The sequence below is a fragment of the Bradyrhizobium sp. SZCCT0231 genome (assembly GCF_018130245.1).
In the GTDB taxonomy this organism is placed as follows: domain Bacteria; phylum Pseudomonadota; class Alphaproteobacteria; order Rhizobiales; family Xanthobacteraceae; genus Bradyrhizobium; species Bradyrhizobium japonicum_F.
In genome coordinates, this window is sequence record NZ_JAFCKP010000013.1 from 112,158 (window position 1) to 166,948 (window position 54,791).

Consider the following 54,791-nt stretch of genomic DNA (forward strand, 5'->3'; position numbering starts at 1 on the left):
GCGGCCATAGCCGCGACTGCGATGTTCTGTGGCGAGGTTCGTGCCGAAAGCGAAACCGACCGTTTGCGCGAGGCGCTGCGCAGCGCCATCGCACAGGCGCGGCAGATGGAAGACCAGCGCACGGCGCTGCAGGCGAAGATCGCGGATGCTGACCGCGAGAGGGCGGCCCTGAAGGCCCAGATCGATGCGGCCAAGGCGGAAGCGAAGCAGCTCCGGAAGGAGCATCGCGAGGCGGTCGACGAATTCAATCAGCGTCTGGAGGAACGCAATCAGACGCTGGAGAAGTGGAAGCTCGCCTATGAGGAGGCTGCCACCGTTGCCCGGACCAAGGACGCCGAGCGTGCCAAGTTCGAGACCGAGGCGGCAACGTTCAAGGCCAGCACCAAGAGCTGTCAGGCCAAGAACGTGCAACTCGTCAATGTCGGCCGCGACATTCTCAATCGATATCGCAGCCTGACCTTGGGCGATGCCGCAGTCGCGAGCGAGCCGCTGACCGGGCTGGGTCGCGTCGGCGCGCAGAATTTCGTGCAGGAAAGTATCGACAAGCTACTTGATCAGAAGGCAACACCATGAAGCGTCTCAGCGCAATCGGATCACCGCGATCGAACCTCGTTGTCGGAGCCGCCGTGGCGATCCTGGGCCTGTCGGCGGGGACGGCATTTGCCCAGACCGCACCGGCGCCTCAACGCCCGGCCCAACCCGCGGTCAAGCCGAAGCCGGCGGCGCCCGCCGCGGCAGCGCCGACGCCGGCGACCCCGGCGCCGGCAACACAGGGGCTTGCGTCGACCAAGACGGCCGGCGGCGATGATGTCATCGCGCGGGTTGGCGAGGCCAACATCTCGGCCGAGGAGCTCCGCGCTTATGTCGGCGCGCTGGGGGCGCGCGAACAGGCGGCGCTCGCGAAAGATCCGGCGCTGCTCAGCCAGGCGGTTCGTATGCTGCTCGCCAACCGGCTGGTCTTGCAGGAAGTCATCGCCAAGAGATGGGATCAGCGGCCAAATGTGGCGGCACAGCTCGACCGCGTGCGCGAGAACGCCTTGGTCGAGATCTACCTGCAATCGGTCTCGACCCCTCCGGAGAGCTTCCCGAGCGAGGACGAGCTTCAAAAGGTCTACGATGCCAACCGCAGCGCCTTGCTGGTGCCTCGGCAGTTCCATCTCGCGCAGATCTTTGTCGCGGCGAAGGACGGGGACAAGGCGGCTGAGGACAAGGCGAGGAAAGCGATCGAGTCGATTCAGGCGAAGCTGAGAGCGCCAGGTGCCGATTTCGGCGCGATTGCACAGGCCGAGAGCAATTCGAAGAGCAGCGGCGATCTCGGCTGGGTGGCGGAAAACCAGATCCGGCCGGAGATCAAGGCCCAGGTGCAGGGACTGGCCAAGAATGCCGTCTCCGAACCCGTCCGCCTCGACGATGGCTGGCACATCATCAAGCTGATCGACACCAAGGCATCCTACACCCGGACTTTGCCCGAAGTGCGCGAACAACTCGTGCAGCAGATGCGCAGCGAGCGCGCCGCGGTGCTGCGGCGAGCCTATCTTGCAGAATTGCTCAAGCAGAATCCGCCCATTCTCAACGAGCTTGCACTTTCGAACCTACTCGACAATTCCCGGAAATGAGCCACAGCGGAGCTAGCAATGTCCAATACGGTTATCGTCAAGATCACCCTCGATGATCTGCGTGCAGCATTGCAGCAGGTCGGCTACCGCGTGGAGGAGCTCACCGATCCCGTCGCCAATCTGACGTATCTCCGCTCGGCAACGGGCGGTCTGACCTTCGACATTCGCCCGGGGAACCGGCTCGCGGACGCGGAGAGTTTCGTTGATGCGGCGTTTACTGCCGTGCTTCAAGTCCAAGGCGAGCTTCCGCTCGACCTGATCAATCGCTGGAACGCGACGCGCCGGTTTGCGCGCCTTCAACTCAGCCAGCAGTTCCTCGTGCTTTCCCTTGATGTCTCGGTTGCCGGCGGCGTGACCGCAGACCATTTACGCGCGCAAATCGACATCTGGGACCGCCTGGTGCAGGAGCTGATCGTGTACCTGCGCGATGAGCTTCGCGAGCTATCGGCCCGGAAGGGAGCAACCGTACCGGTCGAGCGGTCGGCGGGATACGAGCACGCCGGTGCCGACGGCCCGGCAGCCGCTGTTCAGTAGCGCGCTGCGATGTCCCCGAGGCGTTCGGAACGAGTTCGCGGGCCAGTCCAGCGAGACATGCTGACGATGGCTGGTCGTGAATCCCGCGCAACGTGGTGGAGCAGAATCGCCGGCTCCCTGGCTACGGCCGGCAGTTTGCTTGCCGCCGGAGCTGGTGTCGACGCATCGCCCGTTGCCGCCGAGAGGAGCGACTACCGTCCAGCCGATGCGGCTCCGCCGGCATGGCAGGCCTTCGCAAGGCAACTGAAGGAGAGGATCGAGCAACGACTGGCGGCCGATGACGAAAGGGCCCGACATTTTCAGGACTACCTGGACAGCCGCGGCTCAGGCAGCGATGCGCCGCCTGTGACATTCCTGCTCCGGGCCTGGATATCGTCGGACGGTCAGCTGCATCGCGTCGAGTTGGACGGCCTCAGTGATCCCAAGGCGTCCGTCGACCTTCGGGCCTTGTTGACTGGACAGAATTTCGGCGTGCCACCGCCCGAGATGCTGCAGCCGCTGCGCTTGCGGTTCTCGCTGCGGACGACGGATCGACGGCAGCAGGGGAAATAGAAGATGTCGGCGTGCAACGGGAGCGTTCGTTCGGCGCGGTCGACGATATCGCTCGGCTCGACCGCTCCGGTCGCGGGATTGCTTCTGCTTGCCTTGCTGGTGCCGGCCAGCGCTCGCGCCGAGGCGAGTTCGGCGTCGAAGACGACCGATGCTCGTCATGCTGCGGCTGAAGCGAAAAGCGAGGTGCCGCCGCGTGCACCCGATGCGGGATCGCGTTATCGTGCTCTGATTGAAAAGGAAGCCGCGCACGCCGGTCTCGCGCCCGAAATCGCCGAGGCGGTGATGGCTGTGGAGAGCGGATATAATCCCGAGGCCATCGGCGGGGTTGGCGAGATCGGCTTGATGCAAATCCTGCCCTCGACGGCGCGTATGCTGGGCTTCTCCGGCACACTGGCAGATCTGGCCGTGCCCGAGACCAACATCCACTACGGCGTCATCTATCTCGCGAAGGCCTGGCGCCTCGCCGGCGGCGACCTCTGTACCGCCGCGATGAAATACCGCGCCGGTCACGGCGAAACGCGCTTCTCGTTCCTTTCGGTGAACTACTGCCTTGCAGTGCGTGCCAAGCTCGCCGCCCGCGGTTTTCGCGTGACCGGTAGCGTTCCCGTGCCGACGTTTGGCGAACCGGCTCCATCGGGTCGCGGCTGTGGCCGGAAATGCCTCGGCATATCGCGAACAGGCACAGTGAATATCGCTGCGCTCAACACCCAGCTGAGTGCACTGGTCGCCCAGGCGCGGGCAGGGCGATAGCGCCGTGCGTACGAGGCGGGTTGTCCGGGGTGGGCGTACTTGTGGGAAGAGAGGAGATCACGATGCGGCTGATGGCGTCTTCGTTCGTTCTGACGGCCTGTCTCGTCTCACAAGCCGTGGCCGAAGAGCAGGTCAACGTTCTTCCGCAGATCGTGGTCGGAAGCAGCGCACCCAGGAGCGCTGCTGATGGCCGAATGCCGCCTTCATCGAACGGCAGTCGCGCCCCGACTTCGCTTGACAGATGCGTGGAGGTGGAAATCGGATCCAGCCGATCGATGGACTGCCTCAACCAGAAACTCAGAAGGGAGGTCGATCGGGTCAATCCGAGCATCAACCTGCCGCCCATCGATGCCAGATCTCCGGATAACAAAGTTGGGGTCGTCAACATCCCCGGCGTTCAGCAGCAGTATGGCGGAAACTTTGGTATTTCCGTCGCTCCTTACCGTCCCGCGCCTCCAGTGTTCTCCGCGCCGATCGGGCGTCGATGAGCGGGCGCAACGGCGTTGTGATGTCTGGACAGATCACCGCGTGGCCCGGCTCGATACCGGCTTGAATGGCAGTTTCTATCCGAGATGAGAGGTGCTTCGTGGCGCCCGTCGTGCCCTTGCGCCGGCTCTACTGCGGCTCGATTCCAGCCGCCTTGATGATCTTTCCCCATTTGCCGATCTCGGCTTTCAGGAAGGCTTCGAGGGCTTCCGGGGTCGCGCGCTCAGGCTCCACCGGAGCCATGCTGAGCTCGGCAAAACGGCTGATCAGCACCGGGTCCTTCAACGCCGTCTGCAGCGCGCTCACGAGCTGCTCGATGACGGGTTTGGGCGTCCCGCGCGGCGCGTAGAGACCGTACCACGTCGTCACATCGAAGGCGGGAACGCCGGCTTCGGCCGAGGTCGGCACCTCAGGCAGCGTCGCCACGCGCTTCTTGCTGGTGATCGCGTAGCCTTTGATCGTGCTCGACTGGATATAGGGCGTCGGTCCGGTCGCGGGATCGCAATAGACGTCGATGTGGCCGGCGATGACGTCGTTCAGTGCCGGCCCGCCGCCCTTGTAATAGATGGGAGTGAGCTTGGTATCTGTCGCGCTCATGAACATCAAGCCGCAGAGCTGCGAGGCTGAGCCGAGACCGACATTGCCGAAGGTAATCTTGTCGCCGGCGTTGCGGATCTGCGTGATGAGCTCTTTGAGATCCTTGGCTGGAAAGTTCGGCCGCGCCACGAGGATCATCGGGACGTCGGTGACGAGCCCGATCATGGCGAAGTCCCCGACCGGATCGAACGGCAGCTTGGCATAAAGGGCAGGGGCGGTGGCCTGGCCGACATGCATCAGGAGCAGCGTGTAGCCGTCGGGGGCCGCCTTGGCGACACGGTTGGTGCCGAGCGTGCCGCCGGCGCCGACGACATTTTCAATCACGATCGACTGTTTCAGCGTCGCGCTCATGGCGCTGCCGAGGATGCGTGCGATCACGTCGCCGGGACCACCGGCGGAGAAGGGTACGATCATCGTGACCGGGCGGGCGGGGTACTCGTCCGCGATGGCCGCGCCGCAGGGATAGAGCAGGACAAGCAGGATCAGCGATCGTACGAGATACCTCATCGAACACTCCCTGGCGGCAATGTTTTAGTCGTCGGAAGGCGCCGCCTCCTTGGCTGCCGACGATTTTTCGATCATGTCGAGCGCGGCCACCGCAGCCGCATTGATGTGGTCGACGCAGCAGCGCTCGGCGAGATCAGGATCGCCGTTCTGGATCGCGCGCCAGATCGCGGTGACCTCGCGCAGACTCTTGTTGATCCGCTTCGGCTGCGACATCGAGGTGATCCGCAACAGCTGGATCCGGTCATGCAGCGGCTTGAGCATGCGCTCGATGAACGCATTGCGACAGCCACCGATCAGAGCGGCGTAAAAGTCGGTCTTGGCTTCCAGGCATCCGACGAGGTCCTGCTTGGCTGCGGCTGCCTTCAGCCGCGTCAGGGCTTCCCCGATCCGGCGAGCCACTTCGGGGTCGTGAAGCCTGGCGCATTCACGGCCGGCGAAGCCCTCGAGCACCGCGCGCGCCGCGTAGAGCTGCCGGGCCTCCTCGAGGCTGATCGTGGAGACCACGGGGCCGCGGTGAGGGACTGTCTTGACCAGTCCGTCGGCCTCGAGGGCACGCAGCGCTTCGCGGATCGAGGGGCGGCTGACGCCCATCATCTCGCAGAGCTCGCGCTCGACCAGACGCTGGCCCGGCTTCAGCGTGCCGGACATGATCGCCTCGCGCAGCTTTTGCGCCACCATCGCTCGGACGGTCGGTACGTCATCGATGCGGAGTGTCGACTGCAATTCGCGGCGTCTTTCCATGTCCGGGCCTTGGTTGGAATGATTCAATACCGGTTTACAGGCAGAATCATCATTTCGGCAATTTGAACGTGGGCGGGTTGGTCAAGGGCAAAGACGATCGAACGGGCGATATCGGCCGGCTCGAGCGCCATCCTGAACTGGTCGAAATAGTCCTTTTCCTTCTGCTTGTCGCCGCGGTAGCGGGTTAGGATGATGTTGGTCCTGGTCAGGCCGGGCTGGAGCTCGGTGACCCGGATCGCGGTGTCCGCCAGCTCGCCCCGGAGGGTCTCGGTGAACATGTGCACGCCCGCCTTGCTGGTACTGTAGGCGGCCATATCCGGGATTATACGGACGGCGTTGATGGAGCTGATGTTGACGATATGACCGGCGTTGCGCCGGACCATGTCGGGGAGGAGTGCGCGGGTGACGCGCATCAGGCCGATCAGATTGGTCTGGATGATGTTGGACCAGTCGTCCGCGGAGCCGGCGTCGAAACGCGTCCGCCCGCCGATGTCGTGGCCGGCATTGTTGATGAGGACGTCGACTGGATTGAAATGCGCTGGGATAGCCTCCGGCAGGCGATCGACGGCCTCTGCATCGCTGACGTCGAGCTGGATCGGAAACACCGCGCCGCCTGCCGTCGCCGCCAGCTCCTGAAGTGCCTTGGCGTCGCGATCGACCAGCACGACGCGGCGGCCGCTTTCCAGCAGCGCCTTGGTGATGGCGCGCCCCATGCCGCCGGCGGCGCCCGTCAGGACGACGGTCTGGCCCGATCCTTCAGTCATCGCAACACTCCCATTTCATGCTCTCATGCGATGGACCAGCCGCCGTCGATCGGCAGGCTGGCGCCGGTGATGTCATTTGCCGCGGGACCGCAGAGAAAGACGACCATGGCCGCGATGGCATCCATTTCGACGAAGCGCTGCGTCGGCTGGCGCGCGCCGAGATACTCGCGGGTCACGTCGTCGACTGGACGGCCGCTATTGGCCGCCATCGCGGCGATCTTGTTGAGAATGGCGGGCGTCGGCAGCGTGCCGGGGCAGAGCGTGTTGCAGGTGATGCCGCTGCGCGCCGTCTCGATGGCGACGGCGCGGGTCATGCCTGGGATCGCCGTCTTGGTGGTGACGTAGTCGATGCGGTCCTCGACCGCTCGGCTCGAATAGATCGAGCCCATGTTGATGATCCGGCCCCAGCCGCGTTGCTTCATCGCCGGCAGGGCAAGGCGGATCAGGTGGAACGGCGCCGAAAGGTTGACGGCCAGCGCCTGCTCCCATTTCTCGGGCGGGAATTGTTCGATCGCAGAGAAATGCCTGACGACGGCGTTGTTGACGAGGATATCGATGGCGCCGCAGCGGCCGAGCAGGTCCGCCATCATCGCCTCGATGGCCTCGCGCTGGGACAGATCGACGCCGGCCGCGATCGTCTCGACGCCGAAGCGGGCGCGGAGATCACCCGCGGCTTGTCTCGGTGCAACGAGATCGTGGAGGACGATGTTGGCGCCCGCGCCGGCCAGGCCTTCTGCCACGGTGAGACCAAGGCCTGCCGCCGCACCGGTCACGACCGCCCACTTGCCCTTCATTGCCGCAACGCTCCGTTATGCCTTGTCGAGCTCGGCGAAGACTTCCTTCGCGTTCCGGAACGCATCGACACCCGCCGGAACACCGCAATAGATCGCGACCTGCATGAAGACCTCGCGGATCTCCTCGCGGGTTGCGCCGTTGGCGAGCGCGCCGCGGACATGAGTCTTCAGCTCGTGAGGCCGATTGAGCGCGCAGAGCATTGCCAGGTTGAGGAAGCTGCGCGTTTTGCGCGTCAGGCCGTCACGGCTCCAGACGTAGCCCCAGCAATACTCGGTGGTGAGGTCCTGCATCGGGCGATTGAACTCGTCCGCAGATGCGATCGCCTTGTCGACGAACGCGTTGCCGAGCACGGCTTTGCGGATTTCGAGACCGCGGTCATAGGTCGCCTTGTCCATATTGTTCTCCGTTTCTTGTTCGGGCGTCGTCAGGTCTTCGGCCAGAACGGCTTTGCCAGCGCGAGCTCGGGCGGGAACACCGTCAGCGGCACGCCGGATTGCCACTGCACGATGGTCATGCCGGCGCCGACGCGGCGGCCTTTCTCGTCGAACTTGATCTCGCCCAGCGGGTAATATTTCGAGGGGCCTGCATCCATGGTGCGCAGCACTTCGCCGACGGCGACGCGGTCGGCCTTGCCGGCCTTCTCCAGCGCGTCCTTGATGACCCACATGTCGCCATAGGTGGAGATCGCGTTCTGCGTCATCCACGGCTCCTTGTAGCGGGTCTTCAACTCGGCGATCAGGGCTTCGTGGCCCTTGGCGCCCCAGCTGGCGACGCACGTGAGCACGCCTTGAAGCAGTTCGGGGCTCACGGTCTGCAGCATGTCCGGCTCGGCGATGGCGATGCCGAACGAGATCGTCGGCACCTTGCCCTGGCCGAGGCCGAACTCGTTCATCTTCTCGAGCAGCAGCTTGGCGTCCGAGATCACAGTCGGCAGGAAGAAGAGCAGATCGGGTTTCGCCGAGCGGATCTTCTGCACCAGCGACGTCGCATCCGCGAGCGGCGGCGTGAACGTCTCGTCGACGATCAGCTGCAACTTGTTCTCTGCCAGCAACCCCTCGCGCATCGACTTTGCGGAAGCGATGGACGCCGCGGTGTTGTCGGTGAGGATCGCGACCGTCTTCGGCCGTCTGCCGGATGCCGTCTCCGCCAGCTTGATGATCTGCGGCAACGCCTGACGGGCCTGTGACCCTGCCGTGGCCGAGGTCTGGAACACGTATTTGAAGCCGCGATCGGTGATCAGGTCGGAGTAGGAGAGGGTGAGGACGGGCAGGTTGGCGCGCTCGGTGACCTCGGTCACTGCGAGCGTGAAGGAGGAGAGATAGGCGCCGCTTGCCGCGACCAGGTCGCTCTCCTGCGCTACCATGCGCTGGGCGGCGTTCTTGGCTTTTTCCGTGGTGTCGCCGGAATCGAGCACGACGAGCTTCAGCTTGGCGCCGCCGAGCGCCTTGATGCCGCCTTGCCCGTTGATGTGCTCGACCGCCATCTCGGCGCCCTGACGCATCACCGTGCCCGGGCGGGCGTAGATGCCGGAGATCGGCACCAGCAGGCCGACCTTGACCTCCGAGGGTTGCTGGGCCCAGGCACGGGATGCGATCAGCGTGCCGGAGGCGCCGGCGAGCAGCGTTCGTCGGGTGATCGTGATCTTGCTCATGACAATTCTCCTCCCTGAAAAATCGCGCGAGGCTCTATGATGATTTCTTCGGCCAGAACGGCTGCGCCTGCGCGAGCTCGGGCGGATAAACGGTGACTGGCACGCCCGATTGCCACTGCACGATGACGACGCCGGCGCCGATCCTGCGACCCTTCTCGTCGAATTTGAGCTGACCGCCCGGATAGTATTTCGACGGTCCGGCATCCATGGTGCGGAAGGCCTGTGCGACCGCATTGCGGTCGGCTTTGCCGGCCTTCTCCAGCGCTTCCTTCATCAGCCACATGTCGCCATAGGTCGAGATGACGTTCTGCGTCATCCAGGGCTCCTTGTATTTGGTCTTGAGCTCGGCGATCAGAGCCTCGTGGCCCTTCGAGCCCCAATTGGCGACGATGGTCATGATGCCCTGCACGGTTTCCGGGTTCACGCTCTGGAGCATGTCCGGCTCGGCGATGGTGATGCTGAAGGACACGGTCGGGATCTTGCCCTGGCCGAGACCGAACTCGCTGATCTTCTCCAGCCCGAGCTTGGCGTCCGACACCGCATTCGGCATGAACAGCAGCAGATCGGGCTTGGCCGAGCGGACCTTCTGGATCAGCGGCGTGGCGTCCGACAGCGGCGGGGTCCAGACCTCCTCGACGGCGAGCTGGAGGCCTTCCTGCGTGAACAGCTTTTCCTTCAGCGCCTTGGCCGTGGCGACGGAGGTTGCGGTGTTGTCCATCAGCATCGCCACGGTCTTCGGCTTCTTGCCGGAGGCATTCTCGGCGAGCTTCATCAGCGTCGGCAGGCCGAGCTCGGACTGACGGCTCGCAGTTGCAGCAGTCTGGAAGATGTATTTGAAGCCGCGATCGGTCAGCAGGTCCGAATAGGACAGCGTCAGCACCGGCAGTTCGGCGCGCTCGGTCACCTCGGTGACGGCGAGTGTGAAGGAGGAGAGATAGGACCCGGTTGCGGCGACCAGATCAGGCTCCTGCGCCACCATGCGCTGTGCTGCGTTCTTGGCTTTCTCGGTGGTGTCGCCGCAATCGATCACCACGAGCTTCAGCTTGGCGCCGCCGAGCGCCTTGATGCCGCCTTGCGCATTGATGTGCTCGATGCCCATCTCGGCGCCCATCTTCATCACCTGGCCGGGGCGGGTGTAGATGCCCGACAGCGGCACGATCAACCCGACCTTGATCTCGCCAGGGGCTTGCGCGCGTGCCACGCCGGCGAGGCCGACGGCGGCGGCGCCCGACAGCACGGTCCGGCGCGTCAAGCCTGTCGATCTCCTGCCGTTCGATGTCTTGTTCATTTTGCTTCCTCCCTGATCATTGTTCTTGTGTCTGTCACATGCCGAGATAGGCCTTCCGCACGCGGTCGTCGGCGCGCAGCGTGGCGTTGTTGCCTTCGAGCACGACGTGTCCGGCCTCGAGGACATAACCGCGGTCGGCCGATTCCAGCGCTTCTGCGACGCGCTGCTCGACCAGCAGCATGGTCAGCCCGGACTGGCGGCGGATCTCGATCAGGCGTTCGAAGATGAAGTCCGCTGTCGACGGCGCCAGCCCCATCGAGGGCTCGTCCAGCATCAAGAGCTTCGGCGAGGAGGCGAGGCCGCGGCCGATCGCGAGCATCTGCTGCTGACCGCCGGACATCGTGCCGGCGAACTGATTGCGGCGCTCCTTCAGCACCGGCAGCCAATCGAAGATCCGCTCGATAGTGGCCTGCCAGTCCCGGCGCCCGCTTTCGGTCATCGCGCCCATTTCCAGATTCTCCATCACGGACAGTGACGGGAAGACCTGGCGGCCCTCGGGGACGTGGGCGATGCCGAGATGGGCGCGCTGTGGCGGCGGCACCGCGAGAAGATCGACGCCGTCGAACGTGATTGCGCCGCCGCTCGGCTTCACGATGCCGGAGATCGTCTTGAACAGCGTGGTCTTGCCGGCGCCGTTGGGACCGACGATCGCAACGAACTGACCCGCGCCGACATCGATCGAGACGTCGTTCAGGACGGGTTTGGCGGAATAGCCCGCGCTCAATCCCTCAATTCGCAGCATGGCCCACCCATTTCTTGCCGAGATAGGCCTCGATCACGCGGCTGTCGCGCGTCACGACCTCGGGCAGGCCCTCGGTGATGACGGCGCCATGGTCGAGCACGAGGAAGCTGTCGACCAGCCGGACCATCGCCTGCATCGTGTGCTCGATGATGGCGATGGTCATGCCGTCGCGTGCGAGCTGCTGGATGACGGCGACGACCTCGTCGGCCTCGCCGTGGCCGAGGCCGGCGAGCGTCTCGTCGAGCAGCAGGATGCGCGGCTGGCCCGCGATGGCGCGGGCAAGCTCCATCAGCCGCAGCTCCTTGGTCGAAAGCTCGCCGGCGACACGGTCGGCGACCGCAGAGAGCCCGACACGGGCGACTGCATCGGCGGCAAGCTTGCGCGCCTCCTCGTCGGATCGCGCGCGCACATAGGCGCCGACCACGACATTGTCGAGGATCGACATGCGCAGGAACGGCCGCATGACCTGGAAGGTGCGGCCGATGCCGGCCTCGCAGATCACGTGCGGCCGCTGGCCGGACATGTTGCGGCCGTCGATCAGCACCTCGCCCTGGCTCGGCTTCAGGAAGCCGTTGAGGAGATTGAACAGCGTGGTCTTGCCCGCGCCGTTGGGCCCGATGATGCCGAGGATTTCGTTCTCGTGCAGCTTGAAGCTGACATCCTGCACCGCCTTGAGGCCGCCGAAGGAGCGCGAGAGGTTCTTCACTTCGAGCACGACCTCGCCGGTGGCGGCGCGCTGGCGGGGGGCGGGCTTCAGTGTGGTGACGTTGGCGGCCGACGTATCGGGGATGTCGGCCGCGGCCGCCTTGGGTGCCATCCGTTTGCGCAGGAGATCGCGCAACTTCCAGAACAGGCCTTCCGGCGCGAGCAGGATGACGCAGACGATGGCGAATCCGAAGATCACGCCCTGAATGCCGGGGAAGCGCGCGCCGGCCTCGGCGTGCAGAATCTCGGCGAGCGGGATCAGGATCACCGAGCCGATGACCGGACCCCAGACCGTGCCGACGCCGCCGAACATCGCAACCGTCAGCGCTTGCGCCGACACCAGCATGCCGAACACCGATTGCGGTGTCACGACCAGCAGCACTTGTGCGTAGAAGCCGCCGATGGTAGCGGCGATTGCCCCGCTCAGCGTGATGGCGCGCAGCTTCCAGGCCAGGGTGTTGATCCCGGCTGCCTCGGCCGCAGCCTCGTTCTGCTTGATCGCGAGCAAGGCCATGCCGAAGCGGGATCGCTCGATCACTTGCGTCAGCACGATGGTGGCGAGCATGATCGCGAGCCCCAGCAGCGTATAGACGTGGGGATCGGCGAACTGCATATAGGCGATCGGCGCGTCGCGCTTGATCGGAAGCGTCACCTCCTGGAAGCCGAGCCACTCGAACACGTAGAGAATGGCGAGCGGGTAGGCGAGCATCGCGAGGGCGAAATAGTGGCCCTGCAGGCGGAAGGTCGGAAATCCGATCAGGAGCCCGGCGATGCCGCCAAGCATGGCTGCGACCGGGATCAGCAGCCATGGAGAGATGTTGAAATAGATCTGGCCGAGCGCGGTCGCATAGGCGCCGATGCCGAAGAATGCGGCGTGGCCGAACGAGATCAGGCCGGTGTAGCCGCTGAGCAGATTCCAGGACAGCCCGAACACCGCCCACACCGGCACCAGCGTCAGGATCAGCTGGTAATAGGAATTGGTGACGCCGAGCGAGAGCGCGGCATAGGCGAGGGTGAAGAGCAGGGGAGGCAGAAATGAACGCATCTGGAGCATGGTCACGTCCTCTCCACCATCCGCCCGAAGAAGCCTTGCGGGCGGAAGAAGATGATGAGGAGGAAGACGGCGAAGATCGCGGCGTTCTGCAATTGCGTCGGCAGGATCAGCGTCGACATCTGCTGCACGAGGCCGATCGTCATGCCGCCCCAGAAGGCGCCGATGATGCTGCCCATGCCGCCGAGCACGACGCCGGCATACATGACGATGACGTATTCGAGCCCGACGAAGGGGTGGAACGGATAGTTGGTGGCGAGCAGGCCGCCGGCGATCGCCGTGATGCCGCAGCCGAGCGCGAAGGCGGTACGGTGGGCGCGGTCGACGTCGATGCCCATATAGGTCGCGGCCGTCGGGTTGTCGGCGGCGGCGCGGAGCGACTTGCCGATCCGGGTTCGCGTGATCAGCAGCGAGAGCAGAACCATGATCGCCAGCGACACGACGGCATCGATGCTGCGCGCCTTGTTGAGGAAGATGCTCATCTCGAACAAGGGGCCGAGTTCCCAGGCCGAGCTCGACAGCGGCGTGCGAATCGAGGCCAGCACGGAGCCGAACACGATGAGGCCGCCGTTCTGCAGGATCAGCGCGATGCCGAGCGTGAGGATGAGCTGGGCGTAATGGCCTTCGCCTTCCAGCGAAGCGGTGCGCGTCCCTGATACGTGTGAGATCAGTGCCAGGTGGACGAAATAGCCGAACAGGGCGAGCACGGGGCCGGCCAGCAGGATGGCGACGAACGGGCCGACCGTGTTGCCGAACAGCGCCTGCACGCCGGCGGCGGTGAAGAGATAGAAGGCGGTGTACATGCCGAGCATCATGAAGTCGCCATGGGCGAAGTTGATGACCCGCATGACGCCGAAGATCAGGCCGAGCCCGACGCACATCAGGCCGTATACCGCGCCGATCAGAAGGCCCGCGGCGAGCGCTTGCAGGAATCCTTCCATCAGTCCCGCCTCCGCGCGGCGTCTGCACCGGCTGCTGACGATGCTACGCTGGTCTCCAAGTCGACCATGTTTCCCCCATGCTCTCCGGCATTTCTTATGATGCCGATCGTAAAGTCCGTTCCGTTGCGTCCAGACGGCATTGCGCGGCGATGATTCCGGCATTGCCGAGCTGTTCGCAGTCGTCGATGAATTGCTCGAGCCGATGTGCGCGGTCCTCGCCGAGCACGCGACTAGCGGAGCTGCGGAAGCGCGCGCGAATATCTAACGGCGTTGCGGCGATGACGTCGGGCAAGGCGTGCCGGATGGTCCGGCCGTCCCGCAGATGCACGGTCACATCCGCGCCCTGCTTGCCGGGGAAGACGGCGGTGAAGCCGGGATCTGCCTTGAGCTCGGTGACTGCAACCAGGCGGATGATGTCGGCATCATCGAGCCCGGCATAGTTGTCGTCCTCGATCTCGCCCCGAGCCAGCGTCGCCGCGACGCTGAACGGAATGCTCATCTTGGCCTGGAGCGCGTTGCGATAGGGGCCCGTGGAGTCGCAGCCGGGATAGCGGACGGCGGCATCGGGCGCGCGGATGACGACGCGATTGATCTCGTCGACGCTGGCAAGCTCGTGTGAGACGCGAAGCGCGGCCTGTACCGCTGTCTGTGCGAAATTGCAGGCGGGGACCGGCTTGTTGTAGACAGCCATGATCTCGCATTCGCCGTTCGGGAAGAGCGCGATGCTGTCGGGCGCGGCTTGGCGGCGATAGGCGGCGAACAGGCCGGCCTCGCCTTCGAGGATGGTCTCGGAGCCGAAGGCGCCGGCTGCGGCAAGGCCAACGGCCTTGATCGCATTGCTGGCGGCGAAACCCGGATGGAAATACATGTCAGAGCCGCCGGCATGCGGCCACTCGTTCAGTCCGCTGGACGTATTGGCCGCGATTGCGATGGCGCTGGTTGCCTGGTCCTCGGAAAGGCCGAGCGCGTAACTTCCCGCAAGCGCCGCGCCCGGAGGCGTCACCAGGCCAGTCGGGCGATAGAGACGCGCGAGATCGGAGGTCAGGAGCGCGCGTCCGATCCGCGCGCCGGTCTCATAGCCGATGATGGCGGCCGCGAGCAGCCTCGTGCCGTGCAGCGGCGTCTGTTCCGACAGCGCGAGCAGGGCGGGCCAGATCACGACGCCGTGGTGGGCGATGCTCGCCGCATGCATGTCTTCGCGCACGAGACCGTGTCCCATCACGGCGTTGACGAAGGCCGCGTCGGCCGGGGACGAGAGTTGCGACGTTCCGATGATCGTTGCGTTGCCGCCGCCTCGCGCGATCGCAACGGCCTGACGGCTCCACGGATGGTGGCCCGCCTCGAACGCGCAGGACAAGAAGTCGAGCAGGCAGAGCTTTGCCTTGGTGACGACCTCCGGCCCGAAATCTCCGATATCCAGCGCAAGCACGCTGCGCGCCATCTGGCGCGCGAGCGATACCTTGCCTGAGTCGGTCCGGCCGATCGTCATCGCGGAGCGTTCTCCCTGAAGCGGCGCACGATCAGCCGCGCATTTCGACCCCGGCCCACTCCTCGAGCACCTTGGCGATCGAGGTGAAATCGGACGATGCGCCGTATTTGGCGTTGGTGATCGCGAGCATCTGCCGCACGACCGCCCCACAGACCATCGGCACGCCCATGGCCTCGGCTTCGTCCACGCAGAGACGGACGTCCTTGTAGGAAAGGCCGGTGGTGAAGCCGAAATCGAAGGTGCCTGGCAGCACCGCGCGGGGGAATTTGTCTTCGGAGGCGCTGTTGCGACCGCTGCTGGCGTTGATGATGTCGATCAGAACCTTGGCGTTGACGCCGCCCTTGACGCCCATGGCGACGGCTTCCGAGGTGATGACCAGCGCGGCCGCCGCCATCAGATTGTTGGCGAGCTTGGCGGTTTGCGCCACGCCGGGCTTGTCGCCGGTGTAGAACAGCTTGCCGAAATTCTTCAGGATCGGCTGCACGGTCTCAAAGGTCGGCTGTGGACACGACACCATCACGGCCAACGTGCCGTTGACGGCGCCCTTGATGCCGCCGCTCACGGGCGCATCGACCAGCGTCATGCCCTTGGCTTTCAGGCCTTCGGCAACGAGCTTCGCCGCGCCGGGCCCCGAGGTCGACAGGTCGATCACGATCTTCGCGCGACTGCCGCTGCTGATGCCATCCTGGCCGAGCGTCACCGCCTTCACGATATCAGGTGTCGGCAGGCTGGCGAGCACGATGTCGGCGCGCGAGGCGACGTCGGCCGGCGACTTGCCGAGCAGCGCGCCACGCTTGACCAGCGGCTGAGTTGCCTCGGCCTGCGTGTCGAAGGCGACGAGCGAATAGCCCGCGTCCATCAATCGTCCCGCCATGGGACCGCCCATGCGGCCCGTGCCGATCACGCCGAGCGTCTCTCCCGCCATCGTTCACTCCCTGTCGCGCGGCCCCGTGATGGGCTCGCCTTATTTGTCTTCTCGTCGATCGTTTTCGGCGGCCGGCCGTGCCGACCGCCGTCGTTGCGGCGAACGGGATCCCGCGCCAACGGGCGGGATTGTTATGATTGTCAGACAAGCTGTCAAGCATAACATTTTGGGGTCGACAGTTTGCCGCGGATCGGCATAAGGTCGAAAGAAATCGAGGAAGACGTCCCGCGTGCCGCAAGATCCGATTCCGAGTGTGAGCAAGATGCTCGCCGATTTCGTCGCTGCCTCGTCATGGGCGGGCGTGGAGGCGCAGAGCCACGAGGCGCGGCGCTCGATTCTCAATTTCTTTGCAACCGCGCTGGGCTCTGCACGTGATCCGGTGGTCGAGGCCGCGATGCGGACCTTGTCGCCGTTCAGCGGCGCCGCGACTGCGACGGTCATCGGCCGTTCCGAGCGAATGGATGCATTGTGCGCCTCGTTTCTCAACGCCGTCTCGGCGAATCTGCTCGACTTCGACGACACCCATCCCGAGACGATCATTCATCCGGCAGCACCGGTGGCAGCTCCCGTCCTGGCGCTTGCGGAGACGCGCAGGCTGTCGGGGCGCGAGGTGCTGACGGCCTTCATCCTCGGTGTCGATGTGGAATGCCGGATCGGCAATGCGGTCTCGCCAGGTCATTACGCGCGCGGCTGGCACATCACCTCGACCTGCGGGATTTTCGGCGCGGCGGCGGCGTGCGCGAAGCTGCTGGGCCTGCCGGCGGAGGGGATTGCCAATGCGATCGGAATTGCGGCGAGCCAGTCGGCCGGCAATGTCGAAAACCTGCCCAGTGCAGCCAAGAATGTCAGCGTGGGCAACGCTGCGCGCAATGGTTTGTTCGCAGCGCTGCTTGCGCAGCAGGGCTACGAGGCCGCCCCCCGCGCCATCGAAGGTCCGCTCGGCTGGGCGCGCACCATGGGCGACGAGCTTGACCTTGACCGTCTGCGCGCGGGTCTCGGCAAGACCTGGGAGATCAAGACCTGGGAGATCAAGACCTGGGAGATCGCGAAGAATACCTACAAACCCTATCCCGCAGGAATCGTCTTTCACGCGGTCATCGACGCCTGCCTCCTGTTGCGGGAACGGATCGCCGGACGGATCGACCAGATCGAGCAGGTGATCGTGCAGGGCTCGGCGCTGCTGCTCGCCCGCGGCGATCGCCCCTGCAACAACGAGCGCGACGCGCGCGTCAGTATCCATCATTGCGCGGCCTGCGGACTGCTGCTCGGCACGGCCGGGGTCGCCGAGTTCGGCCATGAGACGGTGGTCCGGCGCGATATCGCGCAATTCCGGCAGAAGGTGAGGGCGGAGCTGGACAGCGGGATGCCCGATGGTGCCGCGCGCGTCACCTTGCGCCTTTTGTCCGGCGATGTGCTCACGGAGATCGTCATCTCGCCGCGCGGCAGCGAGGCTGCTCCGCTTTCAGACAACGACATCGAAGAGAAGTTGCGCGACGGCGCGCGCACCGGTCGGAGCGACTGGGACGCGGACCGCGTCATCGACGCGATCTGGCGGCTCGACGCGGCGGATGACGTCGCCAATCTCCTGCAATCGCTGCGCCCATCGTCGACGACGCGCCAAACAAACTCCAACTAGAATCTCTCAAGACCTGAAAGGGACGATCATGAGCAAGACCGAACTGTTCGATAAAGGCCTCAAAGTCCGCAAGGAAGTGCTCGGCGAGGACTACGTCAACAAGTCGATCGCGGGCGCCGATGAGTTCACGCGCACGATGGCGGAATGGTCGACCGAGTTCTGCTGGGGCGCTCTGTGGACCCGGCCCGGCGTCGACCGGCGCACCCGCTCGATCGTCAATCTGGCGATGCTCGGTGCGCTGAACCGGCCGCACGAGCTGAAGCTGCACGTCAAGGGCGCCCTGAAGAACGGCCTGACCAAGGAGGAGATCAAGGAGATCCTGCTCCAGGTCGCCGTCTATTGCGGCGTTCCCGCCGGCATCGACGCCTTCCGCAACGCGCGCGAGGCCTTCAACGAGGTCGACGCGGCCGGTTCGTGAGCGCCAGTCCCATGGCTGACCCGGAATACGAGCTCTTCGCCATCCGCTACGCAACGCGGGAGGCCCAGCGGAGCGAGCACTTCATCGGCGGCGATCCGCATGACGGGCCGATGCCGATGGACTATTTCATGTGGCTGGCGAAGGGAGGCGGGCGCACCTTCGTCATCGACACCGGGTTCAACGCCGAGATCGCGAAGCAGCGCAGGCGGACGTTCCTGCGCTGCCCGGTGGAGATGCTTCGCGCGTTCGATATCGACCCGGCCAATGTCGAGGATGTGATCCTCACGCATCTGCACTACGACCATGCCGGAAATTTCGACCGGTTTCCGAATGCGCGCTTTCACCTCCAGGAGCGCGAGCTCGCCTATGCCACCGGGCGCTATATGCAATATCCGAGGCTGTCGCATTCGTTCGAGGTCGAGGATATCTGCGGGATCGTACGGCTGAACTACGCGCGCCGCGTGCTGTTCTACGATGGCGACGCCGAGATCGCGCCCGGGCTGACGGTCCATGCCGCCGGCGGCCACTCAGCCGGTCTTCAGTTCGTTCGCGTCAGGACACGGCGCGGCCTTGTCGTGCTCGCCTCCGACGTCAGTCACTTCTACGAGAACATGACCGGCGAGCGTCCCTTCACGACGGCGTTTCACGTCGGCGACATGCTGGTGGGCTTCGACAAGCTGCGAGCCGCGGCACCCGGCGCGGACCACATCGTTCCCGGCCATGATCCGCTGGTCATGAGCCTCTACCCGGCGCCAAGCCCGGACCTGAATGGCATCGCAGTCCGCCTCGACGTGGCGCCGTCAGGAGCCGCTCCGCGGCCGTGACGCGAACCGCGTTGGGGGCCGACGGCAAAGGCGCCCGCGATTCACATAGCCTAATGCGCAGCGGCCCAGAAACCGCCAAATTGTACGGGCTGAAAACAAAGGGGCTGCGATGGCGATGGATCGCATCGAACAGGCCTTTGTCGCGACTGCGGTCACGGGCTTTCTCGTGATGATGGTGGCAATTGTCTGGATGATGATGAGCTGAACCGGGGGGGCTTGCCGTCTTGCGCGTCGCGCTACCTTACGCCGCAACTATCCTGTGCCTGGCGGTGACCGCCTGGCTTGCTTTCGCGCATCTGCTCTGATTCGATCGGCTGCGCGCGGCAGATCAGCGGGCGTCCCCCGATTTGCTGTCCCGGCGCGGCGGCTTGCGGCGCTCTTCCTCCAGCTCATTGCGCAGGCGCTGCGCGCTCACGAGATGGTCGGTGCTGCGCAGCAGCGCCAAGCCCTCGCGTACCAGTTCGCGCGACTGGCTGAGCAGCTGACTGTCGAGAGCGGTATCAGGTGTGTAGATCATGGAACGTCACTTTACATTGCGAGAGGGGGGGAGGATGCGCCGCGTTGCGCGTCATGCCCGCCGATCGCCGACGAGCCCCGCCAGGGTCTGCGCCATGGCCACGATATCGATCGGCTTTTCCCAGAGCGGCACGTCGCGGAATTCCGGCTTGATGCTGACCTTGTCGTAGCCTGTGGTGAACACGAAGGGCACGTCGCGCGCCCTGAGTTCCCTGGCAATCGGAAAAATCAGCTCCGTCCGAATATTGACGTCGAGCACGGCGCCGTCGAGTGCGCCGGCCCCGCGCAGCATCGCCGTCGCATCCGCGATGTCCCCGACCGGACCGGCAATCTCGGCGCCCAGCATTCGCAGCGCATGGCCGATATCGTCGGCGAGAAAATATTCGTCCTCGACCACGAGGATACGGCGCCCTGTCAGGGGCGTGCGCTGTTGAGACGATGCGTGAGAACTGGACATGATCCCTCCAGCAATCCCTCCAGGCCGATAGGAACATAAGACTGGGACCCACCTTGGTCCAACGATGCAATCGAAAGTGGGTTCCATGGGCAACCGCGACATCATTGTCATCGGGGGCTCGGCCGGGGCGACCGCGCCGCTGAAGCAGATTTTGGGCCGTCTGCCCGCGGATTTGCCGGCCGCCGTCTTCATCGTCCTGCACCTTCCGGCGCAGGGCATCGGCATTCTCTCGACGGTCGCCAGCGGTGCCGGCCCACTTCCGGTCCGGCAGGCCGAGAACGGCATGAAGATCGAGCCTGGCCATGTCTATCTGGGGGCGCCGGACCGTCATTTGCTGCTTGCTGGAGATCGCGTTTTCCTCGGCCGAGGACCGCGCGAGAACATGGTGCGGCCGGCGATCGATGCCCTGTTCCGCTCTGCCGCCCTCTATCACGGCCCGTGCGTGATCGGCGTGCTCCTCAGCGGGCTGCTGTCCGATGGGGCTGCCGGCCTCAGCGCCATCAAGTGCTGTGGCGGGATGGCCGTGGTGCAGGACCCCTCGGACGCAATCTCCGACGAGATGCCGCGGCGGGCGATGGCGGCGACCACGGTCGACCTCTGCGTGCCCGGCGCCACCATGGGCGACGTGCTGTCCGACCTCGTCAGGGAGCCGGCCGGCGCCGCGCTGCCGATCCCGCCCGAGATCAGGCTCGAGGTCGAGATTGCGGCCGGCGACCGGATCGGCAGCGACAATTTGGCCGCGATGGCCGCCGTCGCGCTGACCTGTCCCGCCTGCGGCGGCGTGCTGTCCGAGGTCGGGGAAGCGCGCCCGATGCGCTTTCGCTGCCAGGTCGGCCACGGCTTCACCGCCGATGCTCTCGCCAAAGAGCGAGAGGCGCGCGTCGACGAGGCGCTGCGCGTGGCGCTGCGCATCATCGAGGAGCGCGCGGAGCTGGTGCAGCGCATGGCGGCCGACGGCCGGCGCAGCGGCCGGGCGGCGGTGGCGGAGATGTACGAGGCTCGGGCGCTCGAATACCGCGAATACGCCGACATGATCCGTCCGGTCATGCTAAAGTCGCTCGACCCTCCTGTGGGCAAACGGGAGGTCTGAAGGCTCCGTTATGGCCATCTCCCTTGCCGAACGTACCGCGCAGCTCAGTACCGAGCAGAACCTGCTGGTGAAGGCCGATAGGGACATCGAGGAGGGCTGGCAGCGCCTCCGTGATCAGGAAGATCGCGTCCGTGAACTCATGGCGGGCGGACACGACACGCGTCAGGCAGAGCGGCTGGTCAGCCTGCTCAAGCAGACCCTGGTCGAATGGGAGCGCCACCGCACGCTGATCGAGCAGCGGGTCGAGTATCTCCGGCAGGAGGTCGCGGCGGGGTAGCGCGCACGACAGCTCTCCTGAACTCCGCGCTGAGCTCGGACATGGCGGAGAGCTGCCGCTCCGCGTACCGGCGCCAGCGCTCGTTCTCGGCCAGCAGGCGGCGGGCGTCCGCGATTGCGCGCTCGGCGCGCCTGATCAGAGCAGCGAGTTCCTCGGAGATTGGCATCGCGGGTTCCTCCGCCGCCGGCCAAGTATGGACAAGTATTGACCTGGCGGCCGGGGCTGACAACGCTGAAGGCTTCGGGACACTTTTGCGTTTGATCTGTTGGGATAATATTGATTTCTGCTATTTGCAGGAGCCGGGCGCCTGTTGGTCCCGGCGAACGAACGAGAGCCACCAGAGCCATGCACGACGTCGGCGACCAGCCGGTCCAAGGAGAGCGCAAGACTCCGCTGATCATAGGGGTGGGCGCCTCGCCCGGTGCACTGGACAGCATCGAGCGCTTCTTTGCCAAGCTGACCGTAGCCGCCGATCAGGCCATCGTGCTGGCGCTTCAGCATCACGAGACTTTCGACGAGCCACGGCTGCGCGGGATCGTGCAGGCGTCCAATGGAGGCAAGGTCGCCGATATCGGTGACGGCCACGCGATCGAAGGCGGCATGATCTATTTGTGCCCGCCGGCGATGATCACCACGATCCAGAACAACCGGTTCGCGATCCGCAAGGCCGAGCAGGCGCCCGGCGAGCGCGCCACGATCGACAGCTTCCTGGTCTCGCTGGCCGAGGAGCGCGCCGAGCAATCCATCGGCGTCATTCTTGCCGGCACCGGCGGTGACGGCACGCTCGGCACGGCGACACTCAAGGATCACGGCGGCCTCGCCATCGCCGAAAAGCTGGCGAGCCAGGATGAGGCTGAGCATCTGCGCAGCGGCAACACGCCCGCCGCCATCGCTGACTATGTGCTGCCGCCGGAGGATATCCCCGAGCACATCCAGGTCTATGCCCGTCATCTCAGGCGCATGGAGGACAAGCAGGGCTTTGACGAGGTGCTCGCTGCGGCGGCGTACTCGCTGTCGCGCATTGCCGACATCCTGCGCGCCAAGACCGGCAACGATTTCCACGGCTACAAGCAGAACACCTTCCTGCGCCGCGTGCAGCGGCGCATGCAAGTGGTCCAGATCGACGAGATTCCCGCCTATGCCGATTTCCTCAGGAGCGACAAGGACGAGGCCCAGCACCTCTTCAACGACCTGCTGATCGGCGTGACCGAGTTCTTCCGCGACAAGCGCGAATTCGAGCTGCTGGAGACCCAGATCGTCCCGAAGATATTCGAGGGCAAGGGTGCGGGCCAGCAGGTGCGCATCTGGGTGCTCGGCTGCGCCACCGGCGAGGAGGCCTATTCGATCGGGATCCTCCTGCGCGAGCATATGGCGCGGATGGAATCCGCGCCGCAGGTCCAGATCTTCGCCACCGACATCGACGGACGGGCGCTTGCCACCGCGCGCGTCGGCCGCTACCGCACCAATATCGAAGCGGACATGACCAGCGAGCGCCTGGCGCGCTGGTTCGTCCGCGAGGGTGACACCTATTGCGTGGTGAAGGAGCTGCGCGAGATGTGCATCTTCTCGCAGCACAACGTCATCAAGGACGCGCCGTTCTCCAAGCTCGACCTCGTCTCCTGCCGCAATCTGCTGATCTATCTCAACGCCGAGCTGCAGAACCGGGTGATCCCGCTGTTCCACTTCGCGTTGCTGCCGGACCGCTACCTGTTCCTCGGAAATTCCGAGAACGTGACGCGGCATCCGAAGCTGTTCGTGCCGGTGGACCGCCGGGCGCGCATCTTCAAGAAGCTGGAAACCGGAACGCGGCTGCCGCCGGAATTTCCGATCACGACCGCGGCGGGCGGGGTGCCCGTCGAAGTGCCGGCGATGCGCTCATTCGGCCCCGACGTCGGACTGGAGCGGCGCGCCCAGCGCATCGCAGAGCGGTATGCGCCGGCCTACGTCATCACCGACGACAATTTCCAGATTCTACACTTCTCGGGGCGCACCGGCCGCTATATCGAGCCGACGGCGGGTGCCGCCTCGCTCGACCTGCTTCAGCTCGTGCACCGGGATCTCCGCCTGGAATTGCGCACCGCGCTCAGTCGCGCCGCCGAAACCAACGAGCCCGTCCATGCCGAGCAGGTGCAACTCGGGGTGAACGGTCACCGCGTCCTGGTCGACATCACGGTCGAGCCGGTCCAGGACGGCGCGGGCGGTCAGCGCAATTTCGTCGTGCTGTTCAAGGATGGCCCGGTCCGCACGGTCGAGGCCGATCAGGGCAATCCCGGCGCGCTGGTACGTACCGAGCATGTCGAGCGCCTCGAAAACGATCTGCGCGCCACGCGCGAGCGCCTTCAGGCGACCATCGAGGAGCTGGAGAGCACCAACGAGGAGCTGAAATCCTCAAACGAGGAATACCAGTCGCTCAACGAGGAGCTTCAGTCAGCCAACGAGGAGCTGGAGACCTCGCGGGAGGAATTGCAGTCGGTCAACGAGGAGCTGACCACCGTCAACGGAGAGCTGGCCCACCGTGTCCAGGAGTTGACGCGCGCCACCAGCGACCTCAAGAATTTCCTCGAGAGCACGCAGATCGCGACCGTGTTCCTCGACAATGATCTGCGCGTGATGAACTTCACGCCCGCGATCACGCAGGTCCTGCATCTCGTCGAAACCGATACGGGCCGGCCGATCAGCCATATCAAGGCGCGCATCCCGATCGAGGAACTTTATGACGACGTCCGCCGCGTGCTGCGCACGCTGGCAAGCATCGAGCGCGAGCTGAGCGCGCCTGACAGCGGCACCCGTTACATCGTGCGTATCCTGCCGTACCGCAGCATCGACAATTTCATCGCGGGCGTCGTCATCACCTTCATTGACGTCACCGCGATCACTCGCGCCGAGGAGCGCCAGCGCCTGCTGCTGGCCGAGCTCCAGCACCGCGTTCGCAACACGCTCGGTGTGGTGCGGTCGATCGCCCGCCGCTCGGCGGAAACGAGCTCTACCGTGGAGGAATATGCCTCTCATCTCGACGGCCGTCTCAACGCCTTCGCCCGCACCCAGGCGCTGGTCACCCGCGATCCCGAAGGCGGCGTCGATCTCGAATATCTCGTGATTGAAGAGCTGCTTGCCTACAATGCCCGCGAAGGCGAGCAGATGCGGGTCTCCGGGCCGAAGGTGCGCTTCCAGCCCAAGGCGGCGGAAACCTTCGCGCTCGCGATCCACGAGCTTGCGACCAATGCGCTCAAATACGGCGCCCTGAGCCAGCCGACCGGTCGCATTGAAGTGACCTGGCGCGTCGATGAGAGCGTCGAGCCGGCGGAGCTGGTGTTCGAATGGCGGGAGCGCGTCGGGCCGCCGGTGACCCCGAGGCCGCGAAAAGGATTTGGTACCGAACTTCTGGAGCGTACGCTGGCGTTCGAGTTGAAGGGGCAGACGAAGATGACATTCAACCCTGCCGGGCTGCAATGCACAATCAGCATTCCCCTGAGCAAGCGCGCCTTCCACACACCCGTGGTGGCAGCCTGATGCCGTTGTCGACGGTCGATAGTAGCGTCCTCGAGCCGGTCATTCGCCGGCTGAGCGCGCTGAGGCCGTTGTCGACGGAGGCCCGCGCATCGCTCGAATACGCCATGCTCGAAGGCCTCCAGCGTGTCGGATCGGGCGAGGACCTGATCTCCGAGGGCGACCCCGTCGACAGCGTCCGCGTCGTGCTGTCCGGCTGGCTCTGCCGCTACAAGACGCTCGAGGACGGGCGCCGCCAGATCGTCAATTTCATCTTCCCGGGCGAGAGCTGCGATGCGCATGCGTTCCTGCTCTCGGTGATGGATCATTCCATCGCGACGATGACGCCGGTGGTCTACAGCGAGATCAAGCGCGCGCGCTTCGAGAGCCTGATGGCAGACGACCGTTCGCTCGCGGAGGCGTTCTGGTGCGAGACCCTCGTCAACATCGCCATCCAACGCGAATGGGCGATCAATCTCGGTCGTCGCGTGGCGGTAGAGCGCGTGGCCCACCTGTTCTGCGAAACGTTCGAGCGGCTTCGCGCCGTGGGGATGGTCGACGGCAATTCCTGCGTCATGCCGGTGACGCAAATGGATCTCGCGGATGCCACCGGTTTGTCCGTCGTTCACCTCAATCGGACTCTTCAGGAGCTGCGCGCGTCGGGGCTGATCATCCTGCGCGAGCGGATGCTGACCATCCCGGACCTCGATGCGCTCAAGAACGCGGCGCTATACTCGCCGAGCTATCTGCAGCTCTATCGAGGGGCCGAAGCGACGCGATGAAGCCGGCCATCCTTCGAGACGCCCGCTTCGGGCGGGCTCCTCAGGATGAGCGCGGAGTGCGCAGTTTCAACGGGCACTGACGCTGATTAGCCTCATCCTGAGGAGGCGCGTAAGCGCCGTCTCGAAGGACGAGGCGTGCGCGTGAGGCCGTCGCAACGAGTCATATGATCCAGGTTAATCAGCGAAGCTTTTTTAGCGATTGGCGCGTTTTGAGTAACTTATGTAAGAGCGTGCTCTTGTGCTTTGTTGCATCATGACTGATGCCTGACGCCCTGTTTGCCCGCGCTACACGCGCTATCGAAGAGAGCCGCGCCCTCCGGGAGCAGCACAGACAGGCTGCGGGTCGCTACGGCGAAACCGTGAACGATTTGCGTTTGGCCATCATGGACAGCGCCATGCTTCGCTCGGAGATCAAGGCGCGCCGGGACAACGAGGAACCGTAGGTCCGGTGTTTTCGCGGAAACAAGCAACCGTTCCTCCTCCGCAACGTTGATCGTCTGCAAGGCTGCGCGGCTCGGCCCCACCGGACGTCGGAACGCAACGGCGCGCTCGACCTATGCACCAGGGAGAACGCCTGATGACGACGCGATATCGATTCAAGCATGCAGACACTCTGGAGGCGCGCCTCGCCGCCGAGGCGGAGCGGCTGCGCGAGGAAGCCAGCACGCTTCCGCCCGGCGCTGCGCGCGACGAGATGTTGCGCAAGGCGCGTCAGGCGGAAACGGGATCTCAGATGAGCGAGTGGCTGCGGTCACCGGGCCTGCAGCCGCCGGATTGAGGGCGCTGCAGAATGAATCATGCATTTCGGTTCCGGCGCAGTCCGGATCGAGCGGTCGCGCGCCTGCGCGTAGCGCAAAATCGTGCTGCGTTAACCTATTGAAATGCTGGAACCGGCTGTTGCGGCGGAAGCTGCAAACGATGCCGGGCTGGGCCGCCTGAATGATCCGAAAAAGTGCAAATGACCGCCAAACGTAACCGCAGGAAACAGGCCCAATCGCTCCAGGAGCGGTTGGCCGCCTTCGCCGAAAACGCCCGCGAGCGCGCCCGCACCCTGCCGCCCGGCAGGGAACGCGAGATGCTGCTGCAACGCGCCAAGCAGAACGAAGCGACCTCGATCCTGACAGACTGGTTGAGCGCGCCCGTCTCCCCAAGACGAGGACAAGCATAGTGGGGAGCATCAAGCACTACGCACGTTCCAGATCGATCCGGACGGGCATGTGTTCGGATGCATCAACCTGGTCTGCGACGACGACGAGCAGGCCAAGCGCGATGGCCCGCTGGTCATGGTGATCGCGGGATCGGCCGCGGGCGGGCCCTAGCCATATTCCTCGCCGATGCCGTATTCCCGGTAGATCTCCAGCGGGTCGAGCTCGGGAAACAGGCGGCATTTGGCCTGGGCGAGGTGCAGGCTCACCGCCGCCGGCTCCTTGCCGTTCGCGAGCAGCTTGCGGATGTCGTCCATATGCGCGTTCGGCCGGTGCTTCGGCTCGAGCTGCTCCAGCGCGACGAGGGCGGTCGCGAGCGCCTCGGTCAGCACCCAATCGTCGTGGCCCGTGATTCCCTTCTTTGTCATCGGCAGACCCCAGATCTGGCGGCAGGTCGCCAGTCTATCGCGACTTCGGCCAAATCGCCATTGAGCCGTTGCGGCTGCCGGTGTCGCCATAGACCGGCGGCGCACTCCGGCTTGCATTATGGCCGCGTGTGGCTAAAAGGCGGCCGGTGCGGGGCGATCGTATCTTTGTTGAAATAAACTTGGCGTAGACGGGCCTGCACGGCATCCAGGCCGGCTGTTCCGGCTTGGCCCCTGATCCCGTACGCGCAACGATCCGATTGCGCTACCCTCAAGGCTCGAGCGCGCATGGTCTTTCTTAGCTTCGTCTATCGCTTCTTCACCAACTTCGCCTTCATGGCGATGGTCTATTTCAGCCTGAACTTCATGGAGAAATATCAGAACCGGGCGATCATCGCGATCCTGGTGCTGATCTATGCCGCCATGCGCGCGGCCTCGACGCTGCGCGCGTTCTACTTCTTCCAGAAGATCGAGAAGCTGGAGGCCGAAACCAAGCGGCTTCAGGCTCCGATCAACGATTCGGGCGGAACCTCGGCGCGCAAGCAGGTCGTCGCCGACGTTGCGCGGCTGCGGCGCGACGGCGAGCTCAAGTCCTATATGGACCTGTTTTTCCTGGCGCTGATCGTGCTGCTCTGCGTCGCCGCAATCATGCGGCAGTGAGGGCTTAAGCGCGCTTCTTCAGGCTGGCGACGCGGGTCGGACGGGGCGCCGCGCTCTTGGAGGCGGCGCTCTTGGAGACCGCCCCCTTGGGTGCAGTGCCCTTGGGTGCAATGTCGATCGGCTGCGCGGCATGATCCGGTGCCGCCGGCGCCGCATGGGCCGTACGCCGCCCCTGCAGCCTGGCTGTCTTGCCCTTTGCTGCTCTGCCCTGGGCTGCCTTGTCCTTGGCGGGATGAGGCCTCTCGGCCGCCATCGCCAGCCGCGTCGCGGCGCGCCGCGACAGGGTGGTGGACAGCAGCACCTCGACCGAGCCTTCCGGGATCGTAAAGAGCGCGCGGCCGGGCACGGGCAGGGTGGCCGCGACATTGGCCTGCGCCATGGTCCGGAGCGGCAGCAGCGGCTGATGCTCGGCCTGGGCATTGAGGTCGGCAGCCGCGGGCGCCGGCAGCATCCGGGCCTGCGCGAAAACGAAATTCGGCACGCGCGGCCAGCGTGCGATCGGCGTCGTCTCCGTCGGCGGATGCAGCAGCCATTCGACCTGGGTGGTGGGCGTCGCCGGCCGCTCGGCCGTCGCGGGCACCACATGCACGATGCGATAGCCGCGCGCCTTGAGGTCGCGGATGATCTTCGGCAGCGCCGCCACGGTGCGGGCCTGGATGTCGTGCAGCAGCAGGATGCCCTTGCCCTTGGCCTCCAGCCGTTGGATGGCGAGCTGGTAGACGCGGTCGGACGAGACATGCCGCCAGTCGTCCGCCGGGAAGTCGGCGCTCCAGACCTGGATGCCGCGCGAGATCAGATAATTCTCGACGCCCTCGGCGCGCATCAGGCCGGGAATGCGGAAGAACGGGGCGAGCTGGGACGGATCGGTCATCGCCGCCGAGGTCCATTCGATTCCGCCGTTGATCTCGGCCTCGGCCTTTTCGATCGGCATCCGGTCGAAGGTCAGCGGATGGTCCATGCTGTGCGTGCCGACGGTGTGGCCCGCCGCGACCAGCTTGCGCACGCCTTCCGGATTGGCCTTGGCCTGGTTGCCGACGATGAAGAAGGTCGCCTTGATGCATTCGTCGGCGAGGATCTTGAGCACCTGGTTGGAATATTTCGGTATCGGACCGTCGTCGAAGGTCAGAACGACCTCATGGTCCTTCAGCGGCAGCGTCTCGCGGTACTGCATGGTGCCGATCAGGGGATGCTCGCGCGGATCGACAACGAGGGTGCGGGAGGTGCCAAGGGCGTCGGGGTGGCCGGGACAGTCGGCCGCGAGCGCGGCCGGCGAACCGACGGTCAGCATTCCCAGACAAAGGACGATCCACGATCGCGTCCGCAGAACAACGCTACTTCCGATCATGAACCTCGTCTGCCCCCATGCAATTGGCGCCTAGATAGGTCGGAGATGGCCCAAAACGGTTCAGCCGTAGCCGCCCTCATATTTGCACGGGGTAGCATGAACAGAGTGTTAATGGGTCCCAAATCACCCCATTTTGCCCTGGCGTGACATTCCGGCATCAGCGCGCGTCGGCGTGCTTCTGCAATGTGCCCGCCGGTACGATGTGGACCACCCGATAGCGGTTCTCCCTCAGATACCGCAGAAAGGCCGGCATCATTGCGGCCGTGCGCGCCTTGTTGTCGTGGAAGAGGATGATGCCCTTGCCGCTCGCAGCGAGGCGCTCGGTGACGAGCTTCAATTGCTGCTCCGGCGTCATCTCCTCCCAGTCGCTGGCCCATAAATCGGCCCCGAACACAACGATGCCGCGCGACTGGAGCAGGTCGAGCTGCGCTGGTGTCGACTCGAAATAGGGAAAGCGGAAGAACGGCGTCGAGGGTGGCGTCGTCGAGGTTCCGTGCAGCGCCGTTTCGTCTGCGGCGATGCCCCGGTCGATGTCGGCCGTGGCCTTCTCGAATGGAATATGCGCCATGAGCGGATGCGAGAAGGAGTGATGGCCGATGGTGTGGCCCTCGCGGGCGATGCGCTTGACCATGTCGGGATGCTGCGAGGCGTGCTGGCCGATCAGGAAAAAGGTCGCGCGCACACACTCCTGCGCCAGCGCAGCCAGCACCTTCGACGTCGTCGGCGGGTTCGGCCCGTCGTCGAAGGTCAGCACGACCTCGCGATCGGCCAGCGGCAGCGTCTGCGGAAAGCTCTTCACGCCGACGCGCGGATAGGTCTTGGCGTCGACGCTGAGGATGCGCGAGGTGCCGAGCGCGTCCTTGCGCGTGCACTCGGCGGCATCCGTCGGGGCGATGCCGATGACAGCCGCGACGAGGGCGCCCGCCATGGTCGAGGTCCACCTCAGTCGCAGCATCTTTGTCATTGCGCTCCGAGTTGCCTTGTGGGTATTGCCTGACCGTCAGCTCAGCTCATTCGTTCCAATCTGTCAAACGGCGAGGCGCGCCATGGACGAACATATGGACGTTGCCCCATCCGCTGCGGATTCGGTACTCGACCACGTGCCGATGCGCAATGAAGACGGCGATATCAGGCACGAATTCGTCGAGGAAATTGCCCGTGCGATCGAGGCCGGCGACAGTGCGGCGCTGCGTGCCTGCGTCGCGGAGCTGCACGAGGCCGATCTCGGCGATCTGATCGGCGCCCTCGAGCCGGACGACCGCGTCCGCCTCGTCGAGCTCACCGGCCGTGATTTCGACTTCTCGGCGCTGAACGAGGTCGACGAGGCCGTGCGCGAGGAGATCCTCGAGGAGCTGCCGCCGGAGACGGTCGCCGAGGGCGTCCGCGAGCTCGAATCCGACGATGCGGTCGAGCTCCTGGAAACCCTCGACGCCGAGGAGCAGGAGGAGATCCTCGAGAAGCTGCCGCTCAAGGAGCGCGTCGCGCTCGAGCGCAGCCTGCTGTACCCGGAGAACTCCGCGGGCCGCCGGATGCAGACCGAGTTCATCGCCGTGCCCCAGGATTTCACCGTGGGCCAGGCGATCGACTACATGCGCGAGACGCCGGACCTGCCCGACCGCTTCTACGAGATCTACGTCGTCGACAAGGACCAGCACTGGCAGGGCGCGGTGCCGCTCGACGTGCTCTTGCGCACGCGCCGGCCGGTGGCGCTGACCGAGCTCACCGACGAGGACCGCCGCCGCGTCTCCGTCCTGGAGGACCAGGAAGAGGTGGCGCGCATGTTCGGCAAGTACAATCTCGTCGCCGCACCCGTGCTCGACACCCAGGACCGCCTCGTCGGCGTCATCACCGTCGACGACGTCGTCGACGTCATCGAGGAGGAGGCGGACGAGGACCTCAAGGCGCTCGGCGGCGTCACCAGCGACGAAGAGTTGTCGGACACGTTTCTCACCATCGCCCGCGGCCGTTTCAACTGGCTGCTGGTGAACCTCGCCACCGCGTTCCTGGCGTCCTCCGTGCTCGGCCTGTTCGAGGGCCAGCTCGAGAAGATGGTCGCACTCGCGGTGCTGGCGCCGATCGTGGCGAGCCAGGGCGGCAATGCCGCGACCCAGACCATGACGGTGGCCGTGCGGGCACTGGCGACGCGCGAGCTCGGCTCCTCCAATGCCTGGCGCGTGGTGCTGCGCGAGGCGCTGGTCGGCCTCGTCAACGGGCTCGCCTTCGCCGTGATCACGGGCATTGCCGCGGTCGCCTGGTTCAAGATCCCGGGCCTCGGCATCGTCATCGGGCTCGCCATCATCTGCAACCTCGTCGCCGGCGCGCTCGGCGGCATCCTGATCCCGATGGCGCTGGAGCGCGTGCGGGCCGACCCGGCGGTGGCGTCGGGCACCTTCGTGACCACCGTGACCGATGTGGTCGGCTTCTTCTCCTTCCTCGGGATTGCGACGCTCTGGTTCGGGTTGAAGTAGCGGCCCCTCACTCTCGTGTCCCGGGCGCGCTGCAACGCCTTTAGCGTTGCTGCGCAGAACCGGGACCCCGAACGCCACGCGAATGTCGCCGAGAGATGGGCCCCGGCTCTGCGGCGCACCGCCGAAGAAGCGCTGCCATAGCGCGTCGAAGACGCGCGTAAACGCGCTGATGGCGTCCGGGGCGCGAGACCTCCTATCTTTAATCCGAACTTAAGCGACCTGCCGCATCATCGCCTGTGCTTGGGGGAATGGGCATGCGGTTGCGGCTGAAGGCGGACGGACGGATCGTCGAATTGCGGGATGGGCAGGAATTTCCGGTCCAGCCGACGGCCAATGCCGCGCCGGCAGATACCGGCCCGCTCGCGGTGCGCGATTTGCGGCGCCGCGCCTGCCTGACCCAGATGGAGTTCGCCGCCAAGCTCGGCGTGCCCGTCGAGACCATCCGCAACTGGGAGCAGGGCAAGCGCGCTCCTCGCGGCCCGGCCCGCGCGCTGCTCGCGGTGATCGCGCATGCGCCCGACACCGTGTTCCAGGCGCTCGCCAAGGCGTGACGAAAAGGCGTGACGTCAAGGCCTGAAGCCTGGTGCGAACCTCCTGTTAGCATTGCCCTGAATATCCGTCCCGATAGCACTGGCGTCCGTTGGCAACCATCGCGGACGAGGTCCATAATGTCGACCGGGGCTGCGTAGCAGAGAGGATTCCTCATGCTGTTCGTCGAGGCCAATGGCGCAAGGATCCCGGCGATCGGGCTCGGGACCTGGGAATTGGAAGGGCGCACCTGCGCCCGCGTGGTCGAGCAGGCGCTGCGGCTCGGCTATCGCCACATCGACACCGCCCAGGTCTACGAGAATGAGCGCGAGGTCGGCGACGGCCTGCGCGCCTCCGGCGTGCGCCGCGACGACGTCTTCCTCACCACCAAGGTCTGGACCAACCATTTCGCGCCCCACGATCTCGAGCGCTCGGTCAAGGAGAGCCTCGCCCGTTTGCGGCTCCCCTCGGTCGATCTGTTGCTGCTGCACTGGCCCAATCCCCACGTGCCGCTGGCGGAGACGCTGGGCGCGCTGTCGCATGCGAAGCGCATGGGGCTGACCCGCCATATCGGCGTTTCCAATTTCACGGTGGCGCTGATCGAGCAGGCGGTGGCGGCCTCGCCGGAGCCGCTGGTCTGCAACCAGGTCGAATATCACCCTTATCTCGACCAGGCGAAGGTGAGGGCGGCCTGCGACCAGCACGGCCTCGCGCTGGTCGCCTACAGCCCGATCGCCAAGGGCCGCATCAAGACTGACCAGACGCTTGCCGAGATCGGGCGCATCCACCGCAAGACCCCGGCGCAGGTGTGCCTGCGCTGGCTGGTGCAGCAGAATGTCGCTGCGATCCCGCGCACCTCGCGCGTCGAGCGCCTGTCGGAGAATATCGAGATTTTCGATTTCGAGCTTTCGGAGGACGACATGAGCCGGATCGCCGCGCTCGCCAATCCCAGGGGACGCCTGACCGACTTTGGCTTCGCCCCGAAATGGGATTGAGAGGGGCCCGGGGTATGCTAGGACCGCGACGGCAACCCAAGTTCGGTCGATGGAACTGCGGAAGATCATACGGACGGATATTGCGGCGTCGGCAATCGCGCATCTGACGCTGGTGGCGCTGATCATCGTGATCAGCGAGGTCCATCCGTTTCACGCCGCGCCGCCTGAGACTGTCACGGTCGACATCGTCACGCCGGAGCAGGTGAAGCAGGAGGAAGCCAAGGCCGAGGAGAAGGAAGAGGCGAAGGAGAAACCGCCGGAGCCGCTTCCCGACCTGAAACTGCCGAAGCTGGATGTCACCGACAAGGCGGAGGCAGCGTCGAAGCCCGCGGCCAAGCAGCAGGCTGCTGCACCAACGCCATCACCGCAGGCCTCGCCCGAGCCACAGCAGAAACAGCCGCAACCCTCGCAGGCGTCGAAGCAGCCCGAGGCCGACGTGCAGCCGCAACCGCCGCCGCAGCAAGCTCAGCCTCAGCCAATGCCGCAACCGCCGCCTCAGGCGATGCCGCAGCAGCAGGCTGCGCCGCCGCCGGCCTATCAGGCGCCCCAGCCGGACGTCACCGTCAAATACGGCGTCATGCTGGGCCTGCCGCCCGAATTGCCGCCCGAGCCGAAAGGCGCGCCCAAGGACGACGGCGGCGATGCCAAGGATTCGATCGCAGCCAAGCTGCCGGCCGAGGTCATCGCCGCGCTTCGTCGTCATTTGCGAAGCTGCGCCAAGCTGCCCGCCGGGGTCGCGCCGACCGACAACGTCCATGTCAAGCTGCGCACGGTGTTCGCCACCGATGGCACGCTGGCGCGCGAGCCCATCCTGATCGAGGCACCGCCGTCCGCGAAGGGCGTGGCCATCGTCAAGTCCGCAATGAGCGCGCTGCAGAGCTGCCAGCCCTACAAGATGCTGCCGGCCAATTTGTACGGGGAATGGAAGGTGCTGGACCTGCCGTTCAGCCCGAAGGATTTTGGCGGATAGCGTGTGGTCGTGTAGCCCGGATGGAGCGTTAGCGTAATCCGGGGCACGCTCTCCCGGCGTCTTGCACTTTCCCGGATTACACTCGCGCTCCATCCGGGCTACAGGTCTCGCCCTGTGTCGCCCTCTCAACCCATCAACGTGAAAATATTCCGCATCGCGAGGGTGGAAAGATCAAGCAAAGCTCGGGCGAATTAAGCCGCGAGAACGTGAGGCCGCGTCTGCAGCCCCACACTCGCTGTCATCGCCCGCGAAGGCGGGCGATCCAGTACTCCGAGACGGTAGTGATTGAATCGAGAGGCCGCGGCGTACTGGATTCCCCGCCCCAGTGCGCGATTGCGCACAAGGCGGGGAATGACAGCGTCACTTGGAGAACCAAGCTGTCACCTCATACTCCGTCATTGCGAGCACAGCGAAGCAATCCAGAATCCCACCGCGGAGAGACTCTGGATTGCTTCGTCGCAAGGGCTCCTCGCAATGACGAGGAGGAGAGAGCGTGTACCACACGCCTCTCTCGTGCCCCGGACGCAGCGCAGCGCTCCTTCAGCGGTGCGCTGCAGAGCCGGGGCCCATTTCGCCGCATTGTGCCGTGTTGCTCTGGGTCCCGGCTCTGCGCTGCAATGCTTGCGCATTGCAGCTTGTCCGGGACACGAGAGATCAATGACCGCGCTTCATCCCCTCACCACCATCCACGACCTCCGGCGCCATCGCCGCCCATGCACTGGATGCGAATTGCCTGCGCCAGGTCACGACCACCACGGCTGCGGTGGTCACGAACAGCACCCACGGGCTGACGAACCAGCCGAGATAGCCGAGCGCGAAGAAGAAGGCGCGCTGGCCGCGGTTGAAATGACGGCCGGCGGATTCGAACAGGCGGGAGGTGCGGATGACATGGGCTTCGGCCTCCGGCGTGTCGCGCCGGTCAGCCGGCGGCATGCCGCCGAACAGGATCGCGACATAGTTGAACAGGCGATAGGCCCAGGCGAATTTGAAGAAGGCGTAGACGCAGATCAGCACGAGGCCGACGCATTTCAGCTCCCACAAAGCGGGCGAGGTGCTGAGGTCGATCGGCAGCTTGCTCAGGATCGTGATCGCGTCGTTGGTGGCGTGCAGCAGCGCCAGGGCGCCGCCGAGCGCGAACAGGCTGGTGGAAGCGAAAAAGGCGGTGCCGCTCTGGAGCGAGGCCATGATCTGCATGTCGACCATGCGCGTCTCGCGGTCGAGCAGCCGGCGCACCCAGACCTCGCGATAGCGGTTCATGCGCGCCGACAGGCTGTCACGGCCATAGGCCGAGTGCTCCAGCGTCAGGGCATAGACCAGCCATTCGATGATGAAGAAGCCGACCGCGGTGATATCGACCCAATGCCTGCTCATGTCTGTCTCCTGAAGGACCGCAACGATTGCCATGCATGGCGCGGCGCAGCAACGATTGATTGGCGGCAGGCGATGGCGCTAAAAGCAGCTCGCTCAAGGACGTCTCGGGAAGGACTGGTGACATGGCTGCGCTGAAACTCGCGATCGGCAACAAGAACTACTCGTCATGGTCGATGCGGCCCTGGCTGGCGCTCCGCGCCAACGACATCCCGTTCGTGGAGACGCTCATCCCGCTCTACACCGACAATCCCGCGGACAAGGAGCAGATCCTGTCCTTCAGCCGCGCCGGCAAGGTGCCGGTGCTGGTCGACGGCGACATCACGGTGTGGGATTCGCTTGCCATCATCGAATACATCGCCGAGCGCTACCCGGAAGTGAGGCTGTGGCCCGACGATGTCGCCGCGCGCGCGCATGCCCGTTCGGTGTGCGCCGAGATGCATTCCGGCTTCGCTGCTCTGCGCAACGAATGCGGCATGAACCTGCATCGGCCGATCCGCCCCGTGGCGCTGTCGGCGGACGCCAAGGCCAACATCGCGCGCATCGAGGAGATCTGGCGCGAGTGCCGCACCCGCTATGGCGCGAAGGGGCCGTTCCTGTTCGGCCGCTTCGGCGCGGCGGACGCCATGTACGCGCCGGTCGTGCACCGCTTCCGCACCTATGCGATCGAGGTGGCGCCGGACACCAAGGCCTACATGGAGACGATGATGGCGTTGCCGGCATTCCAGGAATGGACGCGCGACGGGCTGGCCGAAACGCTTCTCATCGCCAAGTTCGAGGACGCCTGATCGCAGGTCTGGATCGCAGGTCTGGCCGGGCCGCTGGCGGCCTGGCAGCCGGCGGCCCTTAAGGCCGGCAATGGGCGAAGGCCGTGGGACCCGGGAGCTGCGACACAGCCTGCGACATGCCGGCAGAACGGGCGGCTCCAATGGTATCATCGGCCCGCTGGCTGTCCCGTTATCATTTTGAAATGGCTGCAAAATTTGAGCGCTTGCCATGCTGGCATGGCGCTGGCCAAAACGGCAGGACGCATGCTATACAACCGCCCGGGTTTCCGGCCGGCCATCGCAGTGGGACACTGGGCGAGGCAGGCGCTGTTTGAGTAATGGAGAGGGTGTTGAAGCACAAATTTCCCGTGGGATCGCGCGTCCTGTTCACGGCCAGCAACGTCGCGCGCCCCGCTGCCAGCGGTTCGTACGAGATCATCCGTCTGCTGCCGACCGAAGGCGACGACTGCCAGTACCGGATCAAGAGCTCGACCGAAGCCTTTGAGCGCGTCGCCAAGGAAAGTCAGCTCGCGCTCACCTGAAGGCTGACCGCACCCGCGCATTCGTGCCATCAGGGATTTGTGTCCTGCCGCCGTCAAAAGGCCCGCTTCACCTTCGCAAGGTGGGCGGGGGCAGTTGCCGACTCGCGGTGCTCGCTTGACCATCCGCTCTTTGCTCGCGTGAGGGGACGTCGCGCATGAACTGGGCATGGGCCACTTCGCTCGACCAAATCTGGCGTTCGCCGGCCTTGCCGATGTGGATGACGCTGGCGGCTGTCGGATTCTTCGGATTGATCCTCCTGATCACGCTGCCGCGCGCCGACAGATCGGTCGCCAATGGGGCGCTGACCGTCATTACGCTGCTGTCCATCGCGATCGCCGGGGCAGCCACCGTGCGCGTCTATGGACCGGACGCGCAGTCCGCTCCAGCCGAAGCGCGCGCGCAAGGTGCCGTGATGGCGAGCCTGCCGGCGCTGTCCTGTCTCGACGATCTCGCCGGCGATGCCGTCGCCGCTGGCTGCGAGAAGGCGCTGTTCGGCGCGCCTGACGCAGCGGCTGCGGCCGTCTCCTATACGGCCGCCAGGATCGACCGGCTGACCGCGCTCGGCGACGCCGCCACGGTCGAGAAGAGCCTGACACTCGACATGAAGGTGCTGCGCAAGTCGCTCGAGCGTGATCGCTACGGCCTTGTCGCGCATGTGCTGATCGTGCGCGACGGCTGCACGCAGTTCGATTGCGCCGCGTTCCGCTCGCTGACCGACCAGCAGCAGATCGCCGCCAACATGGACTCCCATCTCTACGACACGCTGGTCGCGCGCTATGCGCCGACCTGGAACACGCCCGCAACAGCGCCGGCGATGCCGGCCACTGCTGCGCTTGCCGGGCTGCCGCCGTCGGTGCCGACCGGCAAGCCCACCAATGCCGAGTTCCCGAGCGCTTCGTCGACGCCGCCGGTGAGCATCATGAATCCGGAGCCGCCCACTGCGGCGACGCGCCAGGCGGCGCCGGCCGCAAATGCGGCACCGCGTGCGCCGGCCGCGACCTCGGCACAGGCCGCAGCGCCTGCGGCACCGGCCGCCAAGAAACCGCCGCCGGCTCCAAAGGCTGCGCGTGCTCCCGCTGCACCGGTTCCGCTTGCGCCTCCGCCGGCGTCGACGGCTGCTCCCGCGGCTGCGGATAACGAGTAGATCGGCATTCCAAATGCGTGGCTGCCCGGCTAATGCTTGGGCATGCCACTCCATCTGATCAAGCTCGCCGTCGGCTGCGACTCCGTCAAGGAATTGAAGGAGTGGGTGGCCGAACGGATGCAGACCGCCAAGAAGAAGGGTCTGCCGCAACATCACATCCACATCACCCGCATGGTGCCCAAGCGCGACGCCGAAATCCTCGCCGGCGGTTCGCTCTATTGGGTGATCAAGGGCGAGATTGCCGCGCGCGAAAAGATCATCGGCATCGAGCCGTTCCGCGACAAGGACGGCATCGGGCGCTGCCGGATCGTGATGCAGCCGAAGGTGATCTCGGTCTCGCCGCGGCCGATGCGCCCGTTCCAGGGCTGGCGCTATCTGGCCGACGATTCCGTGCCGGCCGATCTCGGCAAGTCCGCGGCCGGCTCGATTGCGGCGATGCCGGAGCCGATGCGGCGCGAGCTGCGTGACCTCGGACTGCTCTAAACAGCCATATTGTCGATCAGCCGGGTGGTGCCGAGCTTGGCCGCGACCAGGATCCGCAGGGGGCCGTCCTTGCGCGAGGTGACCGGTGCCAGCGTCTCGGCATGGCGGACCTCGTAATAGTCGAGCACCAGGCCGGCCGCCTTGATCATCTCCGCACCGCCGGCCATCGCCGGCGCGATCGAATCGCCGGCACGGATGCGCCCGGCGCTCTCCTTCATGGCGCGGTAGAGGACAATGGCGGTCTGGCGTTCCTCGGGCGAGAGGTAGACGTTGCGCGAGGACATCGCGAGCCCGTCGCGCTCGCGCACGGTGCGGGAGCCGATGACCTTGACGCCGAGGTCGAGGTCGCGCGCCATCTGCGTCACCACCCGCAACTGCTGAAAGTCCTTTTCGCCGAAGATCGCAAAATCCGGCCGGCACTGCGTGAACAGCTTGCCGACGACGGTGGCGACCCCGCCGAAGAAGTGCGGGCGGAAGCGGTCCTCGAGGCCGGCCAGCGCCGGCCCTTCCGGCACGATGCGGGTGGCAAAGCCCTCCGGATACATGGCCTCGACGCCCGGGTGCCAGACGATGTCGACGTCCTCGGCGGCGAGCTTGGCGATGTCGGCCTTCCAGGTGCGCGGATAGGCGCCAAAATCCTCGGTCGGGGCGAACTGAGTCGGGTTGACGAAGATCGACACCACGACGCGGCTGGCGCGGCGCTTGGCGAGGCGAACCAGCGACACATGCCCGTCATGGAGGGCCCCCATGGTCGGGACCAGTGCGATCGTGGCCTTTCGCTTGCGGAGATTGTCGACGGCGCGTCGCAGGGCGGGGACCGTGCGGGCGATCAATGGGCTTGCTGACATCAGGACTCGACGGATTGGGAAGCGGCGCAGGTGAGCGCGTAGCGCGCCCGACCGGCTAACCTTAACAAGCGGCGATCGTGGACGCCATGCATCCGGATGCGGCACAGCATCCCGCGCAAGGTGGCGCAGGACGTCGCGACATTGTGGGCTGGACACAGACGCAGCACGGCGCCGCGATTCATGATGAAGCAGGGCGCGCTGCGATTTGCATTATCTGTCACGCATTTCACTTGACCGCAGAGACGGCCAACTCGAAGATATTCGTTAGGGGTGTTGAGGATCGCTATGCTTGTGCAGGCTAGCCAAGGCCAATCCGGCGCGGCGCATGTCGTCGTGCTCGGCAACGAGAAGGGCGGCTCCGGCAAATCGACCACCGCCTTGCACATTGCCATTGCGCTTCTGAAGGCCGGCCAGCGGGTCGCCACCGTCGACCTCGACTGCCGCCAGCAGAGTTTCACCCGCTATATCGACAACCGCGCCGCCTGGGCCCGCCGCACCAAGCTCGACCTCGAGCTGCCGGTGCATCGCTGCATCAAGCTCGGCGAGACCATGCAGATCGCCGAGAACGAGAATTCCGAGTTCCAGCAGTTCATGGAGGCGGTCTCGGCGGTCGAGAGCAGCTTCGACTTCATCGTGATCGATACGCCCGGCACCGACAGCTATCTGATGCGGCTTGCCCATTCGATGGCCGACACCCTGGTGACACCGATCAACGACAGCTTTCTCGATTTCGACGTGCTCGGCACCGTCGATCCCGCGAGCTACGCGGTGACGGGCGAGAGCCACTATGCCGAGATGGTGCGCGACGTCAGACGCAAGCGCCGCCAGCTCGACGGCGCGACCACGGACTGGATCGTCGTGCGCAACCGCCTCTCCATGCTCGGCTCCCGCAACAAGCAGCTGGTCGCCGAGGGGTTGAAGGATCTGTCGCTGCGGCTCGGCTTCCGCTACGTCGATGGCTTCGCCGAACGCGTCGTCTACCGCGAATTTTTTCCGCGCGGCCTGACCGCACTCGACGAGATCGATGAGGCCACGCTCGGCATGCGGCCCAATCTCGGCCATCTCACCGCGCGGGAGGAGGTGACGAGCCTGCTCCGCCAGCTCAAGCTGCCGCTCGACGAGCGCGGCCGTCGCCGTGCGGCCAACCGGGCGGAGTGGTTCAGCCAAGTCGACAAGCCACTCGAGGTCCACGACATCCTCGGCGCCTGACGTCGCGGTATAGCGCTACTTCCAGCCGAACCGGGCGACTACTTGGCGCGGGAACCCGGCCCGCGCCCGGCGCGTTTTCATCCTACGTCCACTGCGAAATCGAACCCGATCGAGACCGGTTGCGTCGAATAGTAACCTGCACCCAGACGTAGCGGTATGAGGATGGGGTGCTTACGAAACGTGTGCGACGCACAATGAAAGGGCTGCCGGCTTACAATATTTAGCCTTCCTGTCACGCTCCTGTGACATATATTAGGGAATAGGCGACAAGGGGCCGAAGAGCCCCGGAAGAACACGATTTTCAACAGGGATTCAGGCTGCTAACGCCTGAGGCTGAGGACGAAAATGAAGCGTGGAATTGCCGTTCTTGTTTCGGTCAGTGCTCTCTGCGGCGTCGCCTATTTCACGGCGAGCAAGTGGGCGATCAAGCATGAGACCGTCACCTTCTATGATGCCTCGCGCGACAACCGTCCGGTGCCCGTCCATATCGCGGTGCGCCGTGACAAGGAAATGCAGGCCAATGCCGGCATGATCACGCTGCCGGTCGCCGTGATCAACCACGGCAACACCGTCAAGAACACCGAGTACGGCTTCCTCGCCAACATCTTCGCTGCCCGCGGCTACATGGTCGTGAGCCCGCAGCATGACTTGCCGACCGATCCTCCGATGGTGACCAAGCCCGGCGAGCTCTATGTCGGCCGGCTGCCGCAGATCCTGCGCGGCGTCGCCAACATCCATCTCGCCATGCAGGAGATGAAGAAGGTTCAGCCCAACGCCGACTACGACAAGGTGACGATGGTCGGCCACTCCATGGGCGGCGACATCACCATGTATTTCGCCAAACAGTATCCGGATGAGGTCAAGAAAGTCGTCACGCTCGACAATCTGCGCGTGCCCTTCGTCACCGCCGGCAAGTTCAAGATCCTGTCGTTCCGCTCCACCGATCCGCAGTTCAAGGCCGATGCGGGCGTGATCCCGACGGACGAGGAGTGCGAGAAGGCCGGCATCCAGGTCGTGAAGACCGAATTCCAGCACAACGACATGCGCGACACCGGCCCGGACGTGGCCAAGAACTCGATCCAGGGCATGCTCGACAAGTTCCTGAGCGCGACGGACAGCGAGGTGGCGCCGGTCGACACGCAGTCGTCCCCGCCCAAGATCCTCGAGCCCGGTCCGGTTGCCCTGATGGGGCCCGCCAAGGGCTGACGGCTTTAGCTGACGGCTTTCTGAAAGTCCGATACCGATCTTCAAAGCCTCCGCCGGCCTCCGCCCGCGGAGGCTTTACACATTGACCGGACCGCACGCGCTGACCACATTATCTGCTCATGCAAGGTGAAGAGCAGGGATGTCGGGCGAACCTATCAAACCGCGCGGTCGCGATGCCGTCTCGGCGCAAGCAGACGGCGCGCTGCCGAAAGCGAGGACCTCGACCTCGGAGGACATCGCCGCCTTCGTTGCCAGGGCGCGGGCACTGTCACCGCATGCACCGGGCGCGAAGGGACGGCTGATCTTTGCGCTGGATGCGACGATGAGCCGGCAGCCGACCTGGGACATGGCCTGCGCGCTCCAGGCCGACATGTTTCGCGAGACCGCGGCGCTCGGCAGTCTCGACATCCGGCTGGTCTACTATCGCGGCCTCAACGAGTGCCGCGCGACGGGTTGGATCTCCGACAGCGCCAAGCTGGCGGCGCTGATGAGCAAGATCGATTGCCGCGGCGGCGATACCCAGATCGGCAAGGTGCTGAGCGAGGCCCGGCGCGAGGCGGTCGCATCCGGCGTGCGGGCCGTGGTCTTCGTCGGCGATGCCATGGAGGAAGAAATCGACGAGCTCTGCGCCAAGGCCGGCGAGCTCGGCATGCTCAAGGTGCCCGTGTTCGTGTTTCAGGAAGGCCATGACGCGGTCGCCGAGCGGGCCTTCCGCGAGATCGCGCGCCTGACTGGCGGTGCCTGGTGCAGGTTCGATCCCGGTGCGGCGGCGCAGCTGCGCGAGCTGTTGCGGGCGGCTGCGGCCTATGCCGCCGGCGGACGCGAAGCGTTGTTGAAGCTGGCTGGAAGCGTGAGCGGGGCGGCGAAGCTGATCAGCCAGATGAAGTAGCGACCAGGCCGGCGCGAGTTGCGGCGGTGGACGCCATGCTTTTTGACAAGAGGACGACTATATTCCGGCCATGACCCTGATCGCCGGCGTTGTCGCCGTTATCACGCTTTACCTGCTGCTCCAGATGTTCCGCTCCGCCAATCCGGCGGTGCTGGCGCGCACCATCAAGTTCGGCGGCGGCGTGCTGGCGCTGGCGGTCGCGGCCTTCACGGGCCTGCGCGGCGAGCTGGCGGTGGCAATCCCGCTCGGAATTTTTGGCGCCGGGCTGCTCGGCTGGACGCCATTGGCGAATGCCGGCTTCGGCAACATCGGCGGACTGTTCGGCGGTGGTGCGACGCGCCCGTCTGGGCAGGCCTCGCGGGTGCGCTCGCAATTCCTGGACATGCGGCTCGACCACGACTCCGGCCAGCTTTCAGGCCAGATCGTCGCGGGACCTCACGCCGGGCGCAGTCTCGACCAGTTCGATCTCGCTGGCCTGCTGGCGATGGTCCCGACGTTCGACGCCGAGAGCGTGGCCTTACTTGAAAGCTATCTGGACCGCCGGTTTCCCGCTTGGCGTCAAAACGCGCAGGGCGATGCGGCAGGGCGGCAGCGTCGCACGGCGGCGAGCAGCAAAATGACGGCGGAGGAAGCCTATCAGATCCTTGGCCTGCAGCCGGGGGCGGGGCGCGACGACATCAGCCGGGCGCACAAGTCCCTGATGAAGAAACTCCATCCCGACCAGGGGGGCTCGACGTATCTCGCTGCCCGGGTAAACGAGGCCAAGGATACTCTGCTTCGCACGCATAACGGCTAACTCCGGCACCACGCTACAAACGCCCGTACCGCGTGAGCTCTGTTTGCTCTGTCTGCCGCCGCCCGCCTTGTCGGCGTGGTCGATCCCTTGAGTAAAGTTTTAACCGTAAATCCTTGACGAGAGGTTGTCGTGCAACGGCCTTGTCGTGAACAGCCTCGGCATCACCGCATCTCCAAAACGAAAATGCCCGCGCAAGGCGCGGGCATTTGGCCTGCAACGGAGATGGAGATCAGTTGCGAACGGTGATGCAGGAGATCTCGGCACGCTTCAAGGTGCGGCAGACTGCTTCGGCCTGGTCGCGCTCGAGCCCGGCGAAGCGGGCGCGGTAGAGCTTGCGATTGTCCTTGGCGACAACAGGCTCGGTGAATGGGTCAGCCTTGCTGAGCAGGCCGCGGGCCGAGTTGCGGGCGGCGTCGATGCGCTGCTGAGCTTCGTTCTCGCTCTCGAGCGCGCCGACCTGGACGATCCAGCCGCTGTGGGTGACGACCGGCTTGGTGGTGGCGCTCATCTGGATCGGCTGCGGCGCCGGATCGGCGGACGCGAGCTTCGGAGCGGCGGGAGCGGGCGCAGCGGCGGTTGCGGCGGGCAGCACCCCGAGGATGCCGTTGCCGGTGCCGAAGCCGGCCGGCTGCCGCGGCAGTTCGGTGCGGGCAATCTCGGCCTTCGGCGCTTCCGGCTGACTCGCCGCCTCCGGCTTGTTGACGAGATCCGCCCTGGCGACGACGGCGCCGGAGGTTTCCGCGACCTCGGAACGGGGCGGGATGGTGCTGGTGACCGGCGGCGCGACCTGGACGCCAACCTGGGCCGGGGCGGCGGAGGCGACCTTCACGGCGCCGGCCTTGACCTGAACCGTCTTGACCCGAACCGGCTTCATCGGCTCGGACGAGCCGGGGATGATGGAGAGCGGCTGGCTCGAGATCACGCCATTGGTGAGCGGTGCAGGCTCGACCTTGGACTCCGTCGGCCGAACTTCGGGCTTGTTGGCATCAGATCGGTGCTGAGCCGGCGGCATCGCGGCAGTCGCGGCGGCCAGCGTCGACAGACGCGCGGCAAGGCGCGACGGGGCAGCCTCGGGAGCAGGAGCCGCGCCGGCCTGGACCTGCGGGGCGGAGCGGGGAGCATCCGACGCATCGGCGACGTTGGTATTGGCCTCGGCGCCGTTGCGCTCCGTGACCGCGGCGACAGTGTGGACGGTCGCACCCTTCTCGAGGTTCTCCGCGAGCAGGTTGCGCATGATGGCGTCGCGCGAGCCGCCGCTGCGGCCGCCGAGCACAACGCCGATCAGGTGGCGGTTGCCGCGGCGCATCGAGGTGACGAGGTTGAAGCCGGAGGCGCGGGTGTAGCCGGTCTTGATGCCATCCACGCCCTCGACGCTGCCGAGCAGGTGGTTGTGGTTGCGGATCGACTGTCCCCGCCAATTGAACGTTGAGGTCGCGAAATAGCGATAGTAGCGCGGGAAACGCTCCTGGATGGCGCGACCGAGCGTGGCCTGGTCGCGCGCGGTCGTGACCTGCTCGTCGTTGGGAAGGCCGTTGGCATTGCGGTAGACCGTCCTGGACATGCCGAGCGAGCGCGCCTTGCGCGTCATCATCTGGGCGAAGTCGTCTTCGTCTCCGGCGATCGCTTCCGCGATCACCACCGCAGCGTCGTTGGCTGAGCGGGTGACGAGGCCCTTGATCGCGTCCTCGACGCGAATGGTCTGGCCGGCACGCAGATTCAGCTTGGTCGGATCCTGATCGGCGGCGTGCTGGGACACCGGCATCTCGGTGTCGAGCTTCATCTTGCCGGATTCGAGGCGCTCGAACAGCAGATAGAGCGTCATGATCTTGGTCAACGAGGCCGGATGGCGGATCCCGTCAGGACTTGTTGCCTGCAGCACCGCGCCGGAATTGCCGTCGACGATGATGGACGCGAATTTCTGGCTGGCGCTCTCGGACACATCGCGCTGGACCCGGTGGTGCGCATGGTGTCGGCGATGGCGCCGCGCCTCGGCTGCATCGGTGGTGAAAATGACTGCGGTGGTGACCGTAAGCAGCCCGAAAACGCCAACCCGCGCCAAGCGCGAGGAAGACAAGTTTTTACGAAGCATGGAACCCCGTCCCCGTTTCTGACTTGATCACCGGCCCGTGAGGCGAAATTGTGCCCAATGGTCCGGGATCATTACCTGCTCAGGCTGTCCCTCCGCTGGTGTTGGCCGCGGGGGACGTTGGACCCGAGCCGCTGTTCTGGCTAAGGTGGTGTTCTCAAACGGCTTTTGGCCGCTCGCGGAAGTGAACACGTCCAGGGAATCAGGGTAGGGGTCCGCGGTTTCCAAAAGCTTAAGGAACCCTTGCGGGAAACCCCGGGAATCTCTGCGATTTGCATCTAGTTTTTGTGCGCCGCACAAGATTGTTGACTTTATTGTGCGTTGCACTAATTATGGGCACAGTCAGGGAGCCGGGGCTTCCCGACGCGAGCCAGGGAAAAGGATTCCGACATGTTCAAGGTTGAAGACTTTCAGAACTACGGGAAAGAGCAGTTCGAGCAGTGCGTTGCCTCCGCGACCTCGGTGCAGCACGGCCTCCAGGCGATCGCCAGCGCCTATGGCGACTATACGAAGAAGTCGTTCGAAGACACCAAGTCCTTCGTCGAGAAGCTTTCCGGCGTGAAGTCGCTGGACAAGGCCATGGAAGCGCAGACCGATTTTGCCCGTTCCAGCTATGAGACCTTCGTTGCGGAATCGCAGAAGATCGCCGGCCTCTACAGCGACCTCGCCAAGCAGGCGTTCAAGCCGGTCGAGACCATCGTGTCGAAGTTCACCCCGGCCGCGAACTGACGCGCTGCTACGCGCCTGAAAGCAAAAGCCCGGCCGAGTTGGCCGGGCTTTCATTTGCGGATGTTGATCGGATTACTTCGCGACGCGCAGCTTGGAAATCTGCGTCAGAATATTCTTGAACGCGTCCGAAGTCTGAGAGGAACTCGTTATCATTTGGAAGTTCCCGCCGGTCGCGCAATTCTCCAGTACCTGAGATTTCGCGTCGGCATTGTTGATGTTGACCTGAATCGTGAAGATCGTGACCGGGTTTGACTTGTCCGCCTTGATATTATCGCAAAGGATCGCCTGGCGGGCGTCGATGGTGGACTGGGAGTTGCTCCAGCGGTTCTGGGTATTCAAGCCGTCAGACAGCAGCACGATATAATCCTTGTAAACGTAGTTGCTGGCCTTGGCCGGTGCCGCGATCGGCGGGTTGGTCGTGCTGAGGGATTGCCAACCCCAGGCAAGACCAATGGCCTGGTTGGTATTGCCGCTCGGCGACATCGCCGTGATTTGATCCTTGAGCGTCTGCCACTGATCGCTCATCGGAAACACGGTGGCCGGAAGGCAGCCCGACCACTGCTCGGCATAGAACTGCGAGGAGGGGCTCCCGCTGCTCGAACCGGGGGCGGAGTTCTTGGTGTCATAGTCCTGATCACGGTCGTTCACGCAGCCGGTCCAGGTGTTGTGACCCGGCGCTGCCGCAGCCGTTGTCGTGGTGCCGTCACCGCGCCACAGATGGCAGATCTTGCCCGAGCCGCTCCCTGTGCAGGTGCAACTCGTGCTCGATCCGCAGCTTGCGCTCGCCCCGGTGGCGGTGGTGTAGCAGCCGTTGTAGTAGATGCCGGACTTGCCTGAGATCTTGCTGCCATTGTCTCTGCTCGGGCAGATGTACCCGGCATAGGTGCCGGTCGACGGTATCTTGCTGGTGGTGTTGGCGCCGCTCAATGTGGCCGGCCGGTCCGTGCAGACAAAGCCGTGGGTATAGTACGAAAAGGGGCAGTCCGATCCGCCCACGGCGGAGTTGAAGCTGCTGGACTTGTTGTTGACCAGGATCGGAGGCTCTGCCTCCCATTCGGTCCAATTGATCCATGAGGCACCGACGTTGGTCGTGCCGACATTGACGTCCTTTGAGAACGGGATGATCGAGATGTAAACGTCGCCCGTCTGCTTGTTGTAGTTGGACAAGGTGGTGATCATGTCCTTGGCCGCGGCTTGCATGGCCGTCATTTTGCCGTTCTGGGCCATCGATCCCGTGTTATCCAGGACCATTGCCACCCGCATGCGGGTATTTCCCCACGCCGCAGTCGAACTGCCGTTGTATCCAAGCGTCGGATAGCCCGCGATCTTCATGAAATCGGTCGGCATGGCGCCGGATCCGGTGACCACGACGTTCGACATTCCATTGGAATCCTTTGGGGTGTAGGTGGCATGGATGTCTGTGGTCGAGACCAAACCGGGGCGCCCCGTATAGAGGCCGCTAAAATAGGATTTTGCCTTGGCCTCAATTTCGGACTCCGAGATGATGCCGTTGGTGAGGTCTTTGGAGACCATCAACGCTGCGGAATCGAGCGCAGCCTGCAGCGAGGTGCGTGCGTGGACGACCCGGCTGTAGTCCAGCGCGGCGCCGACAAAACCCAGTACGGGTACCAGGGCAATGGCGAAGATCACGGCGACATTGCCTTGCTCGGCCGCTGCAAAACGGGCGAGTTGTCGACCAAGGCGGCTGACGAGGCGCAGACCAGACATGACGATCCCCGAAATCTGTGTTTTGCCCGATTTCGCGCCATGCCATTGAATGGCAGGTAAATTGGACCGTAGAAAAACGGAGCGTTTTGCGGAAAACCGTCGCAGGCGGGTTAACGGCCGGGTTCCTGGTCAACACGTTCCAAACGTGCCGGGCGGAAATTTTTGTCAAATCGCTCCGGATTGATTAACCTGATCAGGATCGCCCGGACCGGGAATCGGGACTGCTGCGACCGCATGGGCCGGATCCCCCGCGTGCTTGCGGCGGGCCGGGGGCAGGGCCATATTGCTGGCGAGCGATCCGGCTTGTGCCGGATTTGTCGGGAGCGGCGATCCAACAAGGCGGTGCGCCTGCGCCAGGCTCCGAAGGACGGGGTCGCGCGGTCACCGCCATTCGCTTCCGTGGGGAATTTGAACGCCTGTGCCATGCCGCAATTGACTTCCAGCCTCGACCTGTCCGCGCCAGCCGCTGCCGACGCTCCTCGCATGAGCAACGACGAGAACCGTTCGGGCACCCCCTCGGGTCCGAACACTTCGGTCATCACCAAGGTCAAGCCCAAGACCAAGCGGCCGAACCTGTACCGCGTGCTGATCCTGAACGACGACTACACGCCGATGGAGTTCGTCGTTCACGTGCTGGAGAAGTTCTTCAACAAGGACGTCGAAGCCGCGACCAAGATCATGCTGCACGTCCATCATCATGGCATCGGGGAGTGCGGCGTGTTCACCTACGAGATCGCCGAGACCAAGGTGACGCAGGTGATGGATTTCGCCCGCAAGCACCAGCATCCGCTGCAATGCGTGATGGAAAAGAAGTAAGACGCCTTGCGGCGTGTTTGAAGCCGGCTCTTGTGCAGCCGACAGTGTGATTGTCGCGCGACGGCTGCGCACGATGTCCGTTGCCGCCGGCAAAATGCGGAATTCTGCACCGGCGCCGATCCCGCCCAAATCGGAACGGGTTTTGCATCGAAAATACCGGCAGGTGTGTCGCCGCCGAGTCGCGGAACCGGTCTTTCGCCGCGATCTTGTATAACTATATGTGACAAAGGTTGTTGTTGCCTGACCGGGCGATGACGATCATGATGGTGGGGGCCATAGAGGACGCGAATGCCGACTTTTTCCCAAAGCCTTGAACAATCCCTGCATCGTGCGCTGGCGATCGCAAACGAGCGTCATCACCAATACGCGACGCTCGAGCATCTTTTGCTCTCCCTGATCGACGACTCCGATGCAGCCGCGGTCATGCGCGCCTGTAGCGTCGATCTCGACAAGCTCCGTACGAGCCTCGTCAACTACCTTGAGACCGAATTCGAGAATCTGGTGACGGATGGCGCCGACGATGCCAAGCCGACCGCCGGTTTCCAGCGCGTGATCCAGCGCGCGGTGATCCACGTGCAGTCGTCGGGCCGCGAAGAGGTGACCGGCGCCAACGTGCTGATCGCGATCTTCGCCGAACGCGAGAGTCATGCCGCTTACTTCCTGCAAGAGCAGGACATGACGCGCTATGACGCGGTGAACTACATCAGCCACGGCATCGCCAAGCGGCCGGGCGTCTCCGAGGCGCGGCCCGTGCGGGGCGTCGACGAGGAGACCGAGACCAAGGGCAACGAGGACGCCAAGAAGAAGGGCGAGGCGCTCGAGACCTATTGCGTCAACCTCAACAAGAAGGCGCGTGACGGCAAGATCGATCCGGTGATCGGACGCAATTCCGAGATCAACCGTGCGATCCAGGTGCTGTGCCGCCGGCAGAAGAACAATCCGCTGTTCGTGGGCGAAGCCGGCGTCGGCAAGACCGCGATCGCGGAAGGCCTCGCCAAGCGCATCGTCGACAGCGAGGTGCCGGAGGTGCTGGCGGCTGCGACCGTGTTCTCGCTCGACATGGGCACGCTGCTCGCGGGCACGCGCTATCGCGGCGACTTCGAAGAGCGCTTGAAGCAGGTGCTGAAGGAGCTCGAGGCGCATCCCAACGCCATCCTGTTCATCGACGAGATCCACACCGTGATCGGCGCGGGCGCGACGTCGGGCGGGGCGATGGACGCTTCGAACCTGCTCAAGCCGGCGCTGGCCTCAGGCACGATCCGCTGCATGGGCTCGACCACCTACAAGGAATATCGCCAGCACTTCGAGAAGGACCGCGCACTGGTGCGGCGCTTCCAGAAGATCGACATCAATGAGCCGACGGTCGAGGACGCCATCGCGATCCTCAAGGGCCTCAAGCCGTATTTCGAGGACTACCACCGGCTGAAATACACCAATGAGGCGATCGAGGCTGCGGTGCAGCTCTCCTCGCGCTATATCCACGACCGCAAGCTGCCCGACAAGGCGATCGACGTAATCGACGAGTCCGGTGCGGCGCAGATGCTGGTGGCCGAGAACAAGCGCAAGAAGACCATCGGTATCAAGGAGATCGAGACCACGATCGCCTCGATGGCGCGGATTCCGCCGAAGAGCGTGTCGAAGGACGATGCCGAGGTGCTCAAGCATCTCGAGCAGACCTTGAAGCGCACCGTGTTCGGCCAGGACAAGGCGATCGAATCGCTTGCCGCCTCGATCAAGCTCGCACGCGCGGGTCTGCGCGAGCCGGAGAAGCCGATCGGCTGCTACCTGTTCTCCGGGCCCACCGGCGTCGGCAAGACGGAAGTGGCAAAACAGCTCGCGGCGTCGCTCGGCGTCGAGCTCTTGCGCTTCGACATGTCCGAATACATGGAGCGGCACACCGTGTCGCGCCTGATCGGCGCGCCTCCCGGCTATGTCGGCTTCGATCAGGGGGGGCTGCTGACCGACGGCGTCGACCAGCATCCGCATTGCGTGGTGCTGCTCGACGAAATCGAGAAGGCGCATCCCGACCTCTACAACGTGCTGCTGCAGATCATGGATCACGGCCGGCTCACCGACCACAACGGCAAGCAGGTCAACTTCCGCAACGTGATCCTGATCATGACCACGAATGCGGGTGCTTCGGATCTCGCCAAGCAGGCGTTCGGCTTCACGCGCTCCAAGCGGGAAGGCGACGACCACGAGGCGATCAACCGGCAGTTCGCGCCGGAATTCCGCAACCGCCTCGATGCCATCGTCTCGTTCGGCCATCTCAGCGTCGAGGTGATCGGCACCGTGGTCGAGAAGTTCGTGCTGCAGCTCGAGGCGCAGCTCGGCGACCGCGACGTGACCATCGAGCTGTCCGAGCCGGCCAAGACCTGGCTGGTCCAGCACGGCTATGACGAGCAGATGGGCGCACGTCCCATGGCGCGCGTGATCCAGGAGCACATCAAGAAGCCGCTGGCCGACGAGGTGCTGTTCGGCAAGCTGAAGGGCGGCGGCCACGTTCGCGTCGTTCTGGTCAAGGACGAGGCCGACGAGACCAAGGACAAGATCGGCTTCGAGTTCGTCGAAGGCCCGGTCACGCCGAAGCAGGAGAAACTGCCCGGCGCCCGCAAGCGCCCGCCGGGCAAGTCCAACAAGCCGGGCGGCCCCGGCGGCTCGAAGGGGCCGACCTCCAAGGGCCCGCTGGTCAAGGCTTGATCGGCATGTGACGAAATCGAAAAGGCCGGCTGCGAAGCCGGCCTTTTGTTTGTTTGGCAGTTACCGGGTTCTAGCTAGGTGCCGGTGTCTGGCGGAGGCGGCGCCGGCGCTCGCGGCTTCTTTGGCGCGGGCGGTCGCGCGCTGCGGGCAGGGATGGACGGCTGCATCGTCACGATGACCGGATTGGGCTTGTGATCAGTTGCCGCGCCCGTGGCGGCGTCGACGCCCATGCCGACGACACCGCCCAGCAGGAGATTGCCGGCGAAACCGGCGGCCCCGCCGGTCTGGATGTCCCGGCTGAGCGACACGACCTGCGGCTCATAGCCTTCCTTCTGGAAGGTGATCGAGATGTCGGCGTTCCGCTTGACGACCACGGAGCAGGGCGTCGTGCAGGTGGTCGGAACGTCCATTCCGCTGACGACGGCTTCCACGCCGGATGGTGTTGATGAAATGCTGATGTTCTCGGTCGTGCCGCGCGTGACAGACGCGCAGCCGCCCAGCATGACGCTGAGCGCCGCAATTCCCACTAAACGCATGAAGTGCCCCTTGTTCCCCGCGCCAGTCAAGCGCAACCGGAGCGCGAGGGCAATAGGTCATTGGTCCGGATAGTTAAGCCGCGCAGGGGTTGTGCACGGGAACGGCAGGCACAGGAAGGTGGGCTCTGTCAGTCGCCCCGCAGGCGCTGCCCGTCCTGCACCCGGACATGTTCGGCGCCGCGCGCGCCCGCGGGTGACAGGCGCAGCATGCTGAGCAGCGCACCGCACAGGGCAAAGCCGACGCCGGCGAGCAGCGCGATCCTGGTGCCCTCCTGCGGGTAGCGGCCGAGGAACAGTGCGACCAGCGCCGCGCCGGTGGTCTGGCCGAGCAGGCGGGCGGTGCCCAGCATGCCGCTGGCCCCGCCGGAGCGCTCACGCGGGGCGGCGGCGATCATGGTGCGGTTGTTCGGCGTCTGGAACAGGCCGAAACCAAAGCCGGCGAGGGCCATGCGCCAGGCGATGTCGAATGCGCCGGGCACGTCTGGCAGCATCGCCAGCGAGGCGAGCCCGCCTGCGAACAGCAATAGGCCAATGCCGCCGAGCAAGCCGGCCGGATAGTGCTCGACGAGGCGCCCGGCAAGCGGGGCGGCGAACGCGACCGTGATCGGCCAGGGGGTGATCAGAAGGCCCATATGCACGGCCGAATAGCCGAAGCGACTTTGGAGGTAGAACGGGATCGCGACGAAGGCGAGCATCTGGGCGCAGAACGAAGCGATCGAGGTCGCGATCGACAGGGCGAAGATCGGGATGCGCAGGAGATCGACCGGCAGGAGCGGCGCTGCCGTATGCGTCTCGCGCCAGATCAGGGCGGCGCCCGCGATCGCGGCGACAGCGAATTCGATCAGGCAGGTGACGAGCGGCTCGCCATGGCCGACGCTGTCGACCGCGAAAATGCCGACGCCGAAGGTGACGGCGCTTAGGCCCGCGCTCTGCCAGTCGAACGAATGCGCCGCCAGGCGCGTGTGCGGCAGGTAGCGCGCGCCGAGCGCAACGGCGACCGCGCCGATCGGCACGTTGATCGCGAACAGCCAGGGCCAGCTTGCCACGGCCAGGATACCCGAGGCCAGCGTCGGCCCGATCGCGGCCGACACCGCCACGACGAGCGCGTTGCGCGCGATGCCGCGGCCGAGCAGCGCATGCGGATAGGTGAAGCGCACCAGCGCGGTGTTGACGCTCATGATGCCGGCCGCGCCAAAACCCTGGACGATGCGCGCGACGGTCAGCAGCGGCAGCGAGTCCGAGACGGCGCAAAGGGCAGAGGCGAGAGTGAACAGCGCAAGACCCGCCAGATAGACGCGCCGGTAGCCGACGATCTCGCCGAGCGAGGCCAGCGGCAGCAGCGAGATCGTGATGGCAAGTTGATAACCGTTGACGATCCAGATCGAGAAGGCGGGGCTCGCATCGAGGTCGGTCGCGATCGTCGGCAGCGCCACATTGGCGATGGCGCCGTCGATCACGGACATGGTAATGCCGAGCGCGATGGTGAGGATGGCCCATCGGCGCTGCGGCAGCGGCAGTCCGTCGGCCTGCTCGATGGTGACTGTCGACATTTGAGCAGCGTCTGGTTTGGCGAATCGAACTCTGCCAGGTGGCCAAGTATTGCGTGGCCAAGTATTGCGCCAACAGGGCAGGACCGCGATAGTTCCGGAACCGCCGTCACCAGCGCGCGGTCGCCTTGCCCCAGACATAGAGGGCGATGAGCCCGAGCGTCGCCACCGTCGAGAACACGATGCGGCGATCCCAGTCGATCCTCTCGCGCTCAGCCCTTCCGAGAGAGAGCATCGTGAACAGGGCCTTGATGGCAAATCGGCGCATCGGCAGCCTCGCGAGGCCGCAGGGTGCCACGGCCGGCGGAAGCGGGCTTGATGCAGCTCAAATGTCCTACACCGCCGGCGGATTGCGGTCGATGAAGGTCGTGCGCTGGTGCCAATAGGGATAGGGCAGCGTCACCTTGCTCGCGGCATCGAGTTTTGCCACCTGGTCCTTGGTCAAGGACCAGCCGACTGCGCCGAGATTTTCGCGCAGCTGGGTCTCGTTGCGCGCACCGATGATCAGCGTCGAGACGGTCGGACGCTGGAGCAGCCAGTTGAGCGCGATCTGCGAGACGCTCTTGCCCGTTTCCTTCGCGACCTCGTCGATCGCGTCGACCACACGGTAGACATGCTCGTCCGGCACGGGCGGGCCGAATTCGGCGGTCTTGGGCAGCCGGCTGACTTCCGGCTTCGGCTGACCGCGCCGGATCTTGCCGGTGAGGCGTCCCCATCCGAGCGGCGACCAGACCACGGCGCCCAGGCCCTGGTCGATGCCGAGCGGCATCAGCTCCCATTCGTAGTCGCGCCCGATCAGCGAATAGTAGGTCTGGTTGGCGACGTAGCGCGGGAAGCCGTGCTTGTCGGCGACGCCGAGCGACTTCATCAGGTGCCAGCCCGAGAAATTCGAGACGCCGACGTAGCGGATCTTGCCGGCGCGCACGAGCACGTCGAGGGTTGAGAGCACCTCCTCGGGCGGGGTGAAGGCGTCGAAGCCATGGAGCTGGAACAGGTCGATGTAGTCGGTGCCGAGCCGGCTCAGCGAACCGTCGATGGCTTTGAGCAGATGCTGCCGCGACGAGCCGATGTCGTTGGGGCCGTCGCCGAAGCGGAACGTCGCCTTGGTCGAGATCAGCACCTTGTCGCGGCGGCCCTTGATGGCTTCGCCGAGCACCCGCTCGGACTCGCCGAGCGAATAGACATTCGCGGTGTCGAACATCGACACGCCGGCCTCGAGGCAGACGTCGAGAAGGCGCCG

Annotated in this window: 57 protein-coding genes (2 of these 57 cut by a window edge); 32 read left to right on the forward strand and 25 right to left on the reverse strand. The window is 65.1% G+C overall.

The annotated features are described in order from the left end of the window. The 6 genes from JQ566_RS25380 to JQ566_RS34705 all read left to right on the forward strand — a co-directional run. A protein-coding gene (locus JQ566_RS25380; protein ID WP_249139792.1) for a hypothetical protein crosses the window boundary here: on the forward strand, positions 1 to 573 show its 3' portion. The gene continues 27 nt to the left of window position 1, outside the view; only the last 573 of its 600 coding nucleotides appear in the window; the start codon falls outside the window, past its left edge; its stop codon occupies positions 571 to 573. Next, positions 570 to 1,616: a peptidylprolyl isomerase gene (locus JQ566_RS25385; RefSeq protein ID WP_212377235.1), complete on the forward strand. Its 1,047-nt coding sequence runs from the start codon at positions 570 to 572 to the stop codon at positions 1,614 to 1,616. Before JQ566_RS25380 ends, JQ566_RS25385 begins: the two co-directional genes overlap by 4 nt. Positions 1,617 to 1,634: 18 nt before the next feature. After that, the gene (locus JQ566_RS25390; RefSeq protein WP_212377240.1) at positions 1,635 to 2,150 is read left to right on the forward strand and encodes a YbjN domain-containing protein; all 516 of its coding nucleotides are present in this window, start codon (positions 1,635 to 1,637) and stop codon (positions 2,148 to 2,150) included. 57 nt (positions 2,151 to 2,207) lie between these two features. After that, on the forward strand, positions 2,208 to 2,702 hold the full coding sequence (locus JQ566_RS25395) for a hypothetical protein (RefSeq protein WP_212377243.1): 495 nt from the start codon (positions 2,208 to 2,210) through the stop codon (positions 2,700 to 2,702). Positions 2,703 to 2,705: 3 nt separating this feature from the next. Then, on the forward strand, positions 2,706 to 3,452 hold the full coding sequence (locus JQ566_RS25400) for a transglycosylase SLT domain-containing protein (protein WP_249139793.1): 747 nt from the start codon (positions 2,706 to 2,708) through the stop codon (positions 3,450 to 3,452). Between the two features lie 62 nt (positions 3,453 to 3,514). After that, complete coding sequence (locus JQ566_RS34705) at positions 3,515 to 3,940, forward strand: hypothetical protein (protein WP_249139794.1); 426 nt, start codon at positions 3,515 to 3,517, stop codon at positions 3,938 to 3,940. Between the two features lie 127 nt (positions 3,941 to 4,067). Here JQ566_RS34705 and JQ566_RS25410 read toward each other — a convergent pair whose 3' ends face one another. From JQ566_RS25410 to JQ566_RS25465, 12 genes are all read right to left on the reverse strand, one after another. Continuing rightward, entirely contained in the window at positions 4,068 to 5,042 is a 975-nt protein-coding gene (locus tag JQ566_RS25410; RefSeq protein ID WP_212377246.1) for a tripartite tricarboxylate transporter substrate-binding protein, read from the reverse strand. A 24-nt stretch (positions 5,043 to 5,066) separates the two neighbouring features. Next, positions 5,067 to 5,783, reverse strand: coding sequence for a GntR family transcriptional regulator (locus tag JQ566_RS25415; protein ID WP_212377249.1), 717 nt, complete (start codon positions 5,781 to 5,783; stop codon positions 5,067 to 5,069). A 23-nt stretch (positions 5,784 to 5,806) separates the two neighbouring features. Beyond that, on the reverse strand, positions 5,807 to 6,547 hold the full coding sequence (locus JQ566_RS25420) for an SDR family oxidoreductase (RefSeq protein WP_212377252.1): 741 nt from the start codon (positions 6,545 to 6,547) through the stop codon (positions 5,807 to 5,809). 23 nt (positions 6,548 to 6,570) lie between these two features. Beyond that, a complete protein-coding gene (locus JQ566_RS25425) occupies positions 6,571 to 7,341 on the reverse strand; it encodes an SDR family oxidoreductase (RefSeq protein WP_212377255.1) in 771 nt (256 codons plus the stop codon). Between the two features lie 15 nt (positions 7,342 to 7,356). Then, positions 7,357 to 7,737, reverse strand: coding sequence for a carboxymuconolactone decarboxylase family protein (locus tag JQ566_RS25430; protein ID WP_212377258.1), 381 nt, complete (start codon positions 7,735 to 7,737; stop codon positions 7,357 to 7,359). Between the two features lie 29 nt (positions 7,738 to 7,766). Continuing rightward, positions 7,767 to 8,993, reverse strand: coding sequence for an ABC transporter substrate-binding protein (locus tag JQ566_RS25435; RefSeq protein ID WP_212377262.1), 1,227 nt, complete (start codon positions 8,991 to 8,993; stop codon positions 7,767 to 7,769). Between the two features lie 34 nt (positions 8,994 to 9,027). Then, the gene (locus JQ566_RS25440) at positions 9,028 to 10,281 is read right to left on the reverse strand and encodes an ABC transporter substrate-binding protein (RefSeq protein ID WP_212377265.1); all 1,254 of its coding nucleotides are present in this window, start codon (positions 10,279 to 10,281) and stop codon (positions 9,028 to 9,030) included. Positions 10,282 to 10,315: 34 nt separating this feature from the next. Further along, positions 10,316 to 11,023 carry an ABC transporter ATP-binding protein gene (locus JQ566_RS25445; RefSeq protein WP_212377268.1) on the reverse strand — a complete coding sequence of 236 codons (708 nt, stop codon included), beginning with the start codon at positions 11,021 to 11,023 and terminating at the stop codon, positions 10,316 to 10,318. Next, positions 11,010 to 12,782 carry a branched-chain amino acid ABC transporter ATP-binding protein/permease gene (locus tag JQ566_RS25450; protein WP_212377581.1) on the reverse strand — a complete coding sequence of 591 codons (1,773 nt, stop codon included), beginning with the start codon at positions 12,780 to 12,782 and terminating at the stop codon, positions 11,010 to 11,012. The genes JQ566_RS25445 and JQ566_RS25450 overlap by 14 nt, the downstream gene beginning before the upstream one ends. 2 nt (positions 12,783 to 12,784) lie before the next feature. Beyond that, entirely contained in the window at positions 12,785 to 13,720 is a 936-nt protein-coding gene (locus JQ566_RS25455; protein ID WP_212377271.1) for a branched-chain amino acid ABC transporter permease, read from the reverse strand. Positions 13,721 to 13,814: 94 nt separating this feature from the next. Next, positions 13,815 to 15,209, reverse strand: a complete 1,395-nt coding sequence (locus tag JQ566_RS25460; RefSeq protein WP_212377274.1) for an MmgE/PrpD family protein — start codon at positions 15,207 to 15,209, stop codon at positions 13,815 to 13,817. 31 nt (positions 15,210 to 15,240) lie between these two features. Continuing rightward, the gene (locus JQ566_RS25465) at positions 15,241 to 16,134 is read right to left on the reverse strand and encodes an NAD(P)-dependent oxidoreductase (RefSeq protein WP_212377277.1); all 894 of its coding nucleotides are present in this window, start codon (positions 16,132 to 16,134) and stop codon (positions 15,241 to 15,243) included. Positions 16,135 to 16,396: 262 nt separating this feature from the next. On the opposite strand from JQ566_RS25465, the gene JQ566_RS25470 reads away from it, so the two are divergent. Genes JQ566_RS25470 through JQ566_RS25480 form a run of 3 tightly spaced genes read left to right on the forward strand, consistent with a single transcriptional unit; the run spans position 16,397 to position 19,012 of the window. Further along, positions 16,397 to 17,770 (forward strand): MmgE/PrpD family protein, encoded by a 1,374-nt coding sequence (locus JQ566_RS25470; RefSeq protein WP_249139805.1) that lies wholly within the window; start codon positions 16,397 to 16,399, stop codon positions 17,768 to 17,770. Positions 17,771 to 17,798: 28 nt separating this feature from the next. After that, entirely contained in the window at positions 17,799 to 18,188 is a 390-nt protein-coding gene (locus JQ566_RS25475; protein ID WP_094891960.1) for a carboxymuconolactone decarboxylase family protein, read from the forward strand. Positions 18,189 to 18,199: 11 nt separating this feature from the next. Further along, positions 18,200 to 19,012, forward strand: a complete 813-nt coding sequence (locus JQ566_RS25480; RefSeq protein ID WP_212377283.1) for an N-acyl homoserine lactonase family protein — start codon at positions 18,200 to 18,202, stop codon at positions 19,010 to 19,012. A gap of 328 nt (positions 19,013 to 19,340) precedes the next feature. Here the strand turns inward: JQ566_RS25480 and JQ566_RS25485 are convergent, their stop codons facing one another. Beyond that, positions 19,341 to 19,529 carry a hypothetical protein gene (locus JQ566_RS25485; protein WP_212377285.1) on the reverse strand — a complete coding sequence of 63 codons (189 nt, stop codon included), beginning with the start codon at positions 19,527 to 19,529 and terminating at the stop codon, positions 19,341 to 19,343. A gap of 51 nt (positions 19,530 to 19,580) precedes the next feature. Further along, on the reverse strand, positions 19,581 to 19,985 hold the full coding sequence (locus tag JQ566_RS25490) for a response regulator (RefSeq protein WP_212377288.1): 405 nt from the start codon (positions 19,983 to 19,985) through the stop codon (positions 19,581 to 19,583). An 85-nt stretch (positions 19,986 to 20,070) separates the two neighbouring features. Between JQ566_RS25490 and JQ566_RS25495 the strand changes: the two genes are divergently transcribed. The 7 genes from JQ566_RS25495 (at position 20,071) to JQ566_RS25525 (ending at position 26,788) form a co-directional block, all read left to right on the forward strand. Beyond that, positions 20,071 to 21,075 carry a chemotaxis protein CheB gene (locus JQ566_RS25495; protein WP_212377291.1) on the forward strand — a complete coding sequence of 335 codons (1,005 nt, stop codon included), beginning with the start codon at positions 20,071 to 20,073 and terminating at the stop codon, positions 21,073 to 21,075. Between the two features lie 10 nt (positions 21,076 to 21,085). After that, positions 21,086 to 21,352 carry a hypothetical protein gene (locus tag JQ566_RS25500; protein WP_212377294.1) on the forward strand — a complete coding sequence of 89 codons (267 nt, stop codon included), beginning with the start codon at positions 21,086 to 21,088 and terminating at the stop codon, positions 21,350 to 21,352. Between the two features lie 345 nt (positions 21,353 to 21,697). After that, on the forward strand, positions 21,698 to 24,862 hold the full coding sequence (locus JQ566_RS25505) for a CheR family methyltransferase (RefSeq protein ID WP_212377297.1): 3,165 nt from the start codon (positions 21,698 to 21,700) through the stop codon (positions 24,860 to 24,862). Beyond that, positions 24,862 to 25,620: a Crp/Fnr family transcriptional regulator gene (locus JQ566_RS25510; protein WP_212377301.1), complete on the forward strand. Its 759-nt coding sequence runs from the start codon at positions 24,862 to 24,864 to the stop codon at positions 25,618 to 25,620. The genes JQ566_RS25505 and JQ566_RS25510 overlap by 1 nt, the downstream gene beginning before the upstream one ends. 260 nt (positions 25,621 to 25,880) lie before the next feature. Then, positions 25,881 to 26,063 (forward strand): hypothetical protein, encoded by a 183-nt coding sequence (locus tag JQ566_RS25515; RefSeq protein WP_212377304.1) that lies wholly within the window; start codon positions 25,881 to 25,883, stop codon positions 26,061 to 26,063. 134 nt (positions 26,064 to 26,197) lie between these two features. Then, complete coding sequence (locus tag JQ566_RS25520; RefSeq protein WP_212377307.1) at positions 26,198 to 26,398, forward strand: hypothetical protein; 201 nt, start codon at positions 26,198 to 26,200, stop codon at positions 26,396 to 26,398. 180 nt (positions 26,399 to 26,578) lie between these two features. Continuing rightward, the gene (locus tag JQ566_RS25525; protein ID WP_212377311.1) at positions 26,579 to 26,788 is read left to right on the forward strand and encodes a hypothetical protein; all 210 of its coding nucleotides are present in this window, start codon (positions 26,579 to 26,581) and stop codon (positions 26,786 to 26,788) included. Positions 26,789 to 26,935: 147 nt separating this feature from the next. Here JQ566_RS25525 and JQ566_RS25530 read toward each other — a convergent pair whose 3' ends face one another. Next, positions 26,936 to 27,193 (reverse strand): hypothetical protein, encoded by a 258-nt coding sequence (locus tag JQ566_RS25530; protein ID WP_212377314.1) that lies wholly within the window; start codon positions 27,191 to 27,193, stop codon positions 26,936 to 26,938. Between the two features lie 285 nt (positions 27,194 to 27,478). Between JQ566_RS25530 and JQ566_RS25535 the strand changes: the two genes are divergently transcribed. Further along, a complete protein-coding gene (locus JQ566_RS25535; protein WP_212377317.1) occupies positions 27,479 to 27,850 on the forward strand; it encodes a hypothetical protein in 372 nt (123 codons plus the stop codon). 4 nt (positions 27,851 to 27,854) lie between these two features. Here the strand turns inward: JQ566_RS25535 and JQ566_RS25540 are convergent, their stop codons facing one another. Together JQ566_RS25540 and JQ566_RS25545 are read right to left on the reverse strand one after the other, a co-directional pair. Next, on the reverse strand, positions 27,855 to 29,195 hold the full coding sequence (locus JQ566_RS25540) for a polysaccharide deacetylase family protein (protein WP_212377320.1): 1,341 nt from the start codon (positions 29,193 to 29,195) through the stop codon (positions 27,855 to 27,857). A 157-nt stretch (positions 29,196 to 29,352) separates the two neighbouring features. Further along, positions 29,353 to 30,159: a polysaccharide deacetylase family protein gene (locus tag JQ566_RS25545; RefSeq protein ID WP_212377324.1), complete on the reverse strand. Its 807-nt coding sequence runs from the start codon at positions 30,157 to 30,159 to the stop codon at positions 29,353 to 29,355. An 82-nt stretch (positions 30,160 to 30,241) separates the two neighbouring features. Between JQ566_RS25545 and mgtE the strand changes: the two genes are divergently transcribed. The 4 genes from mgtE (at position 30,242) to JQ566_RS25565 (ending at position 34,156) form a co-directional block, all read left to right on the forward strand. After that, a complete protein-coding gene (gene mgtE / locus JQ566_RS25550) occupies positions 30,242 to 31,663 on the forward strand; it encodes a magnesium transporter (protein ID WP_212377327.1) in 1,422 nt (473 codons plus the stop codon). 248 nt (positions 31,664 to 31,911) lie between these two features. Further along, on the forward strand, positions 31,912 to 32,214 hold the full coding sequence (locus JQ566_RS25555) for a helix-turn-helix domain-containing protein (RefSeq protein ID WP_212377330.1): 303 nt from the start codon (positions 31,912 to 31,914) through the stop codon (positions 32,212 to 32,214). A gap of 153 nt (positions 32,215 to 32,367) precedes the next feature. Continuing rightward, complete coding sequence (locus JQ566_RS25560) at positions 32,368 to 33,186, forward strand: aldo/keto reductase (RefSeq protein WP_212377333.1); 819 nt, start codon at positions 32,368 to 32,370, stop codon at positions 33,184 to 33,186. Positions 33,187 to 33,235: 49 nt separating this feature from the next. After that, positions 33,236 to 34,156: a hypothetical protein gene (locus tag JQ566_RS25565; RefSeq protein ID WP_212377336.1), complete on the forward strand. Its 921-nt coding sequence runs from the start codon at positions 33,236 to 33,238 to the stop codon at positions 34,154 to 34,156. A gap of 654 nt (positions 34,157 to 34,810) precedes the next feature. Here JQ566_RS25565 and JQ566_RS25570 read toward each other — a convergent pair. After that, positions 34,811 to 35,527, reverse strand: coding sequence for a DUF599 domain-containing protein (locus JQ566_RS25570; protein WP_212377339.1), 717 nt, complete (start codon positions 35,525 to 35,527; stop codon positions 34,811 to 34,813). A gap of 122 nt (positions 35,528 to 35,649) precedes the next feature. Here JQ566_RS25570 and JQ566_RS25575 point away from each other — a divergent pair, with 122 nt between their 5' ends. The 4 genes from JQ566_RS25575 (at position 35,650) to JQ566_RS25590 (ending at position 38,461) form a co-directional block, all read left to right on the forward strand. Then, a complete protein-coding gene (locus JQ566_RS25575; protein WP_212377342.1) occupies positions 35,650 to 36,312 on the forward strand; it encodes a glutathione S-transferase family protein in 663 nt (220 codons plus the stop codon). Between the two features lie 317 nt (positions 36,313 to 36,629). After that, on the forward strand, positions 36,630 to 36,833 hold the full coding sequence (locus JQ566_RS25580) for a hypothetical protein (RefSeq protein WP_212377345.1): 204 nt from the start codon (positions 36,630 to 36,632) through the stop codon (positions 36,831 to 36,833). Positions 36,834 to 36,988: 155 nt separating this feature from the next. Continuing rightward, positions 36,989 to 37,978: a hypothetical protein gene (locus JQ566_RS25585; protein WP_212377350.1), complete on the forward strand. Its 990-nt coding sequence runs from the start codon at positions 36,989 to 36,991 to the stop codon at positions 37,976 to 37,978. A gap of 42 nt (positions 37,979 to 38,020) precedes the next feature. Beyond that, positions 38,021 to 38,461 (forward strand): DUF1489 family protein, encoded by a 441-nt coding sequence (locus JQ566_RS25590; protein WP_212377353.1) that lies wholly within the window; start codon positions 38,021 to 38,023, stop codon positions 38,459 to 38,461. On the opposite strand, the gene panC is transcribed toward JQ566_RS25590, so the two are convergent. Further along, complete coding sequence (gene panC, locus JQ566_RS25595) at positions 38,458 to 39,309, reverse strand: pantoate--beta-alanine ligase (RefSeq protein ID WP_212377356.1); 852 nt, start codon at positions 39,307 to 39,309, stop codon at positions 38,458 to 38,460. The genes JQ566_RS25590 and panC overlap by 4 nt on opposite strands. 285 nt (positions 39,310 to 39,594) lie before the next feature. Between panC and JQ566_RS25600 the strand changes: the two genes are divergently transcribed. From JQ566_RS25600 to JQ566_RS25615, 4 genes are all read left to right on the forward strand, one after another. Further along, positions 39,595 to 40,518, forward strand: coding sequence for a division plane positioning ATPase MipZ (locus JQ566_RS25600; RefSeq protein ID WP_212377359.1), 924 nt, complete (start codon positions 39,595 to 39,597; stop codon positions 40,516 to 40,518). Positions 40,519 to 40,863: 345 nt separating this feature from the next. After that, positions 40,864 to 41,724 (forward strand): alpha/beta fold hydrolase, encoded by an 861-nt coding sequence (locus JQ566_RS25605; RefSeq protein ID WP_212377454.1) that lies wholly within the window; start codon positions 40,864 to 40,866, stop codon positions 41,722 to 41,724. A gap of 139 nt (positions 41,725 to 41,863) precedes the next feature. Further along, complete coding sequence (locus JQ566_RS25610) at positions 41,864 to 42,613, forward strand: vWA domain-containing protein (protein WP_212377457.1); 750 nt, start codon at positions 41,864 to 41,866, stop codon at positions 42,611 to 42,613. Between the two features lie 70 nt (positions 42,614 to 42,683). Beyond that, positions 42,684 to 43,409 carry a DnaJ domain-containing protein gene (locus JQ566_RS25615; RefSeq protein ID WP_212377460.1) on the forward strand — a complete coding sequence of 242 codons (726 nt, stop codon included), beginning with the start codon at positions 42,684 to 42,686 and terminating at the stop codon, positions 43,407 to 43,409. 229 nt (positions 43,410 to 43,638) lie between these two features. Here JQ566_RS25615 and JQ566_RS25620 read toward each other — a convergent pair whose 3' ends face one another. Further along, positions 43,639 to 45,498, reverse strand: a complete 1,860-nt coding sequence (locus tag JQ566_RS25620; protein WP_212377463.1) for a D-alanyl-D-alanine carboxypeptidase — start codon at positions 45,496 to 45,498, stop codon at positions 43,639 to 43,641. 387 nt (positions 45,499 to 45,885) lie between these two features. Between JQ566_RS25620 and JQ566_RS25625 the strand changes: the two genes are divergently transcribed. After that, a complete protein-coding gene (locus JQ566_RS25625; RefSeq protein ID WP_212377466.1) occupies positions 45,886 to 46,224 on the forward strand; it encodes a phasin family protein in 339 nt (112 codons plus the stop codon). Between the two features lie 72 nt (positions 46,225 to 46,296). Here JQ566_RS25625 and JQ566_RS25630 read toward each other — a convergent pair whose 3' ends face one another. Then, positions 46,297 to 47,952, reverse strand: a complete 1,656-nt coding sequence (locus JQ566_RS25630; RefSeq protein ID WP_212377469.1) for a TadE/TadG family type IV pilus assembly protein — start codon at positions 47,950 to 47,952, stop codon at positions 46,297 to 46,299. A gap of 483 nt (positions 47,953 to 48,435) precedes the next feature. Here JQ566_RS25630 and clpS point away from each other — a divergent pair, with 483 nt between their 5' ends. Together clpS and clpA are read left to right on the forward strand one after the other, a co-directional pair. Next, positions 48,436 to 48,768 (forward strand): ATP-dependent Clp protease adapter ClpS, encoded by a 333-nt coding sequence (gene clpS / locus JQ566_RS25635; protein ID WP_212377472.1) that lies wholly within the window; start codon positions 48,436 to 48,438, stop codon positions 48,766 to 48,768. 288 nt (positions 48,769 to 49,056) lie between these two features. Continuing rightward, positions 49,057 to 51,468, forward strand: a complete 2,412-nt coding sequence (gene clpA / locus JQ566_RS25640) for an ATP-dependent Clp protease ATP-binding subunit ClpA (protein ID WP_212377475.1) — start codon at positions 49,057 to 49,059, stop codon at positions 51,466 to 51,468. A gap of 74 nt (positions 51,469 to 51,542) precedes the next feature. On the opposite strand, the gene JQ566_RS25645 is transcribed toward clpA, so the two are convergent. From JQ566_RS25645 to JQ566_RS25660, 4 genes are all read right to left on the reverse strand, one after another. After that, positions 51,543 to 52,004: a PEGA domain-containing protein gene (locus JQ566_RS25645; RefSeq protein WP_212377478.1), complete on the reverse strand. Its 462-nt coding sequence runs from the start codon at positions 52,002 to 52,004 to the stop codon at positions 51,543 to 51,545. 128 nt (positions 52,005 to 52,132) lie between these two features. Next, positions 52,133 to 53,554, reverse strand: coding sequence for an MFS transporter (locus JQ566_RS25650; RefSeq protein WP_212377481.1), 1,422 nt, complete (start codon positions 53,552 to 53,554; stop codon positions 52,133 to 52,135). 106 nt (positions 53,555 to 53,660) lie between these two features. Continuing rightward, entirely contained in the window at positions 53,661 to 53,819 is a 159-nt protein-coding gene (locus tag JQ566_RS25655; protein WP_212377484.1) for a hypothetical protein, read from the reverse strand. A gap of 66 nt (positions 53,820 to 53,885) precedes the next feature. Then, positions 53,886 to 54,791, reverse strand: the 3' portion of a protein-coding gene (locus JQ566_RS25660; RefSeq protein ID WP_212377487.1) for an aldo/keto reductase. The gene runs 120 nt beyond the window's last position; the window shows 906 of its 1,026 coding nt (coding positions 121-1,026); its start codon lies off the right edge, out of view — the gene reads right to left on this strand; it ends in the stop codon at positions 53,886 to 53,888.

Bases quoted from the DNA above. Each gene is read 5' to 3' on its own strand.
- JQ566_RS25385 (WP_212377235.1), top strand. From the start codon at position 570: ATGAAGCGTCTCAGCGCAATCGGATCACCGCGATCGAACCTCGTTGTC.
- JQ566_RS25390 (WP_212377240.1), top strand. From the start codon at position 1,635: ATGTCCAATACGGTTATCGTCAAGATCACCCTCGATGATCTGCGTGCA.
- JQ566_RS25395 (WP_212377243.1), top strand. From the start codon at position 2,208: ATGCTGACGATGGCTGGTCGTGAATCCCGCGCAACGTGGTGGAGCAGA.
- JQ566_RS25400 (WP_249139793.1), top strand. From the start codon at position 2,706: ATGTCGGCGTGCAACGGGAGCGTTCGTTCGGCGCGGTCGACGATATCG.
- JQ566_RS34705 (WP_249139794.1), top strand. From the start codon at position 3,515: ATGCGGCTGATGGCGTCTTCGTTCGTTCTGACGGCCTGTCTCGTCTCA.
- JQ566_RS25410 (WP_212377246.1), bottom strand. From the start codon at position 5,042: ATGAGGTATCTCGTACGATCGCTGATCCTGCTTGTCCTGCTCTATCCC.
- JQ566_RS25415 (WP_212377249.1), bottom strand. From the start codon at position 5,783: ATGGAAAGACGCCGCGAATTGCAGTCGACACTCCGCATCGATGACGTA.
- JQ566_RS25420 (WP_212377252.1), bottom strand. From the start codon at position 6,547: ATGACTGAAGGATCGGGCCAGACCGTCGTCCTGACGGGCGCCGCCGGC.
- JQ566_RS25425 (WP_212377255.1), bottom strand. From the start codon at position 7,341: ATGAAGGGCAAGTGGGCGGTCGTGACCGGTGCGGCGGCAGGCCTTGGT.
- JQ566_RS25430 (WP_212377258.1), bottom strand. From the start codon at position 7,737: ATGGACAAGGCGACCTATGACCGCGGTCTCGAAATCCGCAAAGCCGTG.
- JQ566_RS25435 (WP_212377262.1), bottom strand. From the start codon at position 8,993: ATGAGCAAGATCACGATCACCCGACGAACGCTGCTCGCCGGCGCCTCC.
- JQ566_RS25440 (WP_212377265.1), bottom strand. From the start codon at position 10,281: ATGAACAAGACATCGAACGGCAGGAGATCGACAGGCTTGACGCGCCGG.
- JQ566_RS25445 (WP_212377268.1), bottom strand. From the start codon at position 11,023: ATGCTGCGAATTGAGGGATTGAGCGCGGGCTATTCCGCCAAACCCGTC.
- JQ566_RS25450 (WP_212377581.1), bottom strand. From the start codon at position 12,782: ATGCTCCAGATGCGTTCATTTCTGCCTCCCCTGCTCTTCACCCTCGCC.
- JQ566_RS25455 (WP_212377271.1), bottom strand. From the start codon at position 13,720: ATGGAAGGATTCCTGCAAGCGCTCGCCGCGGGCCTTCTGATCGGCGCG.
- JQ566_RS25460 (WP_212377274.1), bottom strand. From the start codon at position 15,209: ATGACGATCGGCCGGACCGACTCAGGCAAGGTATCGCTCGCGCGCCAG.
- JQ566_RS25465 (WP_212377277.1), bottom strand. From the start codon at position 16,134: ATGGCGGGAGAGACGCTCGGCGTGATCGGCACGGGCCGCATGGGCGGT.
- JQ566_RS25470 (WP_249139805.1), top strand. From the start codon at position 16,397: ATGCTCGCCGATTTCGTCGCTGCCTCGTCATGGGCGGGCGTGGAGGCG.
- JQ566_RS25475 (WP_094891960.1), top strand. From the start codon at position 17,799: ATGAGCAAGACCGAACTGTTCGATAAAGGCCTCAAAGTCCGCAAGGAA.
- JQ566_RS25480 (WP_212377283.1), top strand. From the start codon at position 18,200: ATGGCTGACCCGGAATACGAGCTCTTCGCCATCCGCTACGCAACGCGG.
- JQ566_RS25485 (WP_212377285.1), bottom strand. From the start codon at position 19,529: ATGATCTACACACCTGATACCGCTCTCGACAGTCAGCTGCTCAGCCAG.
- JQ566_RS25490 (WP_212377288.1), bottom strand. From the start codon at position 19,985: ATGTCCAGTTCTCACGCATCGTCTCAACAGCGCACGCCCCTGACAGGG.
- JQ566_RS25495 (WP_212377291.1), top strand. From the start codon at position 20,071: ATGGGCAACCGCGACATCATTGTCATCGGGGGCTCGGCCGGGGCGACC.
- JQ566_RS25500 (WP_212377294.1), top strand. From the start codon at position 21,086: ATGGCCATCTCCCTTGCCGAACGTACCGCGCAGCTCAGTACCGAGCAG.
- JQ566_RS25505 (WP_212377297.1), top strand. From the start codon at position 21,698: ATGCACGACGTCGGCGACCAGCCGGTCCAAGGAGAGCGCAAGACTCCG.
- JQ566_RS25510 (WP_212377301.1), top strand. From the start codon at position 24,862: ATGCCGTTGTCGACGGTCGATAGTAGCGTCCTCGAGCCGGTCATTCGC.
- JQ566_RS25515 (WP_212377304.1), top strand. From the start codon at position 25,881: ATGCCTGACGCCCTGTTTGCCCGCGCTACACGCGCTATCGAAGAGAGC.
- JQ566_RS25520 (WP_212377307.1), top strand. From the start codon at position 26,198: ATGACGACGCGATATCGATTCAAGCATGCAGACACTCTGGAGGCGCGC.
- JQ566_RS25525 (WP_212377311.1), top strand. From the start codon at position 26,579: ATGACCGCCAAACGTAACCGCAGGAAACAGGCCCAATCGCTCCAGGAG.
- JQ566_RS25530 (WP_212377314.1), bottom strand. From the start codon at position 27,193: ATGACAAAGAAGGGAATCACGGGCCACGACGATTGGGTGCTGACCGAG.
- JQ566_RS25535 (WP_212377317.1), top strand. From the start codon at position 27,479: ATGGTCTTTCTTAGCTTCGTCTATCGCTTCTTCACCAACTTCGCCTTC.
- JQ566_RS25540 (WP_212377320.1), bottom strand. From the start codon at position 29,195: ATGATCGGAAGTAGCGTTGTTCTGCGGACGCGATCGTGGATCGTCCTT.
- JQ566_RS25545 (WP_212377324.1), bottom strand. From the start codon at position 30,159: ATGACAAAGATGCTGCGACTGAGGTGGACCTCGACCATGGCGGGCGCC.
- mgtE (WP_212377327.1), top strand. From the start codon at position 30,242: ATGGACGAACATATGGACGTTGCCCCATCCGCTGCGGATTCGGTACTC.
- JQ566_RS25555 (WP_212377330.1), top strand. From the start codon at position 31,912: ATGGGCATGCGGTTGCGGCTGAAGGCGGACGGACGGATCGTCGAATTG.
- JQ566_RS25560 (WP_212377333.1), top strand. From the start codon at position 32,368: ATGCTGTTCGTCGAGGCCAATGGCGCAAGGATCCCGGCGATCGGGCTC.
- JQ566_RS25565 (WP_212377336.1), top strand. From the start codon at position 33,236: ATGGAACTGCGGAAGATCATACGGACGGATATTGCGGCGTCGGCAATC.
- JQ566_RS25570 (WP_212377339.1), bottom strand. From the start codon at position 35,527: ATGAGCAGGCATTGGGTCGATATCACCGCGGTCGGCTTCTTCATCATC.
- JQ566_RS25575 (WP_212377342.1), top strand. From the start codon at position 35,650: ATGGCTGCGCTGAAACTCGCGATCGGCAACAAGAACTACTCGTCATGG.
- JQ566_RS25580 (WP_212377345.1), top strand. From the start codon at position 36,630: ATGGAGAGGGTGTTGAAGCACAAATTTCCCGTGGGATCGCGCGTCCTG.
- JQ566_RS25585 (WP_212377350.1), top strand. From the start codon at position 36,989: ATGAACTGGGCATGGGCCACTTCGCTCGACCAAATCTGGCGTTCGCCG.
- JQ566_RS25590 (WP_212377353.1), top strand. From the start codon at position 38,021: ATGCCACTCCATCTGATCAAGCTCGCCGTCGGCTGCGACTCCGTCAAG.
- panC (WP_212377356.1), bottom strand. From the start codon at position 39,309: ATGTCAGCAAGCCCATTGATCGCCCGCACGGTCCCCGCCCTGCGACGC.
- JQ566_RS25600 (WP_212377359.1), top strand. From the start codon at position 39,595: ATGCTTGTGCAGGCTAGCCAAGGCCAATCCGGCGCGGCGCATGTCGTC.
- JQ566_RS25605 (WP_212377454.1), top strand. From the start codon at position 40,864: ATGAAGCGTGGAATTGCCGTTCTTGTTTCGGTCAGTGCTCTCTGCGGC.
- JQ566_RS25610 (WP_212377457.1), top strand. From the start codon at position 41,864: ATGTCGGGCGAACCTATCAAACCGCGCGGTCGCGATGCCGTCTCGGCG.
- JQ566_RS25615 (WP_212377460.1), top strand. From the start codon at position 42,684: ATGACCCTGATCGCCGGCGTTGTCGCCGTTATCACGCTTTACCTGCTG.
- JQ566_RS25620 (WP_212377463.1), bottom strand. From the start codon at position 45,498: ATGCTTCGTAAAAACTTGTCTTCCTCGCGCTTGGCGCGGGTTGGCGTT.
- JQ566_RS25625 (WP_212377466.1), top strand. From the start codon at position 45,886: ATGTTCAAGGTTGAAGACTTTCAGAACTACGGGAAAGAGCAGTTCGAG.
- JQ566_RS25630 (WP_212377469.1), bottom strand. From the start codon at position 47,952: ATGTCTGGTCTGCGCCTCGTCAGCCGCCTTGGTCGACAACTCGCCCGT.
- clpS (WP_212377472.1), top strand. From the start codon at position 48,436: ATGAGCAACGACGAGAACCGTTCGGGCACCCCCTCGGGTCCGAACACT.
- clpA (WP_212377475.1), top strand. From the start codon at position 49,057: ATGCCGACTTTTTCCCAAAGCCTTGAACAATCCCTGCATCGTGCGCTG.
- JQ566_RS25645 (WP_212377478.1), bottom strand. From the start codon at position 52,004: ATGCGTTTAGTGGGAATTGCGGCGCTCAGCGTCATGCTGGGCGGCTGC.
- JQ566_RS25650 (WP_212377481.1), bottom strand. From the start codon at position 53,554: ATGTCGACAGTCACCATCGAGCAGGCCGACGGACTGCCGCTGCCGCAG.
- JQ566_RS25655 (WP_212377484.1), bottom strand. From the start codon at position 53,819: ATGCGCCGATTTGCCATCAAGGCCCTGTTCACGATGCTCTCTCTCGGA.